Origin of the sequence: Halovenus rubra (assembly GCF_026586665.1) — an archaeon.
Taxonomy (GTDB): Archaea; Halobacteriota; Halobacteria; order Halobacteriales; family Haloarculaceae; genus Halovenus; species Halovenus rubra.
The window spans coordinates 1-57,408 of the sequence record NZ_JAODIY010000004.1 but is presented as its reverse complement, the minus strand read 5'-3'; the positions used below and the strand labels follow the sequence as shown (position 1 = coordinate 57,408).

Below are 57,408 nucleotides of genomic sequence, written 5' to 3'. Positions count from 1 at the left end.
AACCACGTTCTGCGACGCCGCGGTGACTTCTACGAGAGCGCGTATCAGGCGATGCGAACGGGTATCTCGATGACACTGACGTCGTTGGCAGCTATGACGACAATGGGAATTGTCTCTTATTACTTCGGAATTGACCTGCTCCCGGAGGTGGCGCTTATTCTCGTGTTTGGTCTCGCAACAGACCTGATGAACACGTACTTGCTCAACATGAGTCTACTTCGCTGGTACAAATACGAGGGGGTGAAACGATGATAGACGTACGGGATAACTGGCGAGTGCTACTGTTGCTCGGGCTCTGCGTGCTGGCTGCACTCGCACTCTTTGGCCCACTCGGCGCTGACGCCGGTGAGACTGGTCTTAACGAGAGTGAACAGAGCTTCGACGACCCGACGAATCTTCAGTACGGACTTGACCTCTCGGGCGGAACACGTATTCGTGGGAAGCTAATCGGGATGACCACTGAGGGAGTCTCAATCTCGGCTGAAGACCAAGGCTCGGTCGAGCGGAGTATCGCTGACGAGCTCGGTCTTGAGGGTATCGACGTTACTGTTCGCCAGCGCGGACAGAACAGTGCAGACGTTGAAGTGTTCAATAAATCCGTTACGAAATCGGATTTCGTTGATGCACTCTCAACAGTTGGTGTTGACATAACTGTTGACGACATCAGAGACGGTGTCACGGGCGAGAGCAGAAGTGCTGCCGTTGATACGTTATCCGAACGTATCGACAAAACAGGGCTTGGCGGGTCAAGTGTAACAACAATTGGCTCCGCAACCGGCGGGAACTTCATCGACGTCGAGGTTCCAGGAGAGGACCGCGAGTCGGTTAAAGAACTCATCGGTGACGCCGGCCGGGTTCAGATTATCGCTGGCTACCCCGTTGAGAGCTCAAACGGAACGGAGCTGCGAACCGAGCAAGTACTCACTGGTGAAGACTTCTCAAGCATCGCGCCTGCAGAGCCTGCCAACGAACAGAACCCAGCGGCAAACGTTCCGGTCACACTTGAGAGTCAAGCCGGAGAACGATACGCAACTGTCATGCAGGAAGGTGGATTCACGAGCAACGGGATTGGTCGGTGTTCGTTTGATGCGGCTACCCACAGCGGTCCACAAGAGGGCGAATGGTGTCTCTACACAGTCGTCGACGGGGAATACGTTTATGGGGCCAGCATGAGTCCGGACCTCGCCGAGTCGATTAACTCGGGCAGCTTCCTCACGACTCCTTCGTTCATCCTGCAAACCGGTAACTTTGAGGAGGCCCAGCAACTCGAAATTAATCTCCGGTCCGGAGCGTTGCCAACCGAACTGAGTATCGAATCAGCGAGTTTCATCTCACCCAGTCAGGCACAACAGTTCAAACCACTCGCGCTCTTGACCGCGATTACAGCGTGGATAACCGTTGCGTTCGTCGTTTACATCTGGTACCGCGATGTTCGTGTTGCTGTCCCGATGTTCCTCACTGCAACGAGTGAGGTGTTCCTGTTGCTTGGCTTTGCGGCCTCCTTTGGGATGGCGCTGGACCTCTCCCACATCGCCGGGCTCATTGCCGTCATTGGAACAGGGTTAGACGACCTGATCATCATGGCTGATGAAATCTTACAACGGAAAGAAAGAGTTGAGACGGGACGGGTATTCCAGAGCCGGTTCCGCAAAGCGTTCTGGATCATCGCAATGGCCGCCGGAACGACCATTATCGCCATGAGTCCACTGGCGGTCCTGAGCCTTGGAGATCTCCAAGGATTTGCCATCATCACGATTATCGGTGTTCTCATCGGGGTTGGCATCACCCGTCCGGCCTACGGTGACGTGCTCCGGAAGCTGATGCTCGACGACGTCAAGCGGTCGTGAACTGACGCCTTTCCTCAGACACCCACTATCAAACATACGCTGGTACGTACAGCAACGAGAGTGTTTTAACAGAAGGTGACAAAACAGATCAGCTGAATAGTTGTCAGTAACAGAGCGCTACCGAAAATTCAACAGAGCAACAAAAAAGAGAATTAGCCGGTCTCTTTGCCAAGTAGATCAACTTCTCTTCAGAATACGTTTCTCAGGAAGGAGTCACTGTTCTAGGTGGGTGTCTGGCCTTTCGAGCAAGAGATTATCAATCACGAGCACATCAAGACCCATCCCGTGGACTGCCTCGGGGTCAAGCCCCGAGGCACTCTGCCTGCTTCTCTGTAGAAGTCTTTGATTGGGTCTGTTGGAGTCGTCACAATTGGTTCGCCGTGGTCGTTGAACGACATATTCAGCAATACCCAGACACCAGTAATAGAATCGAACTCGCTAATTAGTCGGTAGTATCGCGTATTTTGTTCTTCGCGGACTGTCTGTGATGGACCGTCTTGCATGTAGGGTGGACGGTGGCTTCTATTTTTCCTCGGCCGGCGCACCAACAACAGTTGTGTTCGCACTGACATCATCTACCACAACTGCATTTGCACCAACAACACACCCATCATTTAATTCGATATTACCAAGCACAACGGATCCGGCACCGATCCGCACGTTGTCTCCGATTGTTGGATATCCCGCTTCTGGGTCTGGTTCAGGTCTGCCGATTGTGACATTTTGTTGAATCCGAACGTTTTTACCGATCTCTACCTCGTGCCCAACTACGATACCAACTGGGTGTGGCAATGTTGTACTCTGTGGGAGTGGTATCGATATATCACAGGATGTGAAAATCTTGTGTTTACGGAAGCGGATAGCGTTGTATATATTTATTAAGTTTATTCCAATTAGATACGCAACTGTCAGATGGAGTGTCATTAGTAGTCCATCTGACTCTACACGCCTAATGAATCGAGATACTAACGTCATATCATGTCTCGTTTGCACGCGATTATTATAAACGTAGGTTGGTCAATGCTCCGCTTGGAGAGTCGAACAGTCTATGTCGAACAGCGTATCCAAGGGCGGAGGTTACACGTGAACCGATACACTCAATTTGTCCGCTCATAAGTACGTACATAGACACGACGTCCAACACAGTGTTCTAATGAGACAACTTGAGACCGCTGTTCCACCAATTAAAAAGTGAGACAAGAGATGACCAGTGAAATAGACGATGTCTGTATCGTTACGCAACCGGGAGGAGACCACGAAGAAAAAAGCCATGAGCGGGACTTGGCTCGAATACTAAGCGAGTTAACCTCTATTGTCGTTCTCACCGCCAACATTGGCGACGAGTCACCGCTCAGAGCAGAGCAAGACGTTATCGAGTATAGTTCACGTAGTGCTGGCGGCCATATCATCACCGAGCTGGTTCAGTTCGTTCTCAACCAGCTACGTCTGTGTCGGTCGCTAGTGGCGCGCGAAGAGAGAATCGTGCTGTTTTTCGGTACGACATCATATCTCCTCCCGATAATTGTTGCTCGTCTAGTTGGGAAGCAGGTTGTACTTCTGCCACGGGGAGATGTTGCGTTATCAGTCCAACTTCGGTGGGAAAGACAGTTGCCAGATCAGTTAGCACGTTTTCTCGCACAGTGTGTTTCCACTCTTGAAGAGGCTGGCTACCGAACCGCCCACGCAATCATAACCTATACCCCATCGATGGCAGAGACGCTCGGCGCAGACCAGTACGACGATAAACTCTATCCCCATGGTGCCAGGTTCATCGACACCGATGAGTTCGCCGTACAAACGCCGTTTGAGGACCGTGGCCGAACAGTTGGATTCGTTGGGCGATTAGATGTCGAAAAGCAAATCCCGGTGCTCGTGGAGATGGTTAAACACCTTCCGGACGACATTCGTATCGTCTTCGTTGGTGATGGAGAGTATCGGACATATCTCGAAGAAGAACTATCTGAAGAAATATCAGCTGGAAAAGTCGAGGTACCAGGCTGGGTTTCTCACGATGAGGTATCAAATCAGTATAACCGATTTCGGTTGTTGTTGTTGCCCTCTGCAGAAACAGAAGGACTCCCAACGACAGTTCTTGAAGGAATGGCCTGTGGAACGCCATCCTATGCAACGCCTGTTTCGGGGGTTCCAGATGTCGTACACAACGAGGAGACAGGGTTTATAATGCATCAGGTTGATTCCACGGTTCTTGCAGATGAAGTGACAGCGATTCTCGAAAGCGAAGAGATAGATGACATTAGTAGGGCAGCACGAGAGCTGATCGAGACCGAGTACAGCTTCAAGGCAGCTGTCAGTCGTTACGAGAATATCTTACAGGAGATTTCGTTGAAGTGACGAAACGTATAACTGTTGTGCACAGGTACTCCGACGCATGACTGTAGTCGTTCTTGGTATCGATGCACTCGACCCGGATCTGGTTGGTCGTGAAAAGTATCCAAATCTGACACTTAACCAGTTCGAGCGGATCGAGACAATTGTCAGTTCGGCGGGTGATCCAAGCACCCACGAACTCTGGCCAACGATTATTACGGGAAAAAAGCCTGACGAACATGGAATATTGCTTGATGACGGTGTTGCTTGGGAAAGTTCGCTTCTCAAGACGGCCTCTAGAGTGAGTGACTATGCAATCCCCGATAGCCTACAGACAAGGTTGGGGGCGTGGTTACTGAACAATACGTCACAAGATGCATTTCGGATTCCAGCAACCTACTACGAGGAGAACGGTCTTTCAACGGTGTTCGATGAGGCTGTCGCCGAAGTAATTGGTGTTCCAAATTACGTTACGGATCCGGATTCAGAGGACCGCGAACACCAACTTCGGCGAAGAATGGGAGACCTTTTTGAGCGAGATCCAGAGGCAAAAGGAGGACACACTTCGTCAGATGTGGCCGAATTTTACGAGATGTGCATAGAAATGGTTATGATTCGTATCGCGCGTGTCCGCCGCGCTGTCAGGAGCCAGCAGAACCAACTGGTATTTGGGTACACCAGTGGCCTTGACCTGATTGGACATGTCTCTCACGATCGGCCCGAAATGCAACGACAGGCATATGAGGAGATTGACCAGTTTGTCGGTGAACTCCTCGATGACCTCACAGACAAGGATGTGCTAATTCTTGTGAGTGACCATGGACTTCAGGACGGTTTACATACAGAAGAAGCGATGATCTCAAGTACTGACCCAGATCTGCTCGCCAATATTTCTAGTGTTACTGGTGTCCGTAACGTCATCGAGTCGTCTCTTGGACACCGAAGCCACCAGACCGGGTCTCGATGGAGCGATAACGAACAAGAAGATAAGACAGATAATCAAGTCAAAAGCCACCTCGAAGACTTAGGATACATGTGAACGTATCCAACCGTAGAGTGTCGGGTTAACTGAGCTCTGCTCGATACACGTCACGATAGCCACGAGCACAGTCTTCCAGCGTGAACTCCTCTCTGATACGGGTGCGGTTCTGTTCACCAATCGTCTGGGCTTTTTGTGGATTCTCAAGGAGTTCTCGAAGAGCGTTTGCAATTGACACTGGGTCTGTTCTGTCAACAAAAACACCCGCATCACCAACAACCTCATGAAATATCGGGATATCACTGACAACAACTGGCAGACCAACAGCCATCCCTTCTGTGACTGCAACGCAGAACCCCTCTCCGTGCGAAGGCAGGGCAAACACATCTCCGTTTGCGATTTCAGCATACACGTCTTGTCGGTCTGGAAGATAACCAAGGAATTCAACCCGTGATTCAACGCCAGCTTTCCGCGTCATCTGCTGTAGTTCTGATTTATATGGCCCATCACCAATAATCCGAAGCGAGATGTTATCAGTGTGTGCGATTGCCCGAATCAACGTTCCAAGATTTTTTCGTTTGATGAGCCGCGTTGCAGTTACCACAGTTTGAGACGTACTGGTAGGAGTTGGAGAAGACTGAATTGCATCGATATTTACACCATTATGCACCACGTATTCATTGGCCCGAGATTTGAGAGCCTTTTCAATCAGATTGTATGAGCGTGACGTACACTGCGAGTTGTAAATAATTGTGTCTGCTAGCAGGAGACCAGGTATGTTTTTGACTTTTTCTTCACGAGTATAGTGAAGGTGGCCGTGCTGTGTATTGACGTGATGAATTGGTTGTCTGATTGCATGGTATCCGACCTTTGCCGCCTCCGCGACAGTGTGGGTGTGAACGATATCGTATCGCTTTCCCACATCGTGTAGTAATGTACTAAAGTCGTCGAACCCGCACAAATCAGTGAGTACTTGATCGTTCTCGACGGTGTCTGGGAGCTCTTGAGGTAATGGGTCCTTCGAGACCAGAGAAACATTTGTGTCCGGAAGTCTATCAGTTGCAGACGCAATCTCTACCGGAATCGTTGTTCCGCTAATATTTCCAAGTACGTGCAATACATTCATATTGAATCATCATGATACGCGGATGGGAATTTAGTTTTCGGTACTAATGTAACACACAGAAAACAAGGCAAATCGGGACAGTTATGTATCGGCTTTTTGTAGCAGATAACAGATACAATTAGGCTAGGAGAGTATGTGTATAGACTGTTTACAAAACGCTGAGTATCTGCCTGCATATTACAATAGTAACACAGAATATTCAAAGCACAGGAATTCATGACAAACCTGTTCATAAACTACAATTGGGGTTCGACGGAGGCGTATCATGACGTGACCTGTGAGCTACTCAATCGTGCCAGTGTAGACAAGGTGGGAGCTACAGTTGTAGGGCGGAGGGCATACAAATTTCTCAAACAGCAAGACGAGGTTAATTATGATCCACTGTACTGCGTGCAGGACCTACATAATACAATTACGGAACAACAGGCCACATCTGTGAAGCTTGCAGAGCTTGAAGACCGCTATGGAGTTCCTAACTTATGGCCTGCGCTGCTGGCGGATCGAAAATATACTGAGTACCCTCCAAAGAAGCAAAAGGCGTTACTCCGTGGGTGGTTTGACTTTTTCATCAAGACTTTTGAGAGGTTTGAGCCAGACGTATACATGACGTCGGACGTGGATTCGGCCTACACTTGGATACCTTTCCGAATTGTTACGGAAGATTACGGAACTGCCGTACAAAAAGGGCATACAAGGGTCCTTGACCGGAAAGGATTGCAAAAGACAGTGTCCGATCAGTTTGAGGCGATCTGGAATCGGTACAACCAGATAGAATCTAATGCTGGAAAGAAGTACCCAGACTCTCACGAGAAAGCGACCACGTTTCTGAATAAGTTCCGTACAGAAGGTCTTACACCGGGATATACCGGCGGAGACTCTTCGCCAGAAAAAGAATCATCAAAGCTTCAAGAAGCGGTTGAGTACTGGTATGAAAAGAATTTTCGATATTACAAGAACGATTTCTATCACGGTACGACGCGAAACCGAATAAAAGTGTCTCTCAAGCGGTTGTTCTGGAGAAAGTACATTAAAAAGAAAAGTCTGTTCAAAAAACCGAACTACGACAAAAAGTACGTTTATTTTCCATTACACCTACAGCCAGAAGCGTCTACGATGGTCAAGGCACCAATGTATGTCGAGTTACCAGATGTCATTCGAAATATTAGCAAGAGTTTGCCAATTAATCATAGATTATATGTAAAAGAGCACCCAGCATTGTATAATTATAAAACTCGAAATCCAAAATATTATAAAGAGATTAGCGATCTTCCGAACACCACACTTATTCACCCAAATGTAGATTCTCATGAACTAATCAAACAATCTACAGCAGTTACAACCGTTACTGGTACAGCTGGACTGGAGGGTGCCCTCTACAAGAAACCAGTAGTCACTTTTGGAGAACCACACTATAGTATCCTTCCCCAGATATACCAGGCAGGAGATCCTAAAAGATTATCAGATATTCTTCAGTCTGCTATTTCAGAGTACGTACACACAGATAAATACGAGTCTGAGTTGATTGCGTATCTCACTGCAATCTTTAAAGAGAGTTACCCTACCCCAAGTAATAAACATGGAGATAGATTGGACGACGCAATACAAAAGCAGTGTGAGATACTACAAAAAGACGTTTTGGGGTAGCAGAAATTATGGTGTGAATTAGCTGTTTGGGTCAGTAGATCAAAACAGCAGTAGCCCTTTCTTGAATCAGTTTTCCAATTCTCTTGATTCTACTTGATTCTATTGACATAGCGGACGTGAGAGAGCTGTCAAGTGGGACCTATTTAATCAGGTAGGCACGATACATTGACGTTGTCACAGAGATAGCAGTTGCTCCACTGAAGGAATCGCGGTATAGGAAAGCGTGTATTTGGGTAAAAAGAATGCTGTGTGAGAGAACGATTGGTGTCTGTGGCCAGTTGAATCAGTTCAGGCGTTGTGTTGATAACTGAGAGAAAAGGTCATGTTGTCGACAGAATGTAGACTAGATAATCCACTAGAATCCAACGAAATATAAAGTTGCAATTGGTACACAAGCAGTAAGACATTGAAACATAAAATAGAGACTATACTGTTCCAATTATTATCATGAGAATTGGACAAACATCTCTCATAACTTTTGTATCGAAGGTGTTAGCTTCTGTCTTTGGATTTGTTGCTACTATTTATTTCGCTCGGGAGTTAGGGGCAGAAGTACTCGGAATATATTCCATCATTATCGCACTCACGGCCTGGTTTAATCTCATTGGGAATATTGGGATCGGAAAAGCGACGAGTAAGCGTATAAGCGAAGGCAATGAGCCAGGCGCTTATCTGTCGACTGGAATGTTGCTGTCCGGGGCACTGATAATAGTACCACTAGTGGTCATCTTCTTTGCAGATTCTTTGCTTGAGTCATACGTTGAGGGATTTGCCGAAATATCTCCCGTTTCAGTGGTCTGGGTTATTTCAGGGCTAGTTGTGGTGAATTGGTTGAGAGGATATATTAGAGTTGTTCTGAATTCGACGCATCTGGTGCACGTATCGGCTATGTTGAAAACGCTGCAAATCGGGTTACGGAGTGTCATCCAAGTCTCACTCGTTATTATTGGATGGGGCTTGATTGGGATGCTATTTGGCTATGCTTTGGGAGCTTTGCTGGTAGTCTTGCTTGGTTCCTATTTTGTCACCGTTCGTCCAAAAATGCCAGGTTTACGTCATTTTAAAAACATCGCAAATTACGCAAAATACTCTTGGTTAAGTGGCCTCAAGTCCCGAGCATACAACGATATTGACATTCTTCTTTTGGGAATCTTTGTTTCAAAATCGTTGGTTGGGATCTATTCTGTAGCCTGGACAATTACGAAATTTCTCGATATGTTTGGAGTAGCAGTCAGCACAGCTCTTTTTCCTGAGATAAGTGAAATATCTGCACAAGAGTCAAAAGAAGCTGCTGCAGGATTAATAGAGGATTCGCTGACGTATGGCGGGTTTGTTGTTATTCCTGGACTCGTAGGGGGTAGCCTGTTGGCAGACCGACTACTCAAAATATATGGCACGGAGTTTGTTCAGGGAACAGAGATACTGTGGTTGTTGCTTGTGTCTATGGTCTTTTATACATATCTCCAACAGCTTCTAAACTCCTTAAACGCAATTGACCGTCCTGACCTCGCTTTCTGGACTAATGTTGTCTTTTTAGGCTCAAATATCACCCTGAACATCATTTTGATCTGGGCTCTTGGTTGGGTCGGTGCTGCAATTGCGAGTGCAACTTCTGCGTTACTTGGATTGATAGTGAGTTACCTGCTGGTTGTTCAGGTGGTCACAATCAAGCCACCAACGAATGAGATTGCAAATCAGGTGGCTGCTGCACTTGGTATGGGGTGCCTCGTGAAAATCTTAGATGTTCTGGTCCGTGAAACCAGAATCGTCCAACACAATTTTGCAATCGTGCTTGGGTTGGTATTTATTGGGGCAGGAACGTATGTTATCTCATTGCTGATAATATCAGGTCAATTTCGACAGATTGTTAGTCGAAATCTCCCGTTCGAATCAGTAAACCGGGTACTCTTGGCTGAAAAGTAGCCACCTCAAAGATAGCCAAGGTCGCGCAACCGATCTTTAGTTGGCGCCGGGTCAGAATCTGCTGTCTGTGTTGATGAACCTTCGACGATCTCTCTTCTTGACTCAAACTCTGGCTTGAACCACGGAACCTTGACGAGTTCTTCTTTCCGTATCTCAGGAGTATGGCCATACATCGGTGTCGGAACTGGCCCAATCCATTCGCCAAACAGTTCGCCGTGGTCAGCTGTGAGTACACTTTTTCCATCGACGGCATCTAACAACTCGGCCACCGAATCAAGCACAATCGAGAGGTTCTCTATGTATCCGTTCCAAGCCTCCTCGGTAGTTATATCTGTCAAGCCATAGTGGAGTGCAGGTCCGACAGACAGAGATGTGTCACCCTCTGGGTCGTCGAGACCATACGTTCGCCGGTACTCCATACCCTGTTCTCCGATAAACGGCAGATGTGGCTGCATATAGTGAACAATCAGCCGCTTGTTCGGGTACTTCTCATGCGCTTCGATCGCCGCTTGTGTCACCGTTTCTGGAAGTACTGTCTGGTATTTTGAATTCCACCCAGAATCCCAGACGTTAATCAATTCGAAAAATTCTGTATCGATTTTGCCTGTGTAGGGGTTTGCAGAGACATAAACAACATCATTGTACGGTCCCGAATCAAAATTTTCTTCCAGAAACTCTAGACTCTGCCCGCCTTTCGATATCCGTGATTCGAGTTTTCCCTCCATCTCGATACAGTCTGCAAACGCATCATACCGGCAAGCATCAAGGAGAAGAAGGTTATCCCAGCTTTCTGAAAGAACATCAACACCAGATTTTGTCTGGGTTTTACTATTTATTAGTTTATTAATTTCTCTATGTTTATAGCTCAACCATCCGAATCCGTATCTTACCCCACTGTATGTGGCGGCGAGGAGTCCCTGTTTCTGATAGCGTTCTCTCACCGTGGCAGTAATCGAAGGCATCAGTACTTGAGTAGTCTGCTCCAGACGTTCGGGTCGGCGCCTTCAAGTTCACTGTCAATCCAGTTTTCAGGCAATGGTTCCGACGATGGTGCAATGTAAAGCTGAACGAGGTCCCGAGAACGACCTTCGTCTGGAACGCCGGCTCGGTGAAGGCAGGTCTGTGTATTTGCAAGCATGACATCACCTGCCACTCCAGTAAACTTGACTGGCTCTCCGTGTTCTTCTACTACATTATTCGGGGCACCGTCGGTTTCACGGTCGAAGCTCGCGTTCCGCTTTGCATATTCTCGGGTGTATTTTTTTGGCATGATATGCAACGGACCATCTTCTTCCGTTGTCTCTCCGAGACAGACGAACAATTTGATATGGTCGCTTGTTTTTCCGTCACAGTGCCAGTGGTTGTTATACACTTCTTTTGACTCCATAAGTTCGGGAGGAATATGATGCGTGCGGTATGCCCGAAGGTTCCGAATTTGTATATGAGAACGGTAGTAGTTCCGCAATATGTTCTTGACCTTTTCTGTCACTAACTGCTCAGCTTCTGGAAAGTACTCTTCTTGTGGACTGTCGATACCTCGTATATACACGTTTCCATCACCCGGATCGTTCGAATGTGATGACTTTGTGTGCTCTTTGTTCTCGATTATGTTATTATACCGTGAGACAACTTCATCAATTACGTCTTCATCGTAAATATTTCCGATTTTAGTGTATCCATTATGCCGTAGTTCCATCGCAGCCTCTAGCTCTTCGCTCTCTTGTGTTGTCTCTATTTGTGGGGGATTACCCGAGGCAGTTCTACATTTAGTCTCTGCTAGATTCCCTCCAAAGTTATTATGAAATCCTGCGAAGTTCCCGTAATACTTTGCACCGACCCACTGGTCTTCTGTTTGTAGGTTCTCATACGGTGCAGAAAGGTGTCGAAGTCCCTCACTAATACCTCTCTTCATCAACTCGTATGCACCATACTTGTTGTAAACTTCATTAGCTTGTTCGAGCGAACTCATTCTAATATAAAGACAATCAGTCTGACACAATATATCTAACGAACTGTATAACTACTGTAGTTGCATTATTAGCCAGCATTCATCGGCTTGCTCTGTTCTGTTTGTGAGACACTAATGTTTTTTAAATCCGACCAATATAGAGGGAAGTGGTTCAGAAGTACCAACACAAAAAAAACTTTCAGCAAACTCACATCCGGTAGAGACCCCCTCAGTCACCATTGTCTACAATCTGTGGATGGTCGATTTCTGGTCTCCGCGAGTCGCGTTTCGTGTATCGAACACAAGGGGAGCACTCTCAATAATATCACCTATTTCAACTGCATCGTGGTTTGTTAGAATGACAGCGATATCGCACGTCTTGAGTGTATCTGGAGTCAGAGAAACAGATTCATACGTACGACCATCAGTTTCGAACTCAGGTACGTGTGGGTCGTGGTATACGACATCGGTACCGCGTTCTTCCAACAATTGAATAACATCATGGGCGGGCGATTCTCGAGTGTCTGAGACATCGGGTTTGTACGCGGCACCGACGATTAGGACGCGAGCGTCAGGGAGCGCGATGCTGTTGTCGTTAACGAGTTTGGTCACGCGATGAACAACGTGTTCAGGCATCTCGCGATTAATCCGGTCAGCAAGATCGATAAACCGTGTTTCGAGGTCTTGCTGATTTGCTTTCCATGAGAGAAATGTCGGATCGACTGGAATACAGTGACCACCCAGCCCGGGCCCTGGATAGAATGGCATGAACCCAAATGGCTTCGTCGAGGCAGCATCAATAGCTGACCAGATATCGACATCAAGCTCGTAGGCAACCTGGGCAAGTTCGTTGATAAGGCCAATATTTACGGCACGGAACGTATTTTCAAGTAGCTTCACAAGTTCTGCTTCAGTGGCAGAGTTTACACGGATTATCTCGTCGAAAACAGGTGTATACAATGCCTCTGCTCGGTTACCACATTCGTCGGTCACCCCACCAAGCACTTTTGGTATTTCGTGTGGAGCATACTCTTCGTTCCCCGGATCGATCCGTTCAGGAGAAAATGCTAAGAAAATATCTTCTCCGACGACAAATCCTGCATCCTCGAATGCAGGGACCACAAGTTCACTAGTGGCTCCCGGATAGACTGTACTTTCGGTGATAATTGTTGTTCCCTCGCGGACAACTGCCGCCAGCCTCTCAACGGCATCAACGACGTAGGACATGTTTGGTGACCCGGTCTTCCGAAGTGGAGTCGGAACGCAAACAGCCACACCAGTAACCTCATCGAGGTCCTCGTAATCAGTTGTGGGTGTAAAGCCACGTTCGAGAGCAGTCCTGATACGCTCGTTCGAGACATCTGTAACGTAGGATTTCCCGTCGTCAAGTTGCGAGATACGCCCGTCATTAATATCGACACCGACCACATCGTAGCCAGCATCTATCATAGACAGTGCGAGCGGGAGGCCAATATATCCGAGGCCGACGACGCCAACACGTTCTGTATTCGTTTTGTTCATGACAGTCTCTTGCGTGACTGGTGTTTGTTAGACTGTCGGTTTGGTAAACGTGTTTAGTATCGAACGATAGAAAGACGGTTACATCGCTGTTGGTTTCGTTTTCATCGCCATTTAACGATACCGTAGAGGTACCCCATTCCGACGAGGCCCGTAAGTAAAACGAGCCAAATTAACTGGCTCACACCGGCAATCGAAGGATTGCTTACAATCCCTTTGAGACGACGAGGGACAGCATCAAGGAGAAGAAACTGAAGAAAGTCCGTTTCTTCGTCCGTGTTTGCCTCAGGAATCAGTACCTCCAAGCCTCGCTTGGAGTACCCCTGCCAGAAGGCACGTTTCGCAAGCCAGACAGGGTCAGTGCGGTAGTCGAATATTTTGTGTGCGACCTTCGCATCCGGGTTGTAGATGACGCCACGGTCAAACTCCTCGCGTAGTCGTGTTCCAATCTCCGATTCTGTTGCCTGGATTTCGGCGTCGCCTTTGCGGCCAACGCTGGGATTAAACCCGCCAAGTTCTTCGATTACCTCCGTCCGGAACGAGATATTCGAGGCGTAGGTGTTCCGGACTTCTTCCAGTGGCTCAGCGAACCAGCGGTCGTTGACACCGATGAGCCAGTAGAACTCTTCGGGGAGAAAGTTCGGTTTTCCCGCAACCCATTCTGGCGTCATATGTCCACCGGCAGCAACCGCATCAGTCTCCTCATAGACACGGACCAGTTCGGCGATCCAGTCTCGGTCTGCAACTGCATCGTCATCTATCTGTGCGACAATATCGCCTGTTGCCAGTTCTAGTCCCTTGTTCCGTGCTGCGCTGATACCGACGTTTTCCTCAGTGCGTGTCACAATGACATTGGGTGTGTCCTCGTAATCCGCAAGCATCTGCTGGTATACTGTGTCGTCTCCATCTGAGACCAACACAAGCTCTACGTCGTCGTATGTCTGCTGTAAAATGCTGTCGACAGCGTCCTCAAAGTCGTCGTACAGATCCATCGTGTACGTACAGATAAGAACTGAAACCCTCATTGTTCATCAGTTTCAACGGTTGTCTTATAAGCGTTATCAACATTTCTTCCTGAGTACCAGGTCGTGTTGTGCTGAGGCCCTCACAAACGCCAATAAGAGAAGTTGAGAAGTTCGGACTGACCGCAGGGTACTCCCTGTTAGGGCCATGTCGAGAGCTAAAGACATTGAATACCGACTCCCAGCCGTATTGACATCGTACAGTTCGCCGGCCTGCATTGCCAACTGTCCAGTGTAGTAAATCCACGTTTACTTAACGGTTGCAGACAAATCAGGCCTATTATGGCGGGGAAAGTAGGTGTCTTTGGCACACCGACCCGACAGGGCTACCTCGGCCTGGCACTGGTTGTCGGGACTGGGGTTGCGACAACCCTGTTTGCGTTATCGCATGTCCTTAGCACTAGCTTCAATGCCAGTGAGGCACCATACGTATTCACGCCAATACTCGTCAGTGTCGCACTCGTCGGAACAGGAATACGGCTCTGGATACGAGAACTCAACGGCACATCGATGCTTCGGATTGGCGGCGGTGTCTTTCTTGGGATGACTGTGTTTGGATTGCTCATCACTTGGACGATTACACACGAGATTATCCGCGGGGGGTCAATCACATACGCACCGTTCGTGACGGTAAACAGCATGAGTATCGGCGCGTTCGTTGGGCTAATTCTCGGCTGGCTAAACGCGAGGAATCGCCGCTACGAGGCAAAACTCGAACGTGAACGGAACAAGCTCAAACAGCAGACCGAAGAGCTCGACGAGTTCGCGGGCATTGTCTCACATGACCTTCGCAACCCGCTCAACGTTGCAACACTCCAAATAGAGAACATCAAGCAGAGCGCTGATAGCGATACCCGTGACTCGATCGGCGAAGTCGAAACTTCCCTGGCCCGGATGGAACAGATTATCGATGATGTGCTAACGATGGCTCGCGAGGGGCAGGCTATTGAGGAAGTTGAACGGGTCTCACTGGTTGATGTTGCTGACTCTGCTTGGGGAAACGTCAAGACGGATGGAGCCAGCATAGCGATCGCTGACGCTGTATACCTCCAAGCCGACAGGGCTGCCCTAGAACACATCTTGGAGAACCTGTTTCGCAACGCCGTAGAACATGGACCCACAGAGCCAAACGCACAGGCTCGACAAAAAGAGGCAGCCGTTGAGACTAGAGAGAGTTCCCAGTTGACTGTCCGTGTCGGTACTCTTGCAAACGGGTTCTACGTTGAGGATGATGGGGCGGGACTACCGGATGCAGTACACGCACACCTGTTTGAGTCAGGCGTGACGACACAGACTCAGGGGACTGGCTTTGGGTTGAGTATCGTCAAGAAACTGGTCACCGCTCATGGCTGGACGGTACGAGCAACCGATAGCGCGGACGGTGGTGCACGGTTCGAGATTGATGATGTAAACGTTAGCGAGGGAGTTCGACAAAGCTGGCTTGTAGAACAATAAGCCAAATGAGAGCAAGAGTAAAGAAATCAGAGCAAAAATTATCTGGCGTTACCAGTTTTCGTAAATTGTCTTCGTGCTGGTAAAGAATCGAAGCCCCTCGTCACCAGATTCACGGTACGTGTTGCTCGAAGAGTCTTTGAACCCGCCAAATGGGACGTGTAGCTCTGTTCCCGACGTCTGTTCGTTGATTTTGACGATGCCAGATTCGATATCGTCCGCGAACTGCTTTGCCTCGGCAAGGTCTTGTGTCGCGATGCTCGCAGAGAGCCCATAATCAACATCGTTGGCGACTTCGAGGGCCTCCTCGTAGCCCGAAACTTTCAATACCGCGAGGACAGGACCGAAAATCTCCTCTTGTGCGATTCGCATCTCATGGTCTACGTCTGTAAACACTGTCGGCTCGACGAAGTAGCCATCCTCGTGGCTGCCACCAGCTAACTCCTCGCCACCGGTAGCAAGCCTTGCTCCTTCGGTCACGCCCACGTCGATATAATCAAGTGTTCCTTCGAGTTCCCCTTCGGAGGCCTGTGGACCCATATCAGCACCGTCTAATCCATGCCCAACGTCGATATCTTCGGCGCGCTCAACGATGCCCTCGACAAACTCATCGTAGACATCCTCGTAGACGATGGCTCGTGAGGTGGCGGTACAGGCCTGTCCTGTTACGCCAAACGCACCCCAGCGAGCAATCGAGAGCGCACGCTCCATATCCGCAGTATCGGAGACGATGAGGGGATTCTTGCCACCCATCTCAGTCTGGACGCGCTTCATATCCTCGGTCGCCCCATCGTACACCGAGTAGCCGACGGATTTGCTTCCCGTAAAGGAGACGGCATCGACAGCATCGTGCTCAAGAATTGCGTTACCAACTTCACTCCCAGAGCCGGTAACGTAGTTGACGACGCCGTCAGGGACACCAGCCTCGTCGAAGCATTCAAACAGCTTACGCGTGCAGTTTGGCGCGTTGCTTGCGGGCTTGAACACAACTGCGTTCCCGGTCGCAATAGCAGGTGCCATCTTCCAGACCGGAATGACAAACGGATAGTTCCAAGCCGTAATGAGGCCAGCGACACCGACAGGCTCACGGACGACAGAAAGGTCCTTATCCGGTGTGCTGGATGCTTTTTTGTCGTGGCCGAAGTCCCGAACTCGCTCGGCGTAATAGTAGAGGATATCGATGGCACGGGAGACTTCGCCAGCGGCTTCAGGAACGGTCTTCCCTTCCTCGCGTGTCAGAGTCTCCGCGAGTTCGTCGCTTCGAGCACGAATCTCTTCTGCAACACGTCGGAGAACGTCGCCACGCTCGGTTGCCTGACGATCTGCCCACTCTGTCTGTGCTTCGGTTGCTGCTGTTACTGCGGTGGTAACATCTGCTGCAGACGAGTACTGGAACTCGCCAATCGTCTCTGTCACATCTGCCGGGTTATGCACAGTAACCGTCTCACCACTCGCTGATTCCTGCCACTCCCCATCGATGTAATTTCCGTATGTATTGGTCATCGTCATACTCTCGTTCCCGTGCTGTGGAGTAATAGATTCTGGTTGATACGGCGGTCCGAGCCTCGGAATCGCTGCGAATGCGATAGATACCACTCCGACATTGTGATTGTGTCGGATAGATAGACAAAGTTGGATCTCTGGTCCAACGAGAGCAAGTCGCTACGTGTGAGTTGGCTTCGTTTCTAAAATGCAGTTCACAGCCAGAGTGGCTGGAAGCGGCACAGTTCAGGTCAGCTGAATATCGTCGATATCGTGATGGCGGCGAGCCAGTGTTCGTGCAGCTTCGATATTCCGACCATCCGTCCCGATTGCCGCGCCGTGGTCTTCCTGTGCCACCTCGGCGTAGGCCACCAAGTCATCGTTCTCGCTGATCGTCACGTTATACACCGCAGCGGGTGCAAGCGCATTTGCGACGAGGTCCTCGGCGAAAGACGCGTCTTCGACGAGTTTGATTGTGCGTCCAAGACGCTGTTCAACTTGACGGACATGCTCACCGTCTGCCCCGATGGCTTTGCCCATCTCGCCGGCCTTGATTAGGAAGACAACGCGGTCGTACTCGTCATCTACCACGCAGTCCCGGACAGTAGCCTCTGTCTCTTCCTCGAACAGCGCCGCATACTGCCGTGCTTCGTCCGAGAGCGTAAACCCCATGCTCAGTCGGCCTGTTGTTCGGCACTCATCCGCAGGTCAACGTCACCAGTTCCGAGCTTGATGGGTTTCCCGACGATGACGTTCTCCGTGACGCCATCGAGTTCGTCGATTTCTCCGTGGATTGCGGCATCAAGCAGGTGACTGACCGTCACCTCGAAGGCTGCACGCGCAAGCACAGAGTTCTTCGAGCCCGAGATACCGTGACGACCAATAGACTCGATTTCGCCGTTGTTGGTCATAATATCCGCGACGAGCATGAGGTGGCGGATATTTACCTCGCCAAGCCCCTGCTCTTCGAGCGTGTTCATCGTCTCATCGATGATGGACTCACGGGCCGCCTCGATACCGAGGTTCTTGTGAATCTCGTGGACGTTGTTACAGGTTGTCCGGCTGGCGTCGACACCTTCGAGTTCAAGAACGTCACCGAAGGCCGACCCCTCGGTATAGAGGACAAATTGCTCGCCTTGGTCTGTCTCTTCCTTTCGGATAACGACCCGCGAAACCTCTTCGATTCCTTTGAACGTGATTTCACGAAGCTCCTCAACGAGTTGGAGTAGGTCGCGATACGATGGTTCCTCAGGACCGAACTCGATGCTGAGTCCTTGTTGGACTGTCTCGACATCAAGATTTGATTCGATAGTTGCCGCAATCTCTTCGGCGACCTGAACTGGGTCATCAACAGTCGGCCAGCGCTCGTCGAGTGTATCTTCGTTGAGCGATACCTGAACGAGCATATCGGCGACATTTGTTGAGACATCTCCGAGCTGGAGAATATTCGTCGCCTCGATTTTCCAGACAACCTCGTGGGCACGCTCGCGATTTTCGGCGTACTCATCTTCGAGGAAGACGTTCATCATCGGCGTGTCCGGCTCTTTCCGGGCGTCGACCAGTTCAATCAGCCGAGGTAGCCCTTGGGTCACGTCAATCTCGGCGACCCCTGCGAAGTGGAAGGTGTTCATCGTCATCTGGGTCCCGGGTTCCCCAATACTCTGGGCGCTGACGGTTCCGACAGGGTCAAGCGGATCAACCCGCGACTCTTCGTACTCGCTGACTGTCGCCTGTACGATTTTTTCGGCCTGATCTGTTGTTACGTCTCGTTCTTCGAGCGTGCTGTACAGTTCGTTTCGGAGACGAATCGGAAGATTTGTCTCCTCAACGAAGACTTCAATGTCGTCGGATACGTCGTGTCCTGTCATGGTTTCACCTCAGTCGTCGGTCTGGGCGAGCCACCAGTCGTCGGCGTGCTCGGAGAGGTTGGTTGGTTCTCTCGTCTCACCCAGGAAGCGCTGTTTCTCTGTTGTGTCGTCAAACTCACTGTCGAGCACCTTGTCGGCAATCTGGTCGACATCGACTGCCGGCTCTGTCACGTCACTCGATACCTTCGTCGGTGAGGTTCCGTCCTCACCGAACTCGAACTGGACAATAGTGTCTGATGTGTCTCGAACAGTTCCGTCGTACTGTGCTTCGAGTTCGGTCAACGCGTTGATGAGGCGACGCTGGAGGTATCCGGACTTCGATGTCCGGACTGCTGTATCGACCAATCCTTCACGTCCACCCATCGCGTGGAAGAAGAACTCCTTTGGATCGAGTCCTTCACGGTAAGAGTGCTCGACGAAGCCGCGTGCATCCGCCGAGAGGTCACCCTCAGCGAAGTGGCTCAGTGTCCGGTCTTCGTACCCGCGGTTGATTCGCTCTCCGCGGACGGACTGCTGACCGACACAGCCGGTCATCTGTGTAAGATTCAACATTGACCCACGAGCACCGGAGTCGGCCATGATGACCGCTGGGTTCTCATCGCCAAAGTGTTCCTCGGCGATTTCTCCTGCGCTGTCACGTGCCTGTCCCAGTGCCTGCATGATTTTCATCTCGACTGTCTCGTCGACTGAACGACCCGGCAGTGGTTCGAGTTCACCCTGCTGGTAGATGTCGATGAGTTCCTCGACGCGCTCGTTTGCTTCCTCGATTGCCTCGTCGACCTGTGCCTGGGCCTCCGGTGGAATCGACTCATCGTCGATACTGATTGAGAACCCAAAGTGCATGATGGTCCGGACTGCAAGCGAAGAGACCTCGTTGATGAAGATGCGGCCCCGCGTCTTGGAGTATAGTTTCGCAATGCTATCAACTATCTCACCGCCGAACGCACCGACGGCGTCAGCATCCACAGTTCCTTCGAGTAGCTGGCCGTCTTCGATAACAACGTTGTCTCCAGCATTCGAAGTGAACTCTAGGTTGAGGTCATCCGGCAACAGCTCCGAGAAAATCGTCCGCCCCGTCCAGTACGCTTTCCCGTCTTCTGTCCCGTCTGACTCCGGCAGTTCGTCGATGCGAGTTGTCCGGAGCAAATCAAGCGCCTGTGTCTCGTTGAACCGGGGGTTCTTGTTGGTCAACAGGTAGGTTCCTGTAATGTGGTCCTGAATTGCGCCGATAATGTTTCGCCCTTCTTTTGGGCTGAGCATCTGTTCTTGAACACGCATTAGCACACGGGCCTCCGCTCGGGCCTCCTCGTTTTGCAGCGCGTGCATGTTCATCTCGTCACCGTCGAAGTCAGCGTTGTACGGTGGACAGACTGTCGTGTTCAGACGGAACGTCTTGTATGGCATTACGACGACTTCGTGGGCCATGATTGACATCCGGTGTAGCGACGGCTGCCGGTTGAAGATGACAATGTCGCCGTCGGTCAGATGACGGGAAACTTCCCACCCAGATTCGACTTTCTCTGCGAGTTCCTCACAGTTTTTCTCGGTAACTTTCAGCCGGCGACCGTCCGAGCGCCTGACATAGTTGGCTCCCGGATGCTCCTCAGGGCCGTTGCTGACGTACCGACGAGCGTCTTCGAGATTGCGCTCGTTGACGTTCATCGTCTGTGTCATCTCGCTGGCGATCCGATCAGGGACGCCGACCTCGTTGAGACTGAGTGTCGGGTCCGGCGAAATGACTGTCCGTGCCGAGAAGTTTACCCGTTTCCCGGACAGTGAACCGCGGAACCGACCCTCTTTGCCTTTAAGACGCTGAGAGAGGGTCTTCAGGGGACGACCCGAGCGGTGTCGGGCCGGTGGTGTCCCCGAAATTTCGTTGTCCATGAACGTCGTGACGTGGTACTGCAACAGCTCCCAGAGGTCCTCGATAATGAGCTGTGGCGCACCGGCTTCACGGTTCTCCATGAACCGCTGGTTGATACGGATAATGTCGACCAGCTTGTGCGTGAGGTCGTCCTCCGAACGCTGACCGTTGTCGAGCGTAATCGACGGCCGAGCTGTCACCGGCGGAACCGGCAGGACCGTCAGAATCATCCATTCTGGCCGGGAACGGTCAGGGTTAATTCCGAGGACATCAAGGTCTTGATCCGGAATCGCCTCAAACCAGTCCCGGATATCAGACGGCATCAGCTTGTTCATGTCTTCTTCGGTCAGGTCGACATCGAGTGCCGACTCGATTGCCTCGCGGTCGTCCTGCCGTGGACGGAAGTCACCGGAGAGTATCTCTTGAACACGACCGGCATCGATGCCGGTTTCCTCGGCAAGTTCTGTTGGGCTGATGCGCTGCCCATCTTCTTCGTCAGGCTCCATTGCCGACGCAATACGGTCGGGGTACTCCGAGGAGAGAACCTGCTGGACCTCGTAGTACGTTGTCGGCTTTTCATGCTGGACGTCGAACTGAGGTTCGCCACAGTGGGGACAGCGGTCTTTTTTTCGTGCCTGCCTCACAGCAGCTTTCGTTACGTCGTTGAGCCCTTCATCGAGGTCCCGTGCCCGTTTGAGACGTTCATGGAACTCCTGTTTCTCGTCATCTTGAAGCAGGAGCCGAGAACATTCACGACAGGTGCCACGAAGCAGACGGCGAATCAGCTTCGAGAATCCGACGTGGATAACAGGTGCTGCAAGTTCGATGTGGCCGAAGTGGCCGTTACACGAACCACTGTGCTGGCCACAGGTTTTGCACTCCAATCCGGGGTCGATGACTCCCAGACGGGGGTCCATGAGACCCATGTCAATTGGGAAGCCGTCGTCGTCGTACGTGTCGGCCGTGATGACCTTGGTAGCGCTCATCTCACGGTACTCCTCGGGATCCATCAGGCCAAACGTTATCTCGCTGATTTCTTTTGGTGCGTGCTGACTCATGTTAGACTGCGTCCTCCAGTTCGATTCGCGGGGCAATTCCGAGCGCTTTCATCTCGTCGAGCAAAAGCTTGAACGCGTAGGACATCTCGATGGAGTGTATCTCTGTCTCTTCGTCACAGTTAGGACAGTAGACACGCCGTTGCTCGACGTTCTCGACTGCAGCCATTCCACAGTTGCCACAGACGTTGATGAACTCGCGGTCCGATTCGTCCAGAAGACGCTCCTTGAGCGTCATGGCCGCGCCGTGACCGATGAAAACGTCACGTTCCATCTCTCCGATACGGAGCCCACCTTCCCGAGCACGCCCTTCAGTTGGCTGCCGGGTGAGCACCTGTACCGGGCCACGGGACCGGGCGTGAATCTTGTTCGACACCATGTGGTAGAGCTTCTGGTAGAAAATAGTGCCAACGAAGATTTCGGCCTCGATTTTTTCACCCGTAATACCTGAGTACATGACCTCTTTCCCGCTGGATTTGAAGCCACGGTCTTCGAGTGCACCGCGAAGTTCGTCCTCGTCTTCTCCGGTAAAGGGTGTCCCGTCGACACGCCGTCCCTCAAGCGAGCCAACTTTTCCACCAATCATCTCAAGGATGTGACCGACAGTCATCCGTGACGGCAGTGCGTGTGGGTTGAGAATAAGGTCCGGGACAACGCCGTCACCGGTAAATGGCATGTCTTCCTGTGGTGCGATGTGGCCGACGACTCCCTTCTGTCCGTGTCGTGAAGCAAACTTGTCTCCGAGTTCCGGTATTCGTTCGTCACGGACAGAGACTTTCGATAGCTTCGAGCCGTCTTCGCCTTCCATCAGCGTTACTGTATCGACAACACCAGACTCACCCGAGCGCATCGTCACACTCGTTTCGCGGCGCTTCTGGGGCGAAAGGCCGCCCATGTCGTCAGGTTCTTCGAGGAATCGTGGCGGTGACGTTTTCCCGAGCAAGACGGCGTTTTCGCCGACTTCTTCTTCTGGGTTGACGAGGCCGTCCTCGTCAAGATGGGTGTACGCTTCTTCGCCACGCGCTCCTCGAACCTCGTCGTCCGGAATCTCGAATCGGTCTTCTTGTCCACCGGGGTACCGCCGTTCTTCGCCCTCGTAGGTCCGGAAGAAATGGGAGCGGGCAAGTGCACGCTCGACTGACCCCTTGTTCATCACAAGGGCATCCTCGATATTGAACCCCTCGTAGCTCATCACGGCGACAACAAAGTTCTGTGCAGCCGGGCGGTCGTCGTACCCAATCTGCTCAGTTGTCTGTGTCTTGACCAGCGACAGCTGTGGGTAGTGCAGAAGATGCTGGCGCGTATCGGGCCGAATTCGATAGTTTGCCGAGGGCAGACCAAGTGACTGCTTGATCATTCCTGACCCCATGGTGATACGCGGTGAAGCGTTGTGTTCGGGATACGGAATCATGCCTGCACCGATACCGAACATCAGTTGTGGGTCAATTTCCAGATGGGTGTGGTCTTCTGTCAGTTCATCTGAATCAACCGCGACGAGGATATCTTCCTCTTCCTCTGCATCGATGAACTCGACGTAACCACGCTCAACAAGGTCTTGGAACTCGACTTCGCCTTCCTTGAGTGCGTCAACCTCGTTGTCAGAAATAAGCGGGTCACCGTTTTCGACCACCAGTAGCGGTCGTCGAGCACGGCCAGCGTCAGCGTTGATGATAACTTCCCGTGTGCGGTCCTTGACCGATACGTTGACCATATCGCTGACTTCGCCTCGTCGGCGCGACTGTCGGATCTGTTCTGCGAGCTGTTCCGGGTCGGGGTGTGTCCCAACCAAACTCCCGTTTACGTATACTTTGGCTTCTCGTCCCTGGCTCATGAGTTTAGTCGTCCGCGGGGGCTTCAATGCCCTCGATGCCTGGGATGCCTTCGACACCCATCCCGGCAAGTTCCTGTTTCAGCTCCTGTTCGTCTTCGACATTCTGTGAGAGCTCCATCGCCTGCGCGAAGTTTTTCACAAGCCCACAGTTTGGCCCCTCGGGCGTTTCCGACGGGCAAATTCGTCCCCACTGCGTCGCGTGCAGGTCTCGTGCCTCGAAGTGTGGCTGAGACCGGCTGAGCGGCGAGCGAAGTCGCCGCAGGTGGCTGAGGACACCCATGTAGTCTGTCCGGTCGACCAGTTGTGAGACACCAGAACGACCACCGACCCAGTTACCGGTTGCAATTGGGTGTTCAAGCCGTTCGGTCAACACATCCGACCGAACCACCGTCGACACTGAAAGTTGACGGTTCCGCATGTTTGCGCGTTCGAGCTGGTATTTCACGTCCCGGGCTAGTTTGTTGAGCGCCGTCCGGAACAGGTCACGCATCAGGTCACCAGAAACCTTCAGGCGCTTGTTCGCGTAGTGGTCTTTGTCATCTGCTTCACGGCGGTCGAGTGCCAGTTCGAAGCAGGCCTCGGCCATCCGACAAAGGTAGTAGGCCTTGTTGATACGAACGTCCTCCTCTTCGACACCTTCCTCGTGGAGATGGGGAAGTAGGTAACGGTCGATGACGTAGTTGGCCCGTTTGAGCTGGTAGTTCTTGCCTTGTCCCGAGGCAACACGTTTTCCGAGTGCCTCGATTGCGCCTTCAGTTGTCTGGACATCGGCAGCCTCCAGATTCTCAAGCATGAACTTCACAATTTCGGGGTCGTCGCTGACCCGGTGGACAATCTCTTCGTCCGATTCTAGCCCGAGTGCTCGGACCAGAGTGACGAAGTTGACGCTGCCCGAGACGGAGGGGAACGACACCTCGAGTAGACCGTCGCGAGTCCGCTCACAGAGCACGAGCGCACGGTACCCACGGCGCTGTGAGAACGTCTTGGCGACCTCAATCTGGTCACCGTATTTCGTGTCCGTCTCTGCCAGAATCTTGTTTGGCGCGAGGTCCTCACTCGTCATCAGGACGCGCTCGGAGCCATTGACAATAAAGTAGCCACCAGGGTCGGCAGGGTCCTCACCGATATCGATGAGTTCTTCGCGCGTGAAGTTCGCGATGTTACATTTATCTGAGCCGACCATGATTGGCATCCGGCCGATTTTTGTCTCGGTCTGGTCGACAACCATCTCTTCTTCTTCTTCGCCGCCTTTGATAACGGCCATCTCCATGAACACCGGTGCGGAGTAGGTAATGTTCCGGAGTCGGGCTTCCTGTGGGTACAGTAGCTCCTCACTCCCATCAGCCTCCCGGACACGGGGCGTGACGACGCGCACGTCACCCAACTCAACGTACACCGGTTCTTCGCCTTCTTTGTCTCCGATGTCGGTGTCGATAGTCTCCTTCTCGTCGACAACCTCTTGCATGCCCCGGCCGAGGAAGTTGTTGAACGAGCGGAAATGATGTTCTGCGAGCCGTTCTCGTGAAAAGTACTCCCGTGAAATTTCGCGTTTGTCCTCAATATCCATTATTTCACCACCAATCGGTATACGACGGCTGTCTCTGTTGTCCGTGAATCTCGGGTAATCTTGATTACATCGCCCACTTCGGCCTCCTTGGGCAGTGCAGAGTCAGTCCGTTGTATTTTCGGCAAGTCTGGTTTGTCGATGTTATACTCCTGAAGTACCTCCTCGAGCTCCTCATCGTCGAGGACGGTATGGTCGGGCACGAGTTCGTGGTTGGTTACATCTACCATGAGTGTGGCTTACCGGCGAAGAATCTGTTCGTAGATACTACAGTACCATATCTCTGCAAAGCATATAACCCTTATCAAATACGTCTTGCACAGCTACCAGACCCCGAATATGGGTCAGGGATTACTAGACACGTGTGATTTTGTGTCGTGGTATAAAATACCTTGCGTGACAACTTTGATTGGAAAGGCTTAATACTGAAACCCCGATACGGAGTAGTGAAGGAAGCCCGGATGGTGTAGTGGCCCATCATACGACCCTGTCACGGTCGTGACGCGGGTTCAAATCCCGCTCCGGGCGCTTCTCTGAATTGAAACCCAATTACAGAGTATTGCAGGAAGCCCGGATGGTGTAGTGGCCCATCATACGACCCTGTCACGGTCGTGACGCGGGTTCAAATCCCGCTCCGGGCGCTTCTCTGAATTAACCATTAAGCAGCTGCTTTTGCGTATTGTGAACGATTGTGCCAGATATTCGTAAGCAATCACAGTATCTACAAGAAATACTTATTATCTCATGCGCACGCTCGAACAGTAGCCCGACGCCGGGAACGAGCTGTCGAGAAAATGGAGGGGTGGTCTAACGTATCGAAATGGATCTACTAACCGCAACATGGTGCACTTTGCTGTAGCAACAAGAAGACAACAGACCACTCGGAGAATAGCAAAGGTGATAGAAATATCATAATTCATCTGTCATAAACTGACTAAACTATGGTATATGTGGACAAACAGTGACGTTTGCCAAGTCAAAATTGAGGCGATTTTATCACCAGGAGATGTTTCACCGATGGAAGTTGTGTATAACGGCCTGTCGAGAGAGTGTATGGCGATAATTTTATACCGTTTGGATTGGTTTGTCAGTATAGAATGTCCAGAAACGCAGACGGCAGTAAACCGGATCGTACACGACGCCGACTTCTCGCCGCCCTGGGCGGGAGCGCCAGCGTAGCCCTCGCTGGTTGTTCAGCAATCTTTGGCGGAGACGACGAGGATGGCGAAGACGGCGGAGAAACCCCTACCCCTAGCGGAGACGGCGAAGATGGTGAAGATGGCGGTAGCAGCGACGGTGAAGATGGTGAAGATGGCGGTAGCAGCGACGGTGAAGATGGTGAAGACGGCGGAGACATGACCCACGCAGATAAGGCACAGGCTGCCTGGGAGACTGTAGCTAACAACCCCTCGCCGAAAGATCAGGACCTCCGGAACGAGGCATATGTCGAGATCGAAGAAGCTGTACGCGACGATATGGTGATGATCAACTTTGCACACGACATCACCGAGAACTTCTGGTATCCGAAGGTTGACTGGGACCGCACAGGTGCACTCGGCGGCTCCTATCACCAGCACAAGACAACCTCAGTCGAAGGGTCGGACAGGCTGCAGCTTGTTAACTCAACCAACTCTTCACTTGACCCGGTCGAATCTGACGACACCGCGTCGGCGACCGTTATCCACAAGTGTTACGATAAACTGGTCCACTACCCACAGGGCGTTCCAGAACTCCAAAATCAGGTGCTTGATTCCTTCGAACTGTCCGACGACGGACTCACCTACACGTTCAGCCTGAAAGAGGGCGTCATGTTCCAGAACGGTGACGAGTTGACTGCAAGCGACGTGAAGTACACGATTCGTCGGCTTGCAGAGGCAGACCAAAGCGTTCGTGCAGAGTTCGTCTTCGACGCACCAAACGGTGCAGGGATTGCACACGAGACCGAGACTGTCACAGACGACGAGGGTAATGAGAGCGAGGAAGTCGTGCCAGACTCGCTGGCAATTGAAATCGTCGACGACTATACGCTCAAAGTGACGACCGAAGTCCCCAACCCGGCTGTTATGGACGTCTTAACGTATCAGGCGTTCGGTATCCTGCCGGAAGGACTCATCGGAGACATTGAGGGATACGACGGAGAAGTTGGCGTCGACACGCTCCGGACCCAGCAGACGTTCGGAACAGGACCGTGGCAGCTCGAATCGTGGTCCCAAAACGAAGAGATGTTGCTGAGCCGGTTCGATGACTACTACGGCTCGACAGCAGAGCAGGCAGAAATTATTTACCGTATCGTTGAAGACCCCGAGCCACGGTGGACACTTATCCTCGAGGAGAACCTCGATATCTTCAGCATCCCGACGTCGTTCTATAACCGAAACAACTACACGGTCAACGAAACTGACGACCGTGGTCGCGGAGTAGGAACGTATTATCTCGAACAAAACGACGTTGACCTTGGCTACCAGCGGTTCACGTCGCTCGTTACCCGCTACTTTGGGTTCAACGTTGCAAACACCGAGCGACCAGTTCGAAAGGCAATCGCATACGTGCTCGGGCAGAACGAAATCAACGATCAAGTCTTCGAAGGTCGGAAAGAGCCGGCATTCAGCTTCACACCGCCGTCGATCTGGCCGACTGGAACCGACGGCTACGACCAATGGGTCTCTGAATGGCCATACGGAACAGAAGACGAACCCGGCGCAAGCAACGTCCAGGCCGCAACTCAGCTCCTCGAAGAGAATAATATCGAGGAGACTGAGTTCACCGTCACGACCTACAAGAGTCCGACCTACCAGGATGCAGCAGCACTCGTCCGAGATAAGCTCGCCTCAACAAGTGTCAACTTCACGCTCGAAGAGGCCGCGTTCTCGGACCTCATCCAGCGTGGGTACGACGGCGACCTTCAGATGTACTCGCTTGGATGGGCATGGAGCTGGGAGAGTGTCGCGTACGGTCACTTCGGCTTCGAGCCGAAAAACACCGACACCTCCGGTATGCCCGAAGACAACAACGGGTATTACCTCGACTGGCATGTCAACCTCTCGGAAAACCAGTAACACAGCAGTGTAGACCGACTCGCCGTCGAATCGTTCACTAATATTTCGTCGACATCCGTTTGTGTCCCCTTACTATAAATGATACCCTCAGCCCGACAGACGAACGTACGTCTAAACAGTTGGACAAATGGCTACAGTGGCCAGACAACCGAAAGATATTGCCGATTCATGCCGTGTGACGACAAGGCAGGAGACGGAGTCGAAAGCAGGATATATATTGCAGAGGCAAGCAACATTGGATATATGCTCCGTCAGCCGTGGAACTACAGAGAATTTCGAGACGGCCACTCCGTCGGTGAGGGACAATGAGCCGGTGGCGCTATCTCGCACAGCGCATTGCAATGTCAGTGCCGGTCGTGTTCTCTGTTATCACGTTCCTATTTTTGGTCCTCCGACTCGGGCCGCTTGATCCAATTGCTGCCCGACTTGGTCAAAATGCACAGGGTGCAAATGTACAGCGGTTGCGTGAAGAAATCGGACTAGACGACCCGCTCTGGGAACAGTTCGCAGACTACCTCGTTGAGACGGTGACGTTTTCGGGCGAATCGTGGGTGGTTCGTAACGGTACCGACGTCAGCGATATGCTTCTTGAAGTTGCTGGCCCGACCATCTGGTTGGGTGTCTGGGCTATCGTCTTGCCGCTGTTTATCGGGCTTCCACTCGGCTTCTATGCCGGCCTGCATCCCAACTCGGCAAGTGATATTATGGCGAATGTGACCGGGATAATTTGGCGGTCAATGCCAAACTTCTGGCTTGCCGTCCTCGCACTCGCGTTCCTCCGCTCAACCGGCAATGGAAGTGGACCGTTCGGGTTCGACTGGTATACCTTTGGACCAACCACCCAAAGCGCCGTCGGGACACCGAACCTCGACTTTGCTACAATTGGTGATGTATTCGGAGCGCCAATGCTCACCGGAATGGACTGGTCTGCATTTTTCGTAGACGTTAAACTCATTTTGCCTGCAGCGATTATTCTCGGTTCATCATCGATGGCTGCAGAGCTCCGGCTTGGCAGGACAGCAGTCCTCGAAAATGTCAACTCGAATTACGTGGAAACTGCCAAAGCAAAGGGCCTCAAAGGTCGAACCATCGTCTGGAAGCACGTATTCCGGAACGCCCTCATTCCACTCGTACCGATTGTTACGAATGAGGCGTTCATTCTTATCGGTGGCTCGGTCATTATGGAACAGATTTTCAACATCAACGGACTCGGCCGGATGTATTTCCGGGCGATACAGACTGCTGACGTTCCGCTTGCAGGCTCGATCGTGTTCTTGTTCACGGTAATTATCATCTTCCTTAATATTCTCCAAGATATTCTGTATACAATTATCGACCCACGGGTGGGATACGACCAATGAGCAACACAGAATCCGAACAATCCATGACTGACACAGCGGTGCGGACTGATGGTGGAACCGAGACAAAACAATCACTCCGTCAACGAGTGTTGAGTAATCCCGAACCAGCAGCCATCTGGCTTGCCGGTCTTGCATTGCTCGTTGCCGTTGAGTTGGGACGATTCGTCGATTGGGCCCTTACCATCGGCGGTGGTATCAAGTTCATACTTGATGGAATCGTGGCCACTCCCACTTGGGTTGGGTCAAACTTCGAGGGCACTCTTGGCTTTGTTGCGGGTGCAGTCGCCTCAGATATTACGTCACTGCTCTTATTGTTTATTGTCGCGGTGTTCTTGCGGGCATATCTCCCGTTTCATCCTGATGAAAAACTTGGCCTTGACCTCAGCCGGAGTCGTCATCTCTGGTTCGAGCGTGGATTCGTCACAGCAGTGCTTGCAGCCGTTGTGAGTGTACTAGTGTTTACACCGATTGGTGCTGCCCTCAAGAATGAGGTTGGCTTCTATGTTGGAATACTAGATTCGCTTGCAGACACCCAAACACTGCTCAGCAGGGAGACAATTCCCAACCACGGATACCAGACAGCAAGCGGGAGTTGGGAGGGAACGTTCCTTGGCCTCTCTGCACGGAGCGCTTGGCTCGTCCGATTTACCATGGTTTGGGTGTACGCGGCAGTTGTTATGAGTTGGCTCTGGCGCGGCTACAATGTCTACCGGGAACATTACCGAAGAATGGACTGGACGCCGCGTGACGACGTTATTGACCGGCTCCGAAGCCACAACTGGGGACGGTTTGGTCTCGTTGTCGTGATTGGCTTTATTGTGCTCGCATTGTTTGCACCGGTGATAGCGACCTATCCAATTCAAGAAAACGTGTACGAACCGTACTCACAAGATTCCGAGTTTAAATATTTCAACGAAGAGGCTGGTGAAGTCCAGACAGCACTTCATGGCGACGCGAACATCAACAGCAGGTCGCAGGGAGCTGGGTCGCAAAACGTCGGAATCAACCAATATGATGATTATGGCCGATATGCACCGCTTGGGACGACGACGTCAGGCGAGGATCTGATGACACATATCGCATACGGTGCACAGACATCACTCTCTATTGGCCTGATTGCACTGTTCCTCGCACTGGGAATAGCGATGTTGTTGTCACTGGCAAGCGCATATTACGGTGGGATAATTGACCTAATGGCGATTATCGGGACCGATACCATCATTTCCATCCCGATTTTTGTCTTGGTATTGATGATGTCCGTCGTGTTCCAGCAGGGAGATGTCTGGATTGCGGAGCCGATGGATGGAGGGTTGCTCCTCGCGCTGATTTTCGCGTTCGCATATATGCCGGGAATGTGGCGCTCAATTCGTGGCCCATCGCTACAGGTTGCCGAAGAAGAGTGGGTTGACGCGGCAAAGAGTTACGGACAGACCCCACTTGCAATCATGCGCAAGCATATGGCTCCCTACGTGATGAGCTATCTCATCATCTATGGCTCACTGCTCGTCGGTGGCATGATTATTGTCACCTCGGCGCTCTCGTTCCTCGGGTATGGGGTATCCGAGCCGACACCCGAGTGGGGCCGACTGATTGCTTCGGGACGGAACGCTGTCTCGACCCAATCGTGGCACGTCTCGACGGTGTCAGGCGCAATGATTGCGATCGTTGTGACTGGCTTTAACGCACTTGGTGACGGCATCCGCGATGCGATCGACCCGCAAGCCGAAGCAAACGCAGGTGGCTCCGGAGGTGGTGCCTGATGTCGATAGAGACAACAACACAAGACCAGCGTTCGAACGAGAAGCCGCTTATCGATGTCCGGAACCTACAAACAGCGTTTTTCACTGACAAAGAAACCATCCGAGCCGTTGATGGTATCTCAGTGAACATTGATGCAGGCGAAACTGTCGGTATCGTCGGAGAGAGTGGGTCTGGCAAGAGTGTGACCGCCCGTTCGATAATGGGACTCGTCGAAAAGCCCGGACAGATTCTCAAAGGGAGCAGTGCTCGATTCCACCAACTTGAGACTGTCAAGGCATATGCATCAGAGTTCTCGGATCATACCGTCGAAGTCTCTCAACTACGGGATCAGCACAATCCACAGGACCTGCTCGACAGAATACAGTCGGATATCTCACCCGAAACATTCGACCGAGACAACAGAAGCGATATTACGCTAACTGACATTCTCGCCGCCGGCTACGGTGACAAGTTGGGTATCACAAGCGAACGCGATTGTGTGTTCATCACAGGCCGAAGCGGTAATCGGCCAGAAAATATTACGAGCGGTTTCATCGAGCTCACGCGCCTCGAAGGAGAGATGCAACGCAAGATGCGCGGTGGCCGAATTACGATGGTGTTTCAGGACCCGCTGACGAGTCTGAACCCTGTATTTACAGTTGGAAATCAGATAAAAGAGGCCCTAGACCTACACCGCGGGCTCACCGGCGAAGAAGCAACCCGCGAAGCCGTCGAACTTCTTGAAGCAGTTGGGATTCCCGACGCTGGTCGGCGTGTCGACGAGTATCCACACCAGTTTTCGGGAGGAATGCGCCAGCGTGCCGTCATCGCGATGGCACTGGCATGTGAGCCGGAGTTACTCATCTGTGACGAGCCAACGACAGCACTCGACGTAACGATTCAGGCCCAAATCCTCGAGTTACTCGAAGAGATTCAAGAAGAGCGTGATATCGGTATTATGTTCATTACCCACGATATGGGTGTCATCGCCGAAGTATCTGATAGAGTGAATGTGATGTATGCTGGCGAGGTTATCGAGAAAGCGGACGTTATCTCGCTGTTTGAGAATCCAAAACACCCCTACACTCGTGGGCTCCTCCAATCAATACCGGGTGGACAGGGAGGAGACCGCCTACAAACAATCGAAGGGAACGTTCCGACACCGAACGAGCCCGCAGACTACTGTCGATTCGCACAGCGCTGTCCTAAAGCGTTCGACGCCTGTGACGTAGTTCACCCGAAGCACGTAGAGGTTTCTGAACAGAACGATCACACCGCCGCCTGCCTGCTGTACCCCGAAGAGAAGTCACAAGCAGGAGCAGTCAGTCTGCACAGGGAGAAAGGTAAGGCGGGAGACGGCGACAGAATGCGAGGTGAGAAGCAATGAGCCAGAACCTAGTTGAATCCGGCGCTGAGGTATCGAGCGACCGACGGCGGGAGCGTGAAAAGCTGGTCGAAATTCGCAACCTAAAGACGTACTACGGCGAGTCCGGCCTGTTTGGCGGCCGTCCAGTCAAAGCTGTCGACGGTGTTTCATTCGATATTTTCAATGGCGAAACGTTGGGGCTGGTCGGTGAGTCAGGCTGTGGGAAGACAACACTTGGTCGAACGTTGCTTCAACTCGAAGACGCAACCGGTGGCGAAGTCCGGTACGATGGAACCGACATCACCGAGTTAAGCGGCGACGAGCTTTATCAGTGGCGCCGGAATGCACAGATGGTGTTCCAAGACCCTGACTCCAGTCTTAACGACCGGATGACTGTCGGAGAGATTGTCCGGGAACCGCTTGATGTCTACGAATGGGGAACCCCCCAAGAGTGCAGAGAACACGTCAAAGAGTTGTTGGATATAGTCGGACTCCGGCCCGAGCACTACTACCGCTATCCCCACCAGTTCTCGGGAGGGCAGCGTCAACGTATCGGTATCGCTCGGACGCTCGCATTGGAGCCTGATTTTATGGTGCTTGACGAGCCGGTGAGTGCACTTGACGTCTCTGTTCAGGCCGAGATTATCAACCTACTCGAAGACCTACAAGAAGAGTTCGGGCTAACATACCTATTTATTGCGCACGACCTGTCTGTCGTCCAGCACATCTGTGACCGCGTCGCAGTCATGTATCTGGGCAACATCATGGAGATCGGACCAACAGATGAGCTATTCAACAATCCGGCAAACCCATATACACACTCGCTTCTGTCGGCCATTCCGAAGCCGGATCCAACCGCCACTGCCGATCGAATAACGCTTCACGGGACTCCCCCGAACCCACGGTATCCGCCTAATGGCTGTCCGTTCAACACGCGTTGTCCAGCCCGAATCCGCCCACCAGAGTACGAACAACTTGACGATGAGATTTGGATGGGTATCAACACACTCCGTGACGTGCTGTTAGAGCGACAGCGCGCGGACCGCTCGCTCCGGGAACGAATTCGTGAACGTCTCGGACGACAGACCCGGTTTGCAAGCGTCGATGAGACGTACGATGACCTGTTCGGACATCTGAACATTCCCCAAGATGCTGCATCGGTCCTCGACGAAATTGTCGACTATGCAGCCGATAACGACGAAGACCAAGCGCTTGCAGTCCTCACAGAAGAGTTCGGCAGTGTCTGTGAGAAAGAGTCTCCTGAGTATTCCACAGTTAGTGAGACAGGGCGACAGAGCTTCTGTCATCGCCATTCCGAGGAGCACGCTCGCCCGTCGGAAGTACTCGACGAGCGGTACTGACAGCAAATGGATAGGTCAGAGAGCCGGACAGTCGAACTAACCCGTGTTTGTGTTGACGCAGTCAGCTACGCTGTTGTTCTGACTGCTGTCATCAGTGTTGTTGCTATCATCTTGGGCATTGCAACCGGTGGTGGCTTCGTCCGCGGGAAGATCTTTCTTTTTGTCGTAGGCTGGCTGCTAATGACACTCGGGAGCGTGAAGTTGTGGCCGTCCTCGCGGTGGAAATCAGATATGCCGTCGCGTAACTTGCTCAGTTTCTCGTTTGGCTCCGATGACGAAGAACCCAATCAAAACCACGGCACGAGCGACGATGCCAGACAGTTGCGCGAGAGCATGCAAGACGCCACAAAAGGCGACGATGTACTGGAGACGCTCAGTGACAGAGACCTCTCCCGGTTCCAGCAACTTGTACAGACAGTGCCCCCCAACAGGTGGGTCCACCCGCCGTTGCCCGACAACCGCATCACGGTTGGTGGGAAGTTGTTTCTGGCAAGCTTGCTCGTGTTCGGCGTCTCATTTGCGATGGAAACATATTTTGGCGTTGTCTAAGACAGGGTACTGAGACTCGTTAGTATCGGGTTACTCCGGACAGGTCTGAGCTTTTTCGAAACAGTACAGGCAGGTCGATGACAACGGTCTATCGGGCGGGTCATGCATAGTTCTACCAGTACACAACCTCAAGAGTTATCTACCTTCGTCTCCGGAGTGTTTCACATGCCTACCGACGAGAAAACCGACGATGACAATGGTTCCCTCCCCGATGATATGGACGACATAGAAGACCCCCACGTTGGGAAAGGCGATGCCCAGAACGAAGAGTTACACAAAGCCCGTCTAGAAAGCTATGGAGACGTTCATGAACAGGCATGGCAAGCGGTCCTTGAAGAGATGGAAGTACTCGCAACAGACCGGAAAAATGACGGCTGGGAGACACACACAGTTATCGCCGCACATACAGACGCAGTTTCGAAAGACATGGGACAACACGACCGGTTTGGCCTTCATCACATCGTCCCTAACAATCACGCTGATGTGATTTCGGATATCTACGATGAGTCGGAGTTCTCCGAGTTCCTCGCTTACGGCAAGCCTATCGAATCGTTTGTGTTCTTGGTCACCGAGTTCATCGACCCGGACCGCCAGCGGTCGATATTTGTCGCCTGTTCGTACGACCCGACACGCGGGAAAGGAATGGTCGAAAACGGCGAGGAATACGGCTGCCTCAACACCTACTTCAAAACGATTGATGGGACAATTCTCGGTAAATTCACACACGAGCGTTGGGAACCGCTTGTCGGCAAAGAGCCTGAAGAGGCGACAGAACTGTAACGTCTGGTCGATTTACTGCCTGAGTGGCGTTTCCGCTCGGTAAACGAGTTCCATTGGTAGTCCCTTGGCGTCAGTCGGCGGTTCTGGTGGGAGCGAGTAAAGCGAACCGGGGCCAGGCTGTGCAGTGTATGCTAGGACAACTGCATCAAGCACATCGTCGACAGCCACGCCAGCGCCGCCCGTTTCCTCAGCGACCGCTTGGACAACCGGCGGCGCGTCAGTGTCAAACCCAGCAAGCGTTCGCATCCGTTCAGCGTACCCCGCAGCAGTTCGTTTTGGATATTCCAGCGGTTCGTCGCCAAGTGCGCGAAAGCATAGTTCGGGATGTGACTGACGGAATGTCATCCGAGCCTCAGGCACATTACGCAACAGGTCATCGACAGCCGCAATCGAATCGCTCAGTGTGAACGCTCGCTCGGAGAGGGCTGTTCCCGTTTTGCGTTCGTGAACTCGTTTTGCAGCGGGGTATCGTCGTTTTCTCGTTGCCTCCCGGACGGGAGGCTCAATCAGAGATGAAGCGCGTGAGCCCACAATATCGCTTGCGAGTATGTCACACCTTCGGCTGGCAGTTCCTTCTTCGATGAGACCGATTGGAACATCGACCAAGACCAACTCTGCGAGTTCTTCGTACTGGTACCAGAGGTCACCAATCTCTGCAAACACCTCTGCTTGGTCGTACCCATCGCTGTCGAACACAACTGCGAGCCACGAGTCATCACTCCAGTCCACACCGACGTACATATACTAAACACAGACACTGCCTCGTAAAAAGTACGTGCACCGTATTTGGTGGCTTCTATGCCAGTCCTGCAATGACGTCGCTAAACGCGATAAACACAAAACCAACGAGCAACGCCGTCGAAAGCCAGAGGGTACAGATTATTTTGAGTTCCTTCGTGAGGTCCCAGCCGTCGTCTGTGTTGGGGCTGTCAGTTGACTCTGCCGTTTGCCGCTCTTTGAGGCTCATTATTGACACTTGCAAAAATTCCTACTTGAGCCTTGTTATCTACGCCGTCAGTGTGATTTAGTAACGCGATACATGGTATTGTGGAGCATAGTTCTACTCTCGATTGAGTGAATAGACCACAACAAACATCGGAGTGGTGCGTTGACAATTACGTATGTTGAAATATCACGCCCTTCTGTTGGCACTAGTGGGTGGAACGACACTCCTCTCGACAGTGCTTTCGATACTGAATGTGCGGTACGGGGCCAGCGAAATGCATCAAAAGGCCGACTGGCTCAGAGAGTATCTTGATATTCAGGATTCTGGCGAGATTATCAACTATCAGCGTGCCGGAACTGGGCTGTCGTTGATACAGTCGTGGGTTTCTGTGGTTCTTTTGCTCGGTGCCCTGTATACGGGCGTCGTGACTGGAGCCGTCGACTGGCTGAACGAAACCGGTCTGCATCCGGCTACACAGGGAGTTCTCTTTTTTATCGGGCTGTTTGCCGCCAACCGCATCGTCGGAGTTCCATTCGACCTTTACAACACGTTCGTCATCGACGAGCAATTTAATTTCAACGAGACCTCACCGCAGCTCTGGCTTCGGGACCTCGTTGTCGAGACGTTAGTTGGGGTCGTGTTGCTCGGAACCCTCTCGGGAGCGTTACTCATACTCATCGAATTGTTCAAGACAGCACTGTGGGTGGCCGGCGGTTGGCTACTTATTGTTGCGTTCCTGTTGCTTATACAGGTGCTTTATCCACGCGTTATCGCTCCGCTGTTCAACGATTTCGAACCAGTCAAAACAGGAGAGCTCCGTGACCGAATCGAGTCGGTGTTCGACCGCGCTGGCTTCGAAGCCGAGGAGATATACACAATGGATGCCAGTCGTCGGTCAAGCCGGCTCAACGCATACTTCATCGGCTTTGGTCGGACAAAACGCGTCGTCCTTTTCGATACGCTGGTCGAGACGTTGGAAGGGGCTGAAATCGAAGGCGTTCTCGCTCACGAACTTGCCCACTGGAAGCGAAATCACATCTGGAAGCGCCTCGGAGCCACCGTTGTCCAACTTGGTGTTGTTCTCGCCGTATTGGGCTATCTGCTGACAACAGACTGGGTATTCTCTCTGTTCGACCTGCCAGCAGATGCGACGTACGCCGGCCTGTTTATCGCACTCCTGTTTGTCATGCCGATATTCGAACTCACTGCACCGCTGGTGAATAAACTCTCGCTGGCACACGAAAGAGAGGCTGACGCCTTCGCCGTCGATGTGATGGGTGAAGGCGAACCGATGGTTGGTGCGCTGTCACAGTTGGCCACTGAAAACCTATCGAACCCCTTCCCACATCCGTGGTACGCCGCGTTCAATCACCAGCACCCACCAATTCCCGAGCGAATCCGCCTCATTCAGGAGACAGCAGAGGAAGCGACCAGCGATGAAGCCACATGATGGTGTAAGAGTTAACAATGTTGGGCGAATATGATTCTGTATGAGCACCACCGAGGAGCCATCCCAGGGTACCAGTATTTCAGTGACTGAACAGGCCGCAGCAGAGGCCATAGGGCTGCTCGAAGGAGAAGGCATGGATACCGATATCGCTGGGCTTCGTCTGTACGTCCAGCAAGGTGGCTGTGCCGGGCTCTCCTATGGGATGCGTTTCGATAACGAGCCAGAAAAAGACGACACAATATTCGAGCACCACGAGTTACGCGTGTTTGTCGACCCTGCGAGCATGAATTACATCGAAGGGTCAGTTCTGGAATACGAAGGTGGCTTACAAGGCGAAGGCTTCCACGTCGAGAATCCGAACGTCGTCAGCGAGTGTGGCTGTGGCGAAAGTTTCCGCACGTAATTACGCTTCCAGTTGGAACGCTATCTCAACTTCAGCCTGGTACTCCCGTTTTTCAACAGACGCGACTTCAACCCCGAGTTCTTCTACGTCGACCCAATGAACGTTCTCTAGGGTCGTTTCGGCGCGGTCGATAGCGTCATCGATAGCATCCTCGAACGATTCTTCACTTGTTCCGATTAGGTCGATTTTCTTGAACACCATTGCATCCCCTCGTTTCGCTTGGGTGTGTTATAAAGTCTCGTGCGTTAACTTTGCTCACCTGTGCAAGCCCGTGATGTAATAATGGTTCACGCCCAAAAGAAACCACCAGATGACTCACGAGACCAAGCAGTCACCAAGGATAACAGACGCGACAGTGTCACAGGAACGACTCCAAGCCCTTTCTTCCCGGGTGAGCAGTAAAGAGAGTGGACAGCTTACTGTCCGAGAGTCAGCAACAGAGGAGCCACTCGGTACCGTTCCGAACTGTGGTCAAGCAGCTGTCGAAACGGCTGTCGAACGCACACGAAACGTACAGGAGTCTTGGGCCAACCGTGACCCCGAAGACAGAGCAGAGATACTCGACCGCTTTGGCACTCTCGTCTACGAGCACCGGGACACAGTACTCGATATCCTCCAGCTAGAGACCGGTAAATCACGAAAACATGCAGTTGAGGAAGTAGCCGATATCTCGATAAACTGCTCGTACTGTGCAAGCAACGCGCCAGATGTGCTTGCAAGTGACCGCCGCACCGGTGCCTTCCCGTTGGTCACAACAGCCAAAGTCACCTACGAGTCGGTTGGCGTCGTGGGCGTTATCTCCCCGTGGAACTACCCCGTAACACTCGCGATGGCTGACGTGATTCCGGCTCTCGTCGCCGGCAACACCGTCGTTCTCAAGCCAGACGAGCAGACGCCTTTTGTTGCGCTCATGCTCGCCGAACTCCTCGAAAAAGCAGGGCTGCCTGATGGCGTACTGGAGGTTGTCACTGGCCAAGGCGAGGTTACCGGTCCGGCACTCATCGACCAGGTTGACTATATTGCGTTTACCGGCGGGACTGAGACTGGGCGGGTTGTTGCCGAACAGGCGGGTCGGAACCTTATTGACACATCACTCGAACTCGGTGGAAAGAACCCGCTGCTTGTTCTTGACGATGCTGACCCAACGAAAACAGCTCGCGGAGCCGTTCAGGCCTGTTTCACCAACGCTGGCCAGCTCTGTCTGTCTGCCGAGCGAATCTACGTCGACGAGGCCATCTACGATGAGTTCCTCGATGCATTCGTTGGGGCCACCCGACAGCTAACCCTTGGCACGGAGCTTAGCTACGAGCCAGATGTTGGCTCTCTCATCAGCGCCGACCAGTTGGCCCGTGTCAAGAGCCATGTCAATGATGCACTCAATGATGGCGCAACGCTTCTGACAGGAGGGAGACACCGACCGGACGTTGGCCCATACGTCTATGAGCCAACAGTACTCACCGACGTTGACGACGAGACGACACTCGCCTGCGAAGAGACGTTTGGCCCTGTTGTCACCGTCGAATCAGTACCTGACACCTCAGCAGCAATTACAGCAGCGAACGACTCCGAGTACGGACTCAACGGGAGCGTCTGGACAGGTGACCGTGAGCGTGGTATCGCTGTTGCCGAGCAGGTCGACTGTGGGACAGTCTGTGTCAACGACGGATTCACCTCGGGGTGGGCAGCTGTTGATGCGCCAATGGGTGGGTTCGGCGACTCTGGGCTTGGCCGCCGACAGGGTCCCGAAGGAATCAAGCGCTTTCTCGAATCTCGGACGGTTGCGACATCGAAGGTTGGGCCACTGACCGTACCGCCGGGCATGCCCACGTCGTGGTATGCCCGCTCGCTCATGACGATGAGTCATCTCAAGGGTCGTCTCACAAAGGTACCGGGAATCGGTCGGTTACTCTCATGAGCAGCGATAGTGGACACACCCAATCAGCGCCGCCACGCACTCTCCTCACTGGCTTTCCCGGATTCCTCGGGTCAGCACTGATCAAACGACTGCTTGACCGCGGAGACGGTCCAATTGCCTGTCTCGTCCAGTCACAATACCGCGAACAGGCTCAACGCCGGGCAGCACAACTCACTGAGGATGGGGAAGAAATTCAGCTGTACGAAGGTGATATCACTGAACCGGATATCGGCCTTGGAGACGCGTTCGATTCACTCACATCGGTCACAGAGCTATACCATCTTGCCGCAGTCTACGACCTCGCTGTCGATGCCAGTCTCGCAGAGGCAGTCAACGTCGGCGGGACCGAACACGTCCTCGACGTCGCCGAGACCCTCGAGGTCGAACGGTTTCACTACGTGAGTACCTGCTACGTCAGTGGCCGGTACGACGGCCTATTCACCGGGTCTGACCTACAGGAGGGACAGTCGTTCAACAACCACTACGAACGAACGAAATTCGAGGCGGAGGTTGCAGTCCAAGAGCGCATGGCAGAGGGACTCCCAGCAACAATTTATCGTCCCGCAATCGTCGTCGGCGACAGCGAAAGCGGAGAGACACGAAAGTACGACGGCCCCTACTACATGCTCCGATTGCTCCTCGCACAGCCTGTTGCCTGCTCGGTGTTGACCAGCATTCCGGGGGCGAGCGACGCCGAGCTAAATGTCGTGCCGCGAGATTATGTTGTCGATGGAATTGCCCATCTAAGCGACCACGAGGACACCATCGGCGAAGTGTACCAGCTCTGTGACCCCGGACCGCTGTCGGTCCCTGCGTTTGTCGACGCACTTGCAGACGCAGCCGGTCATCGAGTCGTCTCGGTCCCCGGTCCAAAATCGGCAATGAAGTCGCTCCTCAACACACTTGAGGCCGGAGGATTGCCCGCCGAATCGGCAACGCTCGATTATCTCGACCACCCGACTCGCTACGCCTGTCCAAAGACCACAGCCGCCTTTGCCGGAACAGATATTGAATGCCCACCATTTGAGACCTACGTCGATGAGCTGGTCGACTTCGTCCGAGAGAACCCAGATATCCGTGACCAGGCAATGCAGTGAGCAGCGGACACAACATACAAATTCAGCACAGACCTTGTGGTAACCGACGTGAAAACGGAGTTCGGTTTCGAGTTACAGGTCTGTCAGTGGGCAGAACAGCACTGGCCACCGTCCGGAAACGACACACCAGTGGTTGTCGCCCGCCAGCTTGGGACGAAACACCGTCGGTGGGATACTGTCGTTCTGGAGTGTAATCCCGACGGACTGGCCGCCCGGGCCAACTTCGGCTCCGAGGCGTTGGATTCTGACTTACTTCATGTCGTGAGGAACGCACCCGAAGAGTGGGCATGGTACCGTGATGCGCTGCCTGACCCTGACTACCCTTGGCGATACGTTCGTGAGGCTGTCCACCGAGCAGCCGACCGGGGTGTTGTCGACCGTCGCCAGGGCTCGAACGGCCGAATCGAGCTACGCCGGAAATGGCACTATCCCAGCTGGGTTACACGTATCGTTGCTATCGAGAACAAGCCAGATCTAAACGCCAGCGCCGCCCGTGCGCTCGCTCCACAACTCGAACGTGATGTCGCTCTCGGTCTCGCGGATGAGGTCTGGGTTGCGACTCGTCGCACGGATGGCCCTGTCGAGCCGGTTTTGCTTGAAGATGTTCCTGTAGACGCTGGTATCCTCACTGTCGAGGAGGGAAACCGTGGGTCTGGAGTGGCTGAGGTAGCTTGGCAACCCCGGAGTCTCGCTCCAGTTGAGCCGGGAACACGGATTATCGAGCGCCCTGACGGAGGCGAGTTCGACGACTCTGCCTGTCGGTTTGAGGTTGCCGACGCTGACTGGAAGGCGAACAAGCGCCTCGAAATCGCCGAGCGAGCCTACGAGCGAGGATGGCGGTCCTACGCTGACTCGATGCGACCAGACTGCCGGTATTTCGAACTTGCCCCGAAAGAAGCAGTGGCGCGTCCAGCCTGTACAGCAAAGGACTCACACCAGACACAGCGTGAGTGTTCGCGTTCCTGTCCGCAGTTCGAACCCGAGCCACCAACGTGGCGACAACACGGGTGGCCAATCGACGGCGGTCCAGGGAAAGCCCTCAAGCGTCTCCTCGCCCGCCAGCGGGAGCGAGAGCGCCCCGAGTAATCGTTACCCGCCAGAGACTGGGGGAAACAGCGCACATTCGTCGATGTCAGTCACCGATGTTTCCCAGCCCCCAGCCTCATGGAACGGGTCAGCGCCGTCACAGAGCAGTCGAACGTGAGAGTGTAGTTTACCCTCATCGTCGGTAATCTCGGCGTCGAGCTCCGGGTGTGTCGCTGTGAGGGCATCTAGCGCGTCTCGAAGCGTCGGCTCGTCGGTGTCAAGAGATACTTCGACCATCGTGTCACCAGCTGTCTCGGCGAGCGTAGCGAAAAGTTTCCACCGCATACCTCCGTCTCGGCGGGCAATCACAAAAAGCGTTACTTCAACGGTCTCCAAGCGGGCTAACAAACACGTTCGTCGTCACCGGCCAAGGTCCTCATGAGCGCTTGCCAGATGGCGCGAGCAAAAGGCAGCAATCAGAGAGATTTCACCGGCGAGTGCCCCGACAGCGATAACTTCTGCGAGTGCGTCGGCATTCGCCCCGGGCGGGTCGCCGCTGCCGCCGAGGCCAAGCATCTCAAGTGCGGCTGACTGTGTCGCAAGTTTCGTTCCGCCACCGACGGTCCCAACCTCAAGCGACGCAAGCGAGATACTGGCATAGAGGCCATCTTCTCGCGCGTTCATCGTTGTAATCGCGTTCGCACCCTCGACAACTTGTGCTTCATCCTGCCCTGTCGCGAGGAACGTTGCCGCGACCGTGTTGGCGGCATGGGCGTTGAAGCCGAAGCTTCCAGCTTTTGCACTGCCGATTAAGTTCTTTCTGGTGTTCCCTTCGACCATCGCTTCCGGAGTCGTATTGAGTGTCTCCTCGACGAGGTCACGGTCGAGGACTACGTCCGCGGTCACCGTCCGTCCGCGACCCTCGACAGCGTTGATTGCGGCGGGTTTCTTATCGTTACAGAGATTGCCAGAGAGAGCAACAAGTTCGGCAGTCGTCTCGGCTTCAACAAGCTCAGCTGCCTCCCGCGTTGCGATTGTAGTCATGTTCATCCCCATCGCGTCTTTCGTGTCATAAGCAAAACGTAGATAGACGTTATCGCCGACGACGTAGGGTTCGACACCGAGCAGTTTGCCGTGGCTGGTCGTCGATTCAGCTGTCTCACGCAGTTCGTCGGTATGTTTGTCGACCCACTGAATGACAGTTTCGGCCTCGGCAACGCCACTAACTCGGAACACAGGAGCACGAGTCATGCCAGAGTCAGTAACACGGGCAGTCGCGCCCCCAGCATCGTCGATAGCCGACAGTCCGCGGTTCACACTGGCGACAAGCGCACCCTCGGTCGTTGCCAGCGGCAGATAATACTCGCCCGTCGCCGAGCCGCCGTCGACAGCCACCGGTCCAGCAACCCCAAGTGGGACCTGCGCACCACCAACCATATTCTCGACGGCCGCTCCCGAGGCCTTCGCGGCCTCAAAACTGTACGCCCCAATCGCGTCGAGGTCCGCCCCAGTCTCTTCGGCGAGGAAGCGACGGCGTGCCTCGGCAGCGGTGTCAGCATCAGCATGATCCTCCAGTTCATAGAGTCGTAGCTCGCCGGACCGAAGCTGGTCAGCGAGGTCCGCTGGGTTCGTCATGGCTTGAATCTCGGGTCCCCGTACTGTAAGCGCTCCGGATACTTCCGCCGGCAACACGAAAGATAGAGACGGTATCCAAACGTTGTTTTATCATGACCGTCAGAAGAGTGTATGGACGTCCCGGTAACGGCTGCAGAGTTAGACGAGATAACAGCCGAAAAAGCATTTAGCATTCTCGGGAACGAAACAAGAATAGCGGTACTCCAAGAGTTGTGGCGTGCCGACGAGCCGTGTTCGTTCAGTGAGTTACAGAAAACGGTCGCTCCCGACGACAGGGGGAATTTTAGCTATCATCTGGGCAAGCTGGCCGGGCACTTCATCAGAAAGACCGACGAAGGCTACTCTCTCCGGTTCGCCGGCGAGCAGGTTGTCCGGGCCGTACTCACTGGAACAATCACATCGGACCCAACAATGTCCTCGGACGAGACCAACCAAGAGTGCCTCTACTGTAACACACAACTACAGATGAGCTACGAAGAAGAGACGCTCAATCTACGGTGTGAGAACTGTGCTGGTCTCACTGCCAGAGACGTGCCTCACGGAACGACGATGAACTTCGAGTTTCCCCCTGCAGGGTTGCTCGGTCGTGACTACGAGGAGATTATCTATGCGGCCGATGTGCTGTACGATTCGAAGATTTCGCCGATGATAAAGGGAATTTGCCCTGAGTGTACTGGGCAGGTGTCTCGGACGTTTACGATTTGCTCGGAGCACGAGCACGATGATGATGGTGGCTGCCCGAACTGCGAGACACGGTATGAGCATTGGGGCACGTTCCAGTGTGATGACTGCCGGTATAGCCGGTCGTTCCCGCTGTGGTACGCCGCGTTGAACCACCCTGCAGCCACGGCCTTTCTCTACACAAACGGACACAACGAGAAGGTTCCGTTTCGAAAGGTTACGTGGGACAACAGACAGTTCGTGCAAGACATCACGGGCACGACTCTGCAAGAAGACCCCTACAAATTTCGCATTACATTCCCCGTCGAAGACGAGCGCCTACAGCTGACGCTTGATGATGAGCTCGACGTGATCGCTGTCGAGAAAGTTAAAAAGTGATTGATAGTATTCGAGAATTTATAATAAGAGAGTACGGAAAGTGCTTTTTTACGATGACGACGTATGGTCCATACCCCCATGGCAGTGTCTCCATTGAGACTGGATATGAAGCGACTCCAGAAGCCACGAGAGAGAAACGGCTGGAGACACTGGAGGCCACAATTAGACAAAAGATGCTGCCACTCACAGCAAGACGTCGGGCGTTCCAAAAACGGGACGGGGGACCCATCTGGAGGCGCCCGCGTAGGCAGCTCTCGTTTGACGAATTGGCCACACATGGGGCGACAAAGACGAGACACAAGCATTGTCTCGGTACTTGGGGGAACAGTGTCGTCTACAGCCGACGCTGTTTGAGATAGTTCGGGAATAGGAAGTGGCACCGCAAACGGAATCGCCTATTCGTCGACGTCGACGCTCGTTTCTTCTTCGACTGCGACTTCTTCTGGTCGCGCTTCAAGCGTTAGCTTCTGGACCTCGACCCGGCGCAGTGGGTAGATGGTCTTTGCGTCGTTGTAGATTGCCGACGAAAGGTCGCCGTTAATAACGCGGTCGATAAGTTCTTCGAACGTCCGGTCGGCAGCAGCGTCTTCGACGAGGTCAATCATCGTCCGACGGATTGCTTTCTCTTGGCTCTCGTCGGCCGACTTCGTCGTCAGCGCAACGGGCTGAATCTGGACGCGGTAGTCGTCGGTGGTCAGCACCGTTACGTACGCCTGAACCTTCGAGGAGCCACGGCGGACGAGACTGCGCATGTAGTCTCGCGTGAGTTCGTGTTTGGTGAACTCGGTGTACGCGTTCTCGCTTGCAACCTCGTTGATTTTGAAGGTCAGTTTGGTGTTGTTGTCGCTTGCATCGTTTCGAAGGTCACCCAGCGTCGTCTCGATGGTTCGGCCAAGTACCTTGTCCGGTTCGTCAGCTGGTGTTTTACCGAGCTCCTCGCGGTCAAACTGCTCCGGAGCAAGCGCGGTGTACCAGCGTTTCTGCTGTTTCTGTCGTGAAACTGAACGTTCACTCATGATTATGTTGTATCGTCGTGGACGTATCCCCGTCCGTGGTTACGAGCTGTGCTGCGACCTGCAAGTTGACGACGTAATCGTCGATCGTAGCTTGTAACCCACCTGTCGTCTCGCGTTTCATCTCTGTGATTACCGTTGTCCCGTCGACGCGGGTCTCTATTTCCGGCGTGTTATCAGGCCGGAGCGCCGCGGCAACCTGTGTTGCCGTCTTGTGGCTCTCGAATGTCGATTCGAGAGCTGCACGGCGTGTCATTGTGCCCCCTCTCTGAACGCGACAATAAAGTCCGTCGGGTCGCCGCCGTGGTGTGCGCGTCCGAGCGTTGCTGTTCCACGGCCGATACCGCCAACAGCGGTGCTGGCCTCGTCGAGGCGTGAGCCAAGATGCCCAGTGAACTCGTCACGAGAGACCGGTACGGCAAGGGCTTCGCTGTCGTCGACAGCAAGCACAAGCGGTTCCGGAGAGCGATAGTCAGCAACGAGACGAGCAACGGTTCCAAGCGGCTTGTCACCGTCGCACTGGACGACATAGAGGCCGTCGTACCGGCCTGTCGAGGCAGACCGAACGGCTTCGTGTGCCGACTCGGTATGTCTGCGCCAGGCGTCGAGGGTCTCAGTCGGGTCAACCCCGCCGAGTGCGAGTGCAATAGCCATTGCTGGCTGTTCGCGTGCAATCGCGTCGAGTACGTCAGCGTACCCCTCGACAGTATCGAGGCGTCCGCCCGGGGCCGAAAGCGGTCGAAGAAACGGTTCGACCGCGTCGGCTGCCTGTGGCGTACTCGCCTCGTCAGCACAGACATCGAACGCGACAAATGAGCCAAGAGAGCGTCTCATCTCTTCGTCGCTGTCGGCGTCAATCTCTGCGAGAACCTCTTTGGCAGCCTCGATATCACCTGAGAAAGACGCGTGAACAAGCGACGAGTACGCAAGCCCATCCGCTCGGTCCGAAGTCGGTGTGGCGATGCCGGGACGACGGTCGATACCGCGGTCCGCGGCAGCAGCGAGTACGTCGCTGGTGGGTGTTGTCCCTCCGGCGATAATACCTGCGAGAGCGAGTTCGTAGTCGGCTGTCCCGAGTGTAGTTGCGACTGACAGCGCAGTCGCGCTTGCCGGCTCCTGCTCAGCGCCGAGAATGACCTCGGCGTCAGCAACGGGGCGACCAATGCCGACAGTCACGTCGGCATCGGTATCCCGGTCTGCCGGCTCCGGCAGAGCGACAACTGAACTCTGGTGAGCAACGCCGTGTGTGTCGAGCGCCATCGTCAACAGAGCGGTCGCAGCGACTGCGTCGCCGGTCGCGGCGGCGACGACTCTGACGAGGCCTGCGTCTTGAATCCGAGACGCGATATCACTCGCCACAGGGGCAGACTTCTCGGGACGGCCGGTGGTTGACATCTATAGCAGTTCTCGTGCCTTGTCAGGACTATACGAGAAGTCCTCGGCGATTTCGTCGCCTCGGTAGTAGTTCATCAGACGGCGAATCTTCGACTCCGTGTTCTGGAGTGCCCGCTTGTTGTGATAGTCGGTCGGATTCTCATCCATGTGGTCATGGAGACGAATAGCCCGCTCCAACAGATTATAGAGATCTTCTGGAATCTCGGGTTCTGCGTCGTTTTCTTCGAGAATCTCGGTTACTTTCTTGTCAGTTGCCAGCGAAACATCGGGCACCGGCGTGCCCTGAACACCCTCGTCACGGAGGATAATGCCGATTTCGCTGGGGTTGTGACCCTGTTCTGCTAGTTCGACGACGCGGTCCTCAACGGCGTCCGCGTCGACGTCACTCCACTCCGGTGGTTCGTCTACCGCCGGCTTGTCCGAATCGGACGAGCCACGGCGGCGTGTATGCATTCGTGCCATAGTTTACTGGTTGGAACACAGACCGAAAGCGGCGAGAGGTGTCGTCGTGGTGTCCGGTAGACACTATCCGCCGACCTGACGGCTGTCGCTGACCGACAACAGCGGTCGGCGGTCGACACTACCGCAATCCCAAGCCGTCCAAGCAGACGGCACGTCAGAGTTGCGGCCGTGCGTTCCCACCAGAATAGATTCGGTCAGCACTGTTAACGGTTACTCTTTGCTGTCAACTTCATTCCAGAGAGACCACCGCTACGCAGGCAGACACACAGAAGAGAGAAGACCGCCTCGTTACTCAGAGGCGGAAACAAAACCGCCGTCGAGCATGTGTTCGACGTGGTCTAATAGCTTGCCGGACCGAACTGCGTCGGCAAGTTCGTCAATATCGCCGGCAAGCGACCTGTCGCCATCGAGTGCTGGAACCCGGTCCCGCACAGCCTCGTAGGCGGCGGCAGTGCCGATGCCGTGTTCGAGTGAGTCATCGACGTACTCGGCGGCTTCTGCGCTACACAGCAGTTCAATCGCGAGGATACGCCGGGTCTGTTCGACAACGTCCCGAAGCGCGAGTGCACTGGTCGCACTCATGCTGACGTGGTCCTCTTGGCCGCCGCTGACCGGAGTGTTGTCTATCCCCGGCGACCCAGCCGACCGACAGTCGTTGACCAGCGATGCGGCGGTGTATTGGGCAATCATCATCCCCGACTCGACACCGCTCTCGCCGGCGAGAAACGGTGGCAGGTGAGATTCCTGCAAGTTCGGATTGAGCAGTCTGTCGACCCGTCGCTCGCTCATTGCCCCGAGGTCGGTCAACGCGTTAGCAGCGTAGTCGAGCCGGTGAGCAAGTGGAGCGCCATGGAAGTTACCCCCAGAGACAACGGCTGCTGACTCTGTCTGGCTTGCTCGCGGGGCGACCGATTCAGCGTCGAAAATGAGCGGGTTGTCCGTCGCACTATTCAACTCTGTTTCGACCGCCTCCCGAAGGTGAGTAACGGCCTCCCTGACAGCGCCATGAACCTGTGGGAGACACCGGAAAGAGTAGGCGTCCTGAACGCGGTCGCAGTTGCGATGAGATTCGACGATTTCGGACTCTGCGGTCAGTCGCCGAACGTTTGTCGCACTTGCTTGGTGGCCGGTATGAGGACGGACTGATGCGATTGCCTCGCTGCTGGTGACTGTCGTTCCCATCCCGACCTCAGTTGTCAGTGCCCCAGCCGTGTCGGCGGCATCAAGGAGCCTCTCGGCGTCGACAACAGTCAACGCCGCCAGCCCGGCGGTAAGCTGTGTTCCGTTGATGAGTGCCAACCCCTCCTTTGGCGCGAGGGTAAGCGGAGCAAGTCCCGCTTCTTGGAGTGCTTTCTCACCAGAGAGACGACCCTCAATGCCGTCAACTGTGGCCTCGCCTTCACCGATGAGGACAAGCGCAAGATGTGCAAGCGGTGCGAGGTCGCCGCTGGCTCCAAGGCTTCCGTATGTCCGGACGACCGGATGTACCCCCTCGTTCAACATTCCGGCGAGCGTCTCAACAACAGTCTCACGAACCCCGGAGTAGCCAAGCGAAAGCGCATGTAGCCGGGTCAACAGCAGCGTCCGAACCTCCTCGCGCTCAAGCGGGTCACCCTGTCCCGAAGCGTGGCTTCGGATGAGATTCGTCTGTAGTTCTTCCAACTCGTCGCCGGGAATCCGCTCGGTGACGAGTTCACCAAACCCGGTGTTGATCCCATAGACCGCTTCGCCGGAGTCGATGACCGATTCGACGCGTTCCCGGGACTCCTGGACGCGCTCACGAGCCGCCGTAGATATCTCGACGGGAGCATCGTCACGGGCTACTGCCGCGACATCTGTCGGAGCCAAATCGTCACCGACCGATACGGTGGTCCCGTCACTCATCGTCGGGCACCTCCTGTGTTGCTACGGACCTGCCAGTTCGCTGTCCGTCGTCGACAACAAGCTCACCCGCTTTCAGTACTTTCTCGACGCGATTGGTTCCGGCGTTGTACGGAATGTGAACCAGTGATGGCAGGTCGAAGATTGTGAGGTCTGCTTGGGTTCCCTCTTGGAGTGTCCCGACACCGTCTGCTTGGCCAATAGCAGCCGCGGCGTTGGCTGTTGCACCCAGCACAGCCTCGTCAGGCTGCATCTTCATCCGGAGACAGGCAAGTGAAACCACGAGTCCCATACTGTGGACAAAACAGCTCGGGTTGAGGTCGCTCCCGAGCGCGACAGGGGCATCAACGTCGAGGAACGTCTCCGCATCGGCATACGGTTCGTCCAGTGAGAACGCCGTCGCTGGAAGCAGCGTCGGCACCACACCAGCCTCAACAAGAGAGTTTGCGTCGGCCTCGTTTGCTGACAGCAGGTGGTCCGCGCTGGCGGCTTCAAGCTCGGCAGCAAGTTGTGCGCCGCCGATACGCGTAAACTCCTCGGCGTGTATCTTTGGGTCGAGCCCGTGCTCGCGTCCAGCGACAAGAATCCGGCGAGACTGTTCAACATCAAAGACACCCTCCTCACAGAAGACATCACAGAACTCCGCAACACCTTGCTCGGCGACCGCTGGGAGTTGCTCTTCGACAACCTCCTCAACGTACGCATCGGTTTCCATCTCTGCAGGGACTGCGTGTGCACCCATGAACGTCGGGATGAGGTCGATAGGGTGTTGCTCGTCAGCCGTTTGGATGGTATCGAGCATCCGTAGCTCGGTCTGCGTATCGAGTCCGTACCCGGACTTGACCTCCGCGGTTGTCGTCCCGTGTTCGAGCATCACATCGAGTTGTGCGAGAAGGTTGGCGAGTAGTTCTTCGTCGCTTGTCTCGCGGATTGCTTCGACAGTTACCGCGATACCCCCACCAGCGTCCATAATCTCGTTGTAGCTCTTCCCCTCGATACGGGCGACGAACTCGTCGGACCGGTCGCCCGCAAATAAGGCGTGCGTGTGTGGGTCGACGAACCCGGGTAAAACTGTTTGCCCGCTGGCATCGATACATTGGGTAGCGTTTGGGTGCTGGCTCCTGACTGTCTCCGTTGGTCCAACGGCAACAACAGTTCCGTCTTCGATGGCCACTGCACCGTTCTCGATACGGTTGAGGGACCCCTTGTCTGGGCCAACGACGAGTTCCGTCGCGTCGTGAACAAGGACGTCAGTCATGCACCGTCACCCCGGAGCGTAGAAAGCGCGTGTGCAACAGTCCGCGCCGCAGCATCGGCAGTCCGCCCATCCGGACACAGTGACGGCGCGGTTTCGACAACTTCGAATCCCACAAGCCGGTCAACGCTTGCAAGTAGTCGAACCATCCGGAACAACTCACGTGTCGTGATACCACCAGGTGTCGGAGCCGAGACACCAGGTCCCGCAGTCGCGTCGAGCACGTCGATATCGACACTAACGTAGAGATGGTCTGTCTCGACAGCCGACAATGCTCGGTCAGCCGCTTCGACAGGGTCGTCACCGACTTCCTCAGCGGTGATGATCTCGCCACCCTGTTCACGGAGGTAGTCGGCGTAGGCCGTCGAGGTTTCGAAGTGTCGAGCACCAAGAACCGCCATGTTGTCAAGCCCTGCCTCGTGGAGCTGTCGGTAAGGCGAGCCACTGGATGGCTCTCCCTGTACGACGCGACAGTCAAGGTGCGTGTCGAGGCTAATAACCCCGACACTTCCCTTGCGGTCGAGTACCGGTTCGACGTTGGGATACGTCAGCGAATTGTCTCCGCCGAGAAAGACCGGTACTGTCTCTTGTTCGTGGATTCGGGCGGTCACATCACTGATAGCAGCTTGTGTCTCGCTGACGCTATGGCCAGACGGCACCTCAACCGTGCCGAGATCACCGACCGACTGAACCGGTCCGGCGTCGAAGTGGTGGGATTTCACGCCTGCAAGTGAGTTACGGATAGCTGCCGGTCCCTCCCGAGCGCCGGGGCGGCCGATAACAGCGCCATCGTAGGGTTCGCCGACAAGGACCGCGCGATAGTCACCCGCGCCATCAACTGTCGTTGTATCGACAATATGGCCGAACTGTTCGTCGTGTGGGTCCTTCGTTGTCCCTGTCCATTCATCAGGGGACCGAAGCGCAACGTTTCTCACTGCCGATCACGCGTGGGAATCGCCACACCAGACTCGTCGGCCGCGTCGAGTGCTTCTTCGTATCCTGCATCAGCATGCCGGATAACACCCATGCCGGGGTCAGTCGTGAACACACGCCGGGCAGTCTCAGCAGCCTGCTCGGTGCCATCGAGGACGACGTGGTTGTTGGTGTGCAATGAGTTACCAATGCCGACGCCACCGCCATCGTGAACGCTGACGATATCTGCACCGGCAGCACAGTTGACGAGCGCGTTCAGAATTGGCCAGTCAGCCACCGCATCTGTCCCATCTTTCATTGCCTCCGTCTCACGGTTCGGACTTGCGACAGAGCCAGCGTCGAGGTGGTCCCGTGTCACTACGACCGGTGCCTCGATTTCGCCCTCGGCGACGAGTTCGTTGATACGAACTGCGAACCGGGCGCGTTCTGTGAGTGCCTCGTCTGCTCTGGCGGTTTCGTCGCTTTCGGACTCTTCACCGGTGTCGTAGCCGAGCCAGCAAACCCGGCTGGGCAGCCCCTGGTACTCGACTTGTTCCTGTGCGAGGTCAATCCAGCGCAGCAGTCCCTCTTTTTCGGGGAACAGGTTGCGGATAGCTTCGTCGGTCCGGCGAATGTCGTCGGGGTCCCCAGAGAGGGCGGCCCACCGGAACGGACCCTTGCCCCGACAGAACATCGGGCGGATGTACGCGGGAACGAACCCGGGGAAATCAAAGGCGTCGTCGCGGTCGAACTCCTGTTTGACCTGCCCACGGAGGTTATTCCCGTACTCAACAGCAATCGCGCCTTCGTCTTGCAAGTCGAGGATTGCGTCGACGTGGCGCTGCATCGTCGCCAAACTCTCTTCCCGGTATGTCTCGGGGTCTTCCTCGCGGAGTTCGTCAGCCTCCGCAACCGTGTGCCCGCTCGGGTAGTACCCGACAAGTTCGTCGTGGGCACTCGTCTGGTCTGTCACTACGTCCGGGACGACGCCACGCTCAAGCAGTCCTTCGAGGAAGTCTGCGGCGTTCATATGGAGTCCAATGCTGAGAGGCTCTTCAGACTCAACGGCCTCCTGTGCGCGTTCGAGCGCGACATCGAGGTCATCGGTCTTCTCCATGCAGTAGCCAGTCTCGATACGGCGGTCGATACGCTTCTCGTCGACCTCCGCTGCAATACAGACCCCCTCGTTCATCGTGACCGCAAGCGGCTGTGCGCCACCCATTCCGCCGAGTCCAGCAGTGACAACAAGCTTGCCCGCGAGGGTTTCGTCAAACTCCGTCCGGCCGATTTCAGCCAGTGTCTCGTAGGTCCCCTGAAGGATTCCCTGTGTCCCGATATAGGCCCACGAACCGGCAGTCATCTGGCCGTACATAATCTTGCCCTCGGCTTCGAGTTCATGAAAGTGCTCCCAGTCGTCCCAGTTTCCAACCAGATTCGAGTTCGCAATCAGTACTCGCGGTGCGCGTTCGTGTGTCGGGAACCGACCAACCGGACGCCCACTCTGAACGAGCAGCGTCTCGTTGTCATCAAGCTCTCGGAGTTCCTCAACGATTGTCTCATAGTCATCCCACGTCCGTGCTGCCTGTCCCGTCCCACCGTATACGACGAGTTCCTCCGGTTTCTCGGCAACCTCAGGGTCGAGGTTGTTGTTCAGCATGCGGAGTGCTGCCTCCTGTTTCCACCCCTTACACTCAATATCTGTCCCCGTCCGAGCGCCCTTGTACTCGCGCCATACGTCCGATGGTTCACCATCGTGACCCTGCTGCTCGTGAGTTTCCTGCTGTTTTGTCATACGGTATCATAGTACGGTAGATTCAGCCAAAATAATAGGGGATCCATATGGAGATGCATTTTTAAGTATTTCAGGCTATTATCTACAAAAACCTCGTTTGTACTCATGCAGCAGGTAACTATCCAGATTAAAGATAATACGGCGTACGCGTTGGCTACTGAGGATAGTGAAGCAGTCATCAAGCTCTGGTGTAACGAACATTGTGACCTGCTTCATCTCATCGGGCCTGCTGACGACGCAATCGAATACGTTAGCAACCATGTTGGTGTACGGGACGATATTCAAGAGGGTGATGAGCGGGTAATTATTACTGAGGATTGTCTAAAGCAACACGAGCAAGGGTATATAGAACGGTACGTGCAACGTCACGACTGTCTCCTGCTCCCACCACTACAATACAAGAACGGAGCGAAACATGTGCAAGTACTGGCGCTTGAGAGTCAACGGCTGACGGACTTTTTCAACGATATTAACGATGACTTCTCAGTAGATGTCGCTTCCACACAGACCGTTAATGTTCCAGTGACAGGATCACCGATGCCAAAGCTAGGCGGCTTTTCTCCGAGCTTGTCGCCCCGTCAGCGGGCAGTGCTCGTAACTGCTTGGCAGGAGGGATACTACGAGATTCCGCGGGAGGTAACAACTACAGAACTCGCAGAGATGTTCGACCTCAGCCGTCGTACTGTTGAAGACCACCTCCGGCGCGCAGAACAGAAGATTGTGGGTGTATTCAGCGAACATCTATCCTGAGTGTTGTTAGATTGAGAGTCCAAGCAAAATACTACGACAGCTTCTCGATGGCATCAGTGCAAAACGGTGACCGCTGCCTTGTGAGGTTTACAAGAAATGAGACCGAGACAGTTATCCGATATACCGGAGATCTTCGTCCGAGCCTGTAGGCGACCCCTGTTCCATCTCCTGAATCTTCCGGACAACATCTTCCATCTCGTCAGCACGGTCTTCCAGTGACTCGAAGTCAACTTCGAACCCGATAGCTGATTCAAGAACTTCAAGAACTGCTTTGGCACTTTTTGGGTCTACGAGATAGCCACTGGTCTGACCCATAATGCAGGCCGCTTCGATGTCACGGCGCTCGCCGAGACCGAGTAACAGGCCGCTGATGCCGACGATGCCACCTTCAGGTTCGTTGTCGCGGAACTCGACGCCAAACTCTGAAAGGCGTTCTCGCTGGTCTTCGGTCGTTGTTGCACCAATGACATCATATTCCTCGATAAGCTCGCCCGTCGGGACGCCGCCCAGAGCGTACACCGGTTCGGCGTCGAACGTCTCGACAATATCGAGCAAATTGTTTGTCAGCCCGTAGTGGCCGACTGTATCCTGTGCTTGATGATCGCCCGTCAACACAAGAAGGTCGGTGTCCTCGGCGTAGACAGCGTGAACTTCGGCACAGGCCAGCTGTGTCACCCCGTCTTCGACACTCACCTGCGGTGGGAAATGGGTTGAGTAGACCCGACGCACGAGTTCGCTCTCTAACTCTTCGACAAGATGTTCCGCGGCAAGTTTGCCGACGTGACCGACACCAGGCAGTCCTTCTACGAACACTGGGTCCTGTAGGTCAACCTCAGCAACGTGCTCGATATCGAAATCATCCATACCTATTATTCCCGCTCGCGGCGCTTAAGTGCGCGTCGATACTCACCGTGAGAGTCCTCGGGTGAAAACGGTGCTGGTGAACTGTTGATGGCTTTCCCGCCGCAGTCCGGGCATTCCTCTCCGAGCGTATATACCGGACGCTCATGAACGCGTTTCCAGTCGGCGCAAACGCGGATGTCAGATTTCACGATTAAAACCGACCTAGTCTTCTGTCTCGTGGCGTTCACGGTGGTACTCAGCGGTACCATCGTAGTCGCTGATGACATCAGCAGCTCGGTCAGCACTTGCCTCAAGCTGTGACTCGGCCACCTTGTAATCCGGAGCCTGCACCTCGATGCGGTACTCGGGTGAGCCGACGTACGTCACGTTAAGATCGACTTCCTCGGGAATCTCACCGTTCCCTTCGGCGGCCTGCATTGCCTCCTGGACAACATCTACGCCGTCGCTGGCAGGACACTCCAGATCGACGTAGCCGGTGACAGTCACGTACGGGACTGAGACGTTTTCCCGAGCAGTCTCGACGATAGCGTCAATGTCGTCGTCTGGAAGACCAGTCTCAGTGAGGGATTCTTCACCGTGAATCGCTGCTTTTTCGAACCCGTCATAGAGTGTTCCGAATTCTCCGAGCAGAGCGTTTGCGATGTCGGCGTATCGGTCTCCTTCGAGGTCCTCGCCGAACGCGATTTCCATCCAATTGTCGGCTTTCTGCTCGTTTTTCCACTCCTGAATTTTGTCTTTGCGCTGATGGTCGTTGACGTCTTTCAGTGAGAGATCGATCTGCTGGGAGTCCTCGTCAACATCGAGTACCTTGGCGACGACGCGTTGGTCCTCGCTGACGTGATCACGAACGTTTTTGATCCAGCCCGAGGCGACCTCACTGATATGGCTGAGACCGCGCTTGTCGTCGTACTCCAGCAGGTCGACAAAGACACCGAAGTCTTCGATGTCATCGACCCGTCCGACGACGAGCTCCCCGGGTTCCGGCCAGCCGCTGTATTTCATCGTGCTTCAACCGTTTCGACGACCTCGCCTTCGAGGTCAGCTTTTCCGCCAGTCGCGTGGGCCAGCGTGTGCCCACAAACTGCGCAGGCGACTGATGTCGCGGCTTTCTCGAAGACGACTTGTTCGTTTTCGCAATCCGGACAGCCAACCAGTGTGAAATTTCCAGCCATGATAATCACTCCTGGAACTTCAAGCGACCGGCGCGCCAGCCTTCACGCTGGTGGGCCTTGCCACATTCACCACAGCGGTAGGTGAGCTGTGTCTTTTTTGTCGGCTTGTCGCCACCCGGGACCTTGGAGAACTTACCGTCGTTCCCGATACCGGACTGGCGCTCGCGCTGACGGTCATTGACCTTTTTCATACCTGAGGAGCGACCGGACCGGACCTTCTCAACTTCGTGTTCGTAGTGCTCGTTACAATGCGGACAGTATGTGTTCATTCGGCGTGGCATCTCCATAGATATCGACCTTTGAGGTCCGTTTGACGCGAGCGGTTAAAACCCGTACGGTTCGAGGATTTGCACAGGCACCCACGTTCAAGAGTGAGAACAGTACGCCAAGACGGGATAGATACTCACAGACAGTAGCTGAGTTTGCTCGTATATATATATAGGTATATGTACGTGTGTTAGTATACCATAGGCATTTCTTTGTGGAACGTACAATACAAAGTATGGAAGGGGAATCTGGGCTTCGAACAATCAAAGATTTTCTGCAGACAATGGTTTCCGAGTCCAGAACAGCCACAGCACGGAAGTATATCGCCAATGATGCAGACATTACTGAGGGTGTCATAGAACTCTTGTCACACCGTGATGATCGTGCTTCCCGGATTATCTCCTCGTTCGTAGTTGGTGATCGCAATAACGAGACGCAGACACAACGACA

The 57,408-nt window shown here is 53.8% G+C and carries 54 protein-coding genes and 2 tRNA genes (1 of these 56 only partly in view); 24 read left to right on the top strand and 32 right to left on the bottom strand.

The genetic code is table 11. The features are described from left to right. Nucleotides 1-252, top strand: the final stretch of a protein-coding gene (gene secF / locus N5098_RS02580; protein ID WP_267636136.1) for a protein translocase subunit SecF. 621 nt of this gene lie to the left of the window's left edge; the window shows 252 of its 873 coding nt (coding positions 622-873); its start codon lies off the left edge, out of view; it ends in the stop codon at nt 250-252. Further along, nucleotides 249-1,847 (top strand): preprotein translocase subunit SecD, encoded by a 1,599-nt coding sequence (locus N5098_RS02575; RefSeq protein ID WP_267636135.1) that lies wholly within the window; start codon nt 249-251, stop codon nt 1,845-1,847. The genes secF and N5098_RS02575 overlap by 4 nt, the downstream gene beginning before the upstream one ends. Before the next feature lie 260 nt (nt 1,848-2,107). On the opposite strand, the gene N5098_RS17505 is transcribed toward N5098_RS02575, so the two are convergent. Both N5098_RS17505 and N5098_RS02570 read right to left on the bottom strand, forming a co-directional pair. Further along, nucleotides 2,108-2,350: a carbamoyltransferase C-terminal domain-containing protein gene (locus N5098_RS17505; protein WP_382230470.1), complete on the bottom strand. Its 243-nt coding sequence runs from the start codon at nt 2,348-2,350 to the stop codon at nt 2,108-2,110. Between the two features lie 19 nt (nt 2,351-2,369). After that, nucleotides 2,370-2,771, bottom strand: a complete 402-nt coding sequence (locus tag N5098_RS02570; protein WP_267636134.1) for a serine O-acetyltransferase — start codon at nt 2,769-2,771, stop codon at nt 2,370-2,372. Between the two features lie 279 nt (nt 2,772-3,050). Here N5098_RS02570 and N5098_RS02565 point away from each other — a divergent pair, with 279 nt between their 5' ends. Then, nucleotides 3,051-4,199 (top strand): glycosyltransferase family 4 protein, encoded by a 1,149-nt coding sequence (locus N5098_RS02565; RefSeq protein WP_267636133.1) that lies wholly within the window; start codon nt 3,051-3,053, stop codon nt 4,197-4,199. 37 nt (nt 4,200-4,236) lie between these two features. Then, complete coding sequence (locus N5098_RS02560; protein ID WP_267636132.1) at nt 4,237-5,214, top strand: alkaline phosphatase family protein; 978 nt, start codon at nt 4,237-4,239, stop codon at nt 5,212-5,214. Nucleotides 5,215-5,239: 25 nt separating this feature from the next. Here N5098_RS02560 and N5098_RS02555 read toward each other — a convergent pair whose 3' ends face one another. Continuing rightward, the gene (locus N5098_RS02555) at nt 5,240-6,280 is read right to left on the bottom strand and encodes a glycosyltransferase family 4 protein (RefSeq protein WP_267636131.1); all 1,041 of its coding nucleotides are present in this window, start codon (nt 6,278-6,280) and stop codon (nt 5,240-5,242) included. Nucleotides 6,281-6,496: 216 nt separating this feature from the next. On the opposite strand from N5098_RS02555, the gene N5098_RS02550 reads away from it, so the two are divergent. Together N5098_RS02550 and N5098_RS02545 are read left to right on the top strand one after the other, a co-directional pair. Next, entirely contained in the window at nt 6,497-7,924 is a 1,428-nt protein-coding gene (locus tag N5098_RS02550; RefSeq protein ID WP_267636130.1) for a capsular polysaccharide export protein, LipB/KpsS family, read from the top strand. A gap of 447 nt (nt 7,925-8,371) precedes the next feature. Then, nucleotides 8,372-9,847, top strand: coding sequence for a flippase (locus N5098_RS02545; RefSeq protein WP_267636129.1), 1,476 nt, complete (start codon nt 8,372-8,374; stop codon nt 9,845-9,847). Between the two features lie 5 nt (nt 9,848-9,852). Here the strand turns inward: N5098_RS02545 and N5098_RS02540 are convergent, their stop codons facing one another. From N5098_RS02540 to aglG, 4 genes are all read right to left on the bottom strand, one after another. After that, nucleotides 9,853-10,572 carry an alkaline phosphatase family protein gene (locus N5098_RS02540; protein ID WP_267636128.1) on the bottom strand — a complete coding sequence of 240 codons (720 nt, stop codon included), beginning with the start codon at nt 10,570-10,572 and terminating at the stop codon, nt 9,853-9,855. Nucleotides 10,573-10,808: 236 nt separating this feature from the next. Beyond that, nucleotides 10,809-11,816 carry a phytanoyl-CoA dioxygenase family protein gene (locus tag N5098_RS02535; RefSeq protein WP_267636127.1) on the bottom strand — a complete coding sequence of 336 codons (1,008 nt, stop codon included), beginning with the start codon at nt 11,814-11,816 and terminating at the stop codon, nt 10,809-10,811. A gap of 222 nt (nt 11,817-12,038) precedes the next feature. After that, nucleotides 12,039-13,316, bottom strand: coding sequence for a nucleotide sugar dehydrogenase (locus tag N5098_RS02530; protein WP_267636126.1), 1,278 nt, complete (start codon nt 13,314-13,316; stop codon nt 12,039-12,041). Between the two features lie 101 nt (nt 13,317-13,417). Further along, nucleotides 13,418-14,338: a glucosyl-dolichyl phosphate glucuronosyltransferase gene (aglG, locus tag N5098_RS02525; RefSeq protein WP_267636125.1), complete on the bottom strand. Its 921-nt coding sequence runs from the start codon at nt 14,336-14,338 to the stop codon at nt 13,418-13,420. A gap of 279 nt (nt 14,339-14,617) precedes the next feature. On the opposite strand from aglG, the gene N5098_RS02520 reads away from it, so the two are divergent. After that, on the top strand, nt 14,618-15,790 hold the full coding sequence (locus N5098_RS02520) for a sensor histidine kinase (RefSeq protein ID WP_267636124.1): 1,173 nt from the start codon (nt 14,618-14,620) through the stop codon (nt 15,788-15,790). 48 nt (nt 15,791-15,838) lie between these two features. Here N5098_RS02520 and xacF read toward each other — a convergent pair whose 3' ends face one another. From xacF to N5098_RS02485, 7 genes are all read right to left on the bottom strand, one after another. After that, complete coding sequence (xacF, locus tag N5098_RS02515) at nt 15,839-17,290, bottom strand: 2,5-dioxovalerate dehydrogenase (protein ID WP_267636517.1); 1,452 nt, start codon at nt 17,288-17,290, stop codon at nt 15,839-15,841. A gap of 225 nt (nt 17,291-17,515) precedes the next feature. Beyond that, the gene (locus N5098_RS02510) at nt 17,516-17,941 is read right to left on the bottom strand and encodes a NusA-like transcription termination signal-binding factor (RefSeq protein ID WP_267636123.1); all 426 of its coding nucleotides are present in this window, start codon (nt 17,939-17,941) and stop codon (nt 17,516-17,518) included. A 2-nt stretch (nt 17,942-17,943) separates the two neighbouring features. After that, nucleotides 17,944-19,137, bottom strand: coding sequence for a DNA-directed RNA polymerase subunit A'' (gene rpoA2, locus N5098_RS02505; RefSeq protein ID WP_267636122.1), 1,194 nt, complete (start codon nt 19,135-19,137; stop codon nt 17,944-17,946). A gap of 9 nt (nt 19,138-19,146) precedes the next feature. After that, complete coding sequence (locus N5098_RS02500; protein WP_267636121.1) at nt 19,147-22,059, bottom strand: DNA-directed RNA polymerase subunit A'; 2,913 nt, start codon at nt 22,057-22,059, stop codon at nt 19,147-19,149. A 1-nt stretch (nt 22,060) separates the two neighbouring features. Next, the gene (gene rpoB, locus N5098_RS02495) at nt 22,061-23,887 is read right to left on the bottom strand and encodes a DNA-directed RNA polymerase subunit B (RefSeq protein ID WP_267636120.1); all 1,827 of its coding nucleotides are present in this window, start codon (nt 23,885-23,887) and stop codon (nt 22,061-22,063) included. A gap of 4 nt (nt 23,888-23,891) precedes the next feature. After that, entirely contained in the window at nt 23,892-25,454 is a 1,563-nt protein-coding gene (locus N5098_RS02490; RefSeq protein ID WP_267636119.1) for a DNA-directed RNA polymerase subunit B'', read from the bottom strand. After that, on the bottom strand, nt 25,454-25,681 hold the full coding sequence (locus tag N5098_RS02485) for a DNA-directed RNA polymerase subunit H (protein ID WP_267636118.1): 228 nt from the start codon (nt 25,679-25,681) through the stop codon (nt 25,454-25,456). Before N5098_RS02485 ends, N5098_RS02490 begins: the two co-directional genes overlap by 1 nt. A gap of 225 nt (nt 25,682-25,906) precedes the next feature. On the opposite strand from N5098_RS02485, the gene N5098_RS02480 reads away from it, so the two are divergent. From N5098_RS02480 to N5098_RS02440, 9 genes are all read left to right on the top strand, one after another. Further along, a tRNA-Asp gene (locus N5098_RS02480) sits at nt 25,907-25,979 on the top strand. A 40-nt stretch (nt 25,980-26,019) separates the two neighbouring features. Beyond that, nucleotides 26,020-26,092, top strand: a tRNA-Asp gene (locus N5098_RS02475). 456 nt (nt 26,093-26,548) lie between these two features. Continuing rightward, nucleotides 26,549-28,507 carry an ABC transporter substrate-binding protein gene (locus N5098_RS02470; protein WP_267636117.1) on the top strand — a complete coding sequence of 653 codons (1,959 nt, stop codon included), beginning with the start codon at nt 26,549-26,551 and terminating at the stop codon, nt 28,505-28,507. A 305-nt stretch (nt 28,508-28,812) separates the two neighbouring features. After that, nucleotides 28,813-29,868 carry an ABC transporter permease gene (locus N5098_RS02465; RefSeq protein ID WP_267636116.1) on the top strand — a complete coding sequence of 352 codons (1,056 nt, stop codon included), beginning with the start codon at nt 28,813-28,815 and terminating at the stop codon, nt 29,866-29,868. Continuing rightward, complete coding sequence (locus N5098_RS02460; protein WP_267636115.1) at nt 29,865-31,628, top strand: ABC transporter permease; 1,764 nt, start codon at nt 29,865-29,867, stop codon at nt 31,626-31,628. The genes N5098_RS02465 and N5098_RS02460 overlap by 4 nt, the downstream gene beginning before the upstream one ends. Further along, nucleotides 31,628-32,995: an ABC transporter ATP-binding protein gene (locus tag N5098_RS02455; protein WP_267636114.1), complete on the top strand. Its 1,368-nt coding sequence runs from the start codon at nt 31,628-31,630 to the stop codon at nt 32,993-32,995. The genes N5098_RS02460 and N5098_RS02455 overlap by 1 nt, the downstream gene beginning before the upstream one ends. Continuing rightward, a complete protein-coding gene (locus N5098_RS02450; protein ID WP_267636113.1) occupies nt 32,992-34,335 on the top strand; it encodes an ABC transporter ATP-binding protein in 1,344 nt (447 codons plus the stop codon). The genes N5098_RS02455 and N5098_RS02450 overlap by 4 nt, the downstream gene beginning before the upstream one ends. 6 nt (nt 34,336-34,341) lie before the next feature. Beyond that, nucleotides 34,342-34,884, top strand: a complete 543-nt coding sequence (locus tag N5098_RS02445; protein ID WP_267636112.1) for a DUF7555 family protein — start codon at nt 34,342-34,344, stop codon at nt 34,882-34,884. Between the two features lie 165 nt (nt 34,885-35,049). Next, on the top strand, nt 35,050-35,664 hold the full coding sequence (locus N5098_RS02440) for a DUF7529 family protein (protein ID WP_267636111.1): 615 nt from the start codon (nt 35,050-35,052) through the stop codon (nt 35,662-35,664). 12 nt (nt 35,665-35,676) lie between these two features. Here the strand turns inward: N5098_RS02440 and N5098_RS02435 are convergent, their stop codons facing one another. Continuing rightward, a complete protein-coding gene (locus N5098_RS02435) occupies nt 35,677-36,405 on the bottom strand; it encodes a DUF429 domain-containing protein (RefSeq protein ID WP_267636110.1) in 729 nt (242 codons plus the stop codon). A gap of 55 nt (nt 36,406-36,460) precedes the next feature. Then, nucleotides 36,461-36,631 (bottom strand): hypothetical protein, encoded by a 171-nt coding sequence (locus tag N5098_RS02430; RefSeq protein ID WP_267636109.1) that lies wholly within the window; start codon nt 36,629-36,631, stop codon nt 36,461-36,463. A gap of 187 nt (nt 36,632-36,818) precedes the next feature. Between N5098_RS02430 and N5098_RS02425 the strand changes: the two genes are divergently transcribed. Together N5098_RS02425 and N5098_RS02420 are read left to right on the top strand one after the other, a co-directional pair. Then, complete coding sequence (locus tag N5098_RS02425) at nt 36,819-38,060, top strand: M48 family metallopeptidase (RefSeq protein WP_267636108.1); 1,242 nt, start codon at nt 36,819-36,821, stop codon at nt 38,058-38,060. 40 nt (nt 38,061-38,100) lie between these two features. After that, nucleotides 38,101-38,463 (top strand): HesB/IscA family protein, encoded by a 363-nt coding sequence (locus N5098_RS02420; RefSeq protein ID WP_267636107.1) that lies wholly within the window; start codon nt 38,101-38,103, stop codon nt 38,461-38,463. Here the strand turns inward: N5098_RS02420 and N5098_RS02415 are convergent, their stop codons facing one another. Next, complete coding sequence (locus N5098_RS02415; protein WP_267636106.1) at nt 38,464-38,664, bottom strand: dodecin; 201 nt, start codon at nt 38,662-38,664, stop codon at nt 38,464-38,466. 109 nt (nt 38,665-38,773) lie between these two features. On the opposite strand from N5098_RS02415, the gene N5098_RS02410 reads away from it, so the two are divergent. Genes N5098_RS02410 through N5098_RS02400 form a run of 3 tightly spaced genes read left to right on the top strand, consistent with a single transcriptional unit; the run spans nt 38,774 to nt 42,561 of the window. Continuing rightward, a complete protein-coding gene (locus tag N5098_RS02410) occupies nt 38,774-40,378 on the top strand; it encodes a succinic semialdehyde dehydrogenase (protein WP_267636105.1) in 1,605 nt (534 codons plus the stop codon). Next, entirely contained in the window at nt 40,375-41,475 is a 1,101-nt protein-coding gene (locus N5098_RS02405; protein ID WP_267636104.1) for an SDR family oxidoreductase, read from the top strand. The genes N5098_RS02410 and N5098_RS02405 overlap by 4 nt, the downstream gene beginning before the upstream one ends. A 48-nt stretch (nt 41,476-41,523) precedes the next feature. After that, entirely contained in the window at nt 41,524-42,561 is a 1,038-nt protein-coding gene (locus N5098_RS02400) for a DUF5787 family protein (RefSeq protein ID WP_267636103.1), read from the top strand. A 3-nt stretch (nt 42,562-42,564) separates the two neighbouring features. On the opposite strand, the gene N5098_RS02395 is transcribed toward N5098_RS02400, so the two are convergent. Continuing rightward, nucleotides 42,565-42,846 carry a ubiquitin-like small modifier protein 1 gene (locus N5098_RS02395; protein ID WP_267636102.1) on the bottom strand — a complete coding sequence of 94 codons (282 nt, stop codon included), beginning with the start codon at nt 42,844-42,846 and terminating at the stop codon, nt 42,565-42,567. A gap of 75 nt (nt 42,847-42,921) precedes the next feature. Continuing rightward, the gene (gene hmgA / locus N5098_RS02390; protein WP_267636101.1) at nt 42,922-44,136 is read right to left on the bottom strand and encodes a hydroxymethylglutaryl-CoA reductase (NADPH); all 1,215 of its coding nucleotides are present in this window, start codon (nt 44,134-44,136) and stop codon (nt 42,922-42,924) included. 111 nt (nt 44,137-44,247) lie between these two features. Here hmgA and N5098_RS02385 point away from each other — a divergent pair, with 111 nt between their 5' ends. Continuing rightward, a complete protein-coding gene (locus tag N5098_RS02385; RefSeq protein ID WP_267636100.1) occupies nt 44,248-45,195 on the top strand; it encodes an ArsR/SmtB family transcription factor in 948 nt (315 codons plus the stop codon). A gap of 395 nt (nt 45,196-45,590) precedes the next feature. Here the strand turns inward: N5098_RS02385 and N5098_RS02380 are convergent, their stop codons facing one another. From N5098_RS02380 to hutU, 8 genes are all read right to left on the bottom strand, one after another. After that, the gene (locus tag N5098_RS02380; protein WP_267636099.1) at nt 45,591-46,211 is read right to left on the bottom strand and encodes a 30S ribosomal protein S3ae; all 621 of its coding nucleotides are present in this window, start codon (nt 46,209-46,211) and stop codon (nt 45,591-45,593) included. Next, on the bottom strand, nt 46,204-46,464 hold the full coding sequence (locus N5098_RS02375; protein WP_267636098.1) for a KEOPS complex subunit Pcc1: 261 nt from the start codon (nt 46,462-46,464) through the stop codon (nt 46,204-46,206). The genes N5098_RS02380 and N5098_RS02375 overlap by 8 nt, the downstream gene beginning before the upstream one ends. Continuing rightward, a complete protein-coding gene (locus N5098_RS02370) occupies nt 46,461-47,603 on the bottom strand; it encodes a hypothetical protein (RefSeq protein ID WP_267636097.1) in 1,143 nt (380 codons plus the stop codon). The genes N5098_RS02375 and N5098_RS02370 overlap by 4 nt, the downstream gene beginning before the upstream one ends. Then, nucleotides 47,604-48,065: a 30S ribosomal protein S15 gene (locus N5098_RS02365; RefSeq protein ID WP_267636096.1), complete on the bottom strand. Its 462-nt coding sequence runs from the start codon at nt 48,063-48,065 to the stop codon at nt 47,604-47,606. Between the two features lie 288 nt (nt 48,066-48,353). Next, the gene (gene hutH / locus N5098_RS02360; RefSeq protein WP_267636095.1) at nt 48,354-49,949 is read right to left on the bottom strand and encodes a histidine ammonia-lyase; all 1,596 of its coding nucleotides are present in this window, start codon (nt 49,947-49,949) and stop codon (nt 48,354-48,356) included. Further along, on the bottom strand, nt 49,942-51,204 hold the full coding sequence (gene hutI / locus N5098_RS02355) for an imidazolonepropionase (RefSeq protein WP_267636094.1): 1,263 nt from the start codon (nt 51,202-51,204) through the stop codon (nt 49,942-49,944). Before hutI ends, hutH begins: the two co-directional genes overlap by 8 nt. Beyond that, nucleotides 51,201-52,136, bottom strand: coding sequence for a formimidoylglutamase (gene hutG, locus N5098_RS02350; protein ID WP_267636093.1), 936 nt, complete (start codon nt 52,134-52,136; stop codon nt 51,201-51,203). Before hutG ends, hutI begins: the two co-directional genes overlap by 4 nt. Beyond that, a complete protein-coding gene (gene hutU, locus N5098_RS02345; RefSeq protein ID WP_267636092.1) occupies nt 52,133-53,905 on the bottom strand; it encodes a urocanate hydratase in 1,773 nt (590 codons plus the stop codon). The genes hutG and hutU overlap by 4 nt, the downstream gene beginning before the upstream one ends. Nucleotides 53,906-54,010: 105 nt before the next feature. Between hutU and N5098_RS02340 the strand changes: the two genes are divergently transcribed. Further along, the gene (locus tag N5098_RS02340; protein ID WP_267636091.1) at nt 54,011-54,655 is read left to right on the top strand and encodes a helix-turn-helix domain-containing protein; all 645 of its coding nucleotides are present in this window, start codon (nt 54,011-54,013) and stop codon (nt 54,653-54,655) included. A 111-nt stretch (nt 54,656-54,766) separates the two neighbouring features. On the opposite strand, the gene N5098_RS02335 is transcribed toward N5098_RS02340, so the two are convergent. From N5098_RS02335 to N5098_RS02315, 5 genes are read right to left on the bottom strand one after another with little or no spacing between them, the layout of a single operon-like run. Then, a complete protein-coding gene (locus N5098_RS02335; RefSeq protein ID WP_267636090.1) occupies nt 54,767-55,519 on the bottom strand; it encodes a proteasome assembly chaperone family protein in 753 nt (250 codons plus the stop codon). A gap of 5 nt (nt 55,520-55,524) precedes the next feature. Continuing rightward, nucleotides 55,525-55,707, bottom strand: coding sequence for an RNA-protein complex protein Nop10 (locus N5098_RS02330; protein WP_267636089.1), 183 nt, complete (start codon nt 55,705-55,707; stop codon nt 55,525-55,527). A gap of 13 nt (nt 55,708-55,720) precedes the next feature. Further along, nucleotides 55,721-56,521 (bottom strand): translation initiation factor IF-2 subunit alpha, encoded by an 801-nt coding sequence (locus N5098_RS02325; protein WP_267636088.1) that lies wholly within the window; start codon nt 56,519-56,521, stop codon nt 55,721-55,723. After that, nucleotides 56,518-56,691 carry a 30S ribosomal protein S27e gene (locus tag N5098_RS02320; protein WP_267636087.1) on the bottom strand — a complete coding sequence of 58 codons (174 nt, stop codon included), beginning with the start codon at nt 56,689-56,691 and terminating at the stop codon, nt 56,518-56,520. The genes N5098_RS02325 and N5098_RS02320 overlap by 4 nt, the downstream gene beginning before the upstream one ends. A gap of 5 nt (nt 56,692-56,696) precedes the next feature. Beyond that, nucleotides 56,697-56,978, bottom strand: coding sequence for a 50S ribosomal protein L44e (locus tag N5098_RS02315; RefSeq protein ID WP_267636086.1), 282 nt, complete (start codon nt 56,976-56,978; stop codon nt 56,697-56,699). A gap of 215 nt (nt 56,979-57,193) precedes the next feature. Here N5098_RS02315 and N5098_RS02310 point away from each other — a divergent pair. Next, nucleotides 57,194-57,408 (top strand): hypothetical protein (locus tag N5098_RS02310; RefSeq protein ID WP_267636085.1); only part of this gene is annotated, 215 nt, incomplete at its 3' end.

What these genes read in the sequence shown, in the direction of transcription:
- N5098_RS02575 (WP_267636135.1), top strand. Translation starts at nt 249, where the DNA reads ATGATAGACGTACGGGATAACTGGCGAGTGCTACTGTTGCTCGGGCTC.
- N5098_RS17505 (WP_382230470.1), bottom strand. Translation starts at nt 2,350, where the DNA reads ATGCAAGACGGTCCATCACAGACAGTCCGCGAAGAACAAAATACGCGA.
- N5098_RS02570 (WP_267636134.1), bottom strand. Translation starts at nt 2,771, where the DNA reads ATGACACTCCATCTGACAGTTGCGTATCTAATTGGAATAAACTTAATA.
- N5098_RS02565 (WP_267636133.1), top strand. Translation starts at nt 3,051, where the DNA reads ATGACCAGTGAAATAGACGATGTCTGTATCGTTACGCAACCGGGAGGA.
- N5098_RS02560 (WP_267636132.1), top strand. Translation starts at nt 4,237, where the DNA reads ATGACTGTAGTCGTTCTTGGTATCGATGCACTCGACCCGGATCTGGTT.
- N5098_RS02555 (WP_267636131.1), bottom strand. Translation starts at nt 6,280, where the DNA reads ATGAATGTATTGCACGTACTTGGAAATATTAGCGGAACAACGATTCCG.
- N5098_RS02550 (WP_267636130.1), top strand. Translation starts at nt 6,497, where the DNA reads ATGACAAACCTGTTCATAAACTACAATTGGGGTTCGACGGAGGCGTAT.
- N5098_RS02545 (WP_267636129.1), top strand. Translation starts at nt 8,372, where the DNA reads ATGAGAATTGGACAAACATCTCTCATAACTTTTGTATCGAAGGTGTTA.
- N5098_RS02540 (WP_267636128.1), bottom strand. Translation starts at nt 10,572, where the DNA reads ATGGAGGGAAAACTCGAATCACGGATATCGAAAGGCGGGCAGAGTCTA.
- N5098_RS02535 (WP_267636127.1), bottom strand. Translation starts at nt 11,816, where the DNA reads ATGAGTTCGCTCGAACAAGCTAATGAAGTTTACAACAAGTATGGTGCA.
- N5098_RS02530 (WP_267636126.1), bottom strand. Translation starts at nt 13,316, where the DNA reads ATGAACAAAACGAATACAGAACGTGTTGGCGTCGTCGGCCTCGGATAT.
- aglG (WP_267636125.1), bottom strand. Translation starts at nt 14,338, where the DNA reads ATGAGGGTTTCAGTTCTTATCTGTACGTACACGATGGATCTGTACGAC.
- N5098_RS02520 (WP_267636124.1), top strand. Translation starts at nt 14,618, where the DNA reads ATGGCGGGGAAAGTAGGTGTCTTTGGCACACCGACCCGACAGGGCTAC.
- xacF (WP_267636517.1), bottom strand. Translation starts at nt 17,290, where the DNA reads ATGACCAATACATACGGAAATTACATCGATGGGGAGTGGCAGGAATCA.
- N5098_RS02510 (WP_267636123.1), bottom strand. Translation starts at nt 17,941, where the DNA reads ATGGGGTTTACGCTCTCGGACGAAGCACGGCAGTATGCGGCGCTGTTC.
- rpoA2 (WP_267636122.1), bottom strand. Translation starts at nt 19,137, where the DNA reads ATGACAGGACACGACGTATCCGACGACATTGAAGTCTTCGTTGAGGAG.
- N5098_RS02500 (WP_267636121.1), bottom strand. Translation starts at nt 22,059, where the DNA reads ATGAGTCAGCACGCACCAAAAGAAATCAGCGAGATAACGTTTGGCCTG.
- rpoB (WP_267636120.1), bottom strand. Translation starts at nt 23,887, where the DNA reads ATGAGCCAGGGACGAGAAGCCAAAGTATACGTAAACGGGAGTTTGGTT.
- N5098_RS02490 (WP_267636119.1), bottom strand. Translation starts at nt 25,454, where the DNA reads ATGGATATTGAGGACAAACGCGAAATTTCACGGGAGTACTTTTCACGA.
- N5098_RS02485 (WP_267636118.1), bottom strand. Translation starts at nt 25,681, where the DNA reads ATGGTAGATGTAACCAACCACGAACTCGTGCCCGACCATACCGTCCTC.
- N5098_RS02470 (WP_267636117.1), top strand. Translation starts at nt 26,549, where the DNA reads ATGTCCAGAAACGCAGACGGCAGTAAACCGGATCGTACACGACGCCGA.
- N5098_RS02465 (WP_267636116.1), top strand. Translation starts at nt 28,813, where the DNA reads ATGAGCCGGTGGCGCTATCTCGCACAGCGCATTGCAATGTCAGTGCCG.
- N5098_RS02460 (WP_267636115.1), top strand. Translation starts at nt 29,865, where the DNA reads ATGAGCAACACAGAATCCGAACAATCCATGACTGACACAGCGGTGCGG.
- N5098_RS02455 (WP_267636114.1), top strand. Translation starts at nt 31,628, where the DNA reads ATGTCGATAGAGACAACAACACAAGACCAGCGTTCGAACGAGAAGCCG.
- N5098_RS02450 (WP_267636113.1), top strand. Translation starts at nt 32,992, where the DNA reads ATGAGCCAGAACCTAGTTGAATCCGGCGCTGAGGTATCGAGCGACCGA.
- N5098_RS02445 (WP_267636112.1), top strand. Translation starts at nt 34,342, where the DNA reads ATGGATAGGTCAGAGAGCCGGACAGTCGAACTAACCCGTGTTTGTGTT.
- N5098_RS02440 (WP_267636111.1), top strand. Translation starts at nt 35,050, where the DNA reads ATGCCTACCGACGAGAAAACCGACGATGACAATGGTTCCCTCCCCGAT.
- N5098_RS02435 (WP_267636110.1), bottom strand. Translation starts at nt 36,405, where the DNA reads ATGTACGTCGGTGTGGACTGGAGTGATGACTCGTGGCTCGCAGTTGTG.
- N5098_RS02430 (WP_267636109.1), bottom strand. Translation starts at nt 36,631, where the DNA reads ATGAGCCTCAAAGAGCGGCAAACGGCAGAGTCAACTGACAGCCCCAAC.
- N5098_RS02420 (WP_267636107.1), top strand. Translation starts at nt 38,101, where the DNA reads ATGAGCACCACCGAGGAGCCATCCCAGGGTACCAGTATTTCAGTGACT.
- N5098_RS02415 (WP_267636106.1), bottom strand. Translation starts at nt 38,664, where the DNA reads ATGGTGTTCAAGAAAATCGACCTAATCGGAACAAGTGAAGAATCGTTC.
- N5098_RS02410 (WP_267636105.1), top strand. Translation starts at nt 38,774, where the DNA reads ATGACTCACGAGACCAAGCAGTCACCAAGGATAACAGACGCGACAGTG.
- N5098_RS02405 (WP_267636104.1), top strand. Translation starts at nt 40,375, where the DNA reads ATGAGCAGCGATAGTGGACACACCCAATCAGCGCCGCCACGCACTCTC.
- N5098_RS02395 (WP_267636102.1), bottom strand. Translation starts at nt 42,846, where the DNA reads ATGCGGTGGAAACTTTTCGCTACGCTCGCCGAGACAGCTGGTGACACG.
- hmgA (WP_267636101.1), bottom strand. Translation starts at nt 44,136, where the DNA reads ATGACGAACCCAGCGGACCTCGCTGACCAGCTTCGGTCCGGCGAGCTA.
- N5098_RS02385 (WP_267636100.1), top strand. Translation starts at nt 44,248, where the DNA reads ATGGACGTCCCGGTAACGGCTGCAGAGTTAGACGAGATAACAGCCGAA.
- N5098_RS02380 (WP_267636099.1), bottom strand. Translation starts at nt 46,211, where the DNA reads ATGAGTGAACGTTCAGTTTCACGACAGAAACAGCAGAAACGCTGGTAC.
- N5098_RS02375 (WP_267636098.1), bottom strand. Translation starts at nt 46,464, where the DNA reads ATGACACGCCGTGCAGCTCTCGAATCGACATTCGAGAGCCACAAGACG.
- N5098_RS02370 (WP_267636097.1), bottom strand. Translation starts at nt 47,603, where the DNA reads ATGTCAACCACCGGCCGTCCCGAGAAGTCTGCCCCTGTGGCGAGTGAT.
- N5098_RS02365 (WP_267636096.1), bottom strand. Translation starts at nt 48,065, where the DNA reads ATGGCACGAATGCATACACGCCGCCGTGGCTCGTCCGATTCGGACAAG.
- hutH (WP_267636095.1), bottom strand. Translation starts at nt 49,949, where the DNA reads ATGAGTGACGGGACCACCGTATCGGTCGGTGACGATTTGGCTCCGACA.
- hutI (WP_267636094.1), bottom strand. Translation starts at nt 51,204, where the DNA reads ATGACTGACGTCCTTGTTCACGACGCGACGGAACTCGTCGTTGGCCCA.
- hutU (WP_267636092.1), bottom strand. Translation starts at nt 53,905, where the DNA reads ATGACAAAACAGCAGGAAACTCACGAGCAGCAGGGTCACGATGGTGAA.
- N5098_RS02340 (WP_267636091.1), top strand. Translation starts at nt 54,011, where the DNA reads ATGCAGCAGGTAACTATCCAGATTAAAGATAATACGGCGTACGCGTTG.
- N5098_RS02335 (WP_267636090.1), bottom strand. Translation starts at nt 55,519, where the DNA reads ATGGATGATTTCGATATCGAGCACGTTGCTGAGGTTGACCTACAGGAC.
- N5098_RS02325 (WP_267636088.1), bottom strand. Translation starts at nt 56,521, where the DNA reads ATGAAATACAGCGGCTGGCCGGAACCCGGGGAGCTCGTCGTCGGACGG.
- N5098_RS02320 (WP_267636087.1), bottom strand. Translation starts at nt 56,691, where the DNA reads ATGGCTGGAAATTTCACACTGGTTGGCTGTCCGGATTGCGAAAACGAA.
- N5098_RS02315 (WP_267636086.1), bottom strand. Translation starts at nt 56,978, where the DNA reads ATGGAGATGCCACGCCGAATGAACACATACTGTCCGCATTGTAACGAG.